The 57,671-nt window shown below is 74.2% G+C and carries 44 protein-coding genes and 1 riboswitch (1 of these 45 only partly in view); of the genes, 33 read left to right on the top strand and 11 right to left on the bottom strand.

The window, feature by feature from the left end; all coding sequences use genetic code 11:
* Positions 1–35: 35 nt before the first annotated feature.
* Together ACQPYD_RS31465 and fbaA are read right to left on the bottom strand one after the other, a co-directional pair.
* A complete protein-coding gene (locus tag ACQPYD_RS31465; protein ID WP_433698990.1) occupies positions 36–452 on the bottom strand; it encodes a DUF3151 domain-containing protein in 417 nt (138 codons plus the stop codon).
* Between the two features lie 238 nt (positions 453–690).
* Positions 691–1,713, bottom strand: a complete 1,023-nt coding sequence (gene fbaA, locus ACQPYD_RS31460; protein WP_378553568.1) for a class II fructose-bisphosphate aldolase — start codon at positions 1,711–1,713, stop codon at positions 691–693.
* Positions 1,714–2,121: 408 nt separating this feature from the next.
* On the opposite strand from fbaA, the gene ACQPYD_RS31455 reads away from it, so the two are divergent.
* Positions 2,122–2,505, top strand: a complete 384-nt coding sequence (locus ACQPYD_RS31455) for a RodZ domain-containing protein (protein ID WP_433698989.1) — start codon at positions 2,122–2,124, stop codon at positions 2,503–2,505.
* 103 nt (positions 2,506–2,608) lie between these two features.
* On the opposite strand, the gene pyrE is transcribed toward ACQPYD_RS31455, so the two are convergent.
* Complete coding sequence (gene pyrE / locus ACQPYD_RS31450; protein WP_267947161.1) at positions 2,609–3,142, bottom strand: orotate phosphoribosyltransferase; 534 nt, start codon at positions 3,140–3,142, stop codon at positions 2,609–2,611.
* Between the two features lie 66 nt (positions 3,143–3,208).
* On the opposite strand from pyrE, the gene cutA reads away from it, so the two are divergent.
* Together cutA and ACQPYD_RS31440 are read left to right on the top strand one after the other, a co-directional pair.
* Complete coding sequence (gene cutA / locus ACQPYD_RS31445; RefSeq protein WP_433698988.1) at positions 3,209–3,544, top strand: divalent-cation tolerance protein CutA; 336 nt, start codon at positions 3,209–3,211, stop codon at positions 3,542–3,544.
* Complete coding sequence (locus tag ACQPYD_RS31440; RefSeq protein WP_433702190.1) at positions 3,541–4,146, top strand: hypothetical protein; 606 nt, start codon at positions 3,541–3,543, stop codon at positions 4,144–4,146. Before cutA ends, ACQPYD_RS31440 begins: the two co-directional genes overlap by 4 nt.
* 70 nt (positions 4,147–4,216) lie before the next feature.
* Here ACQPYD_RS31440 and ACQPYD_RS31435 read toward each other — a convergent pair whose 3' ends face one another.
* From ACQPYD_RS31435 to ACQPYD_RS31425, 3 genes are all read right to left on the bottom strand, one after another.
* Positions 4,217–4,768: a hypothetical protein gene (locus ACQPYD_RS31435; protein ID WP_433698987.1), complete on the bottom strand. Its 552-nt coding sequence runs from the start codon at positions 4,766–4,768 to the stop codon at positions 4,217–4,219.
* Between the two features lie 166 nt (positions 4,769–4,934).
* Entirely contained in the window at positions 4,935–8,933 is a 3,999-nt protein-coding gene (gene eccCa, locus ACQPYD_RS31430) for a type VII secretion protein EccCa (RefSeq protein WP_433698986.1), read from the bottom strand.
* Between the two features lie 244 nt (positions 8,934–9,177).
* A complete protein-coding gene (locus tag ACQPYD_RS31425; protein WP_433698985.1) occupies positions 9,178–10,614 on the bottom strand; it encodes a DUF6177 family protein in 1,437 nt (478 codons plus the stop codon).
* Positions 10,615–11,459: 845 nt separating this feature from the next.
* Here ACQPYD_RS31425 and ACQPYD_RS31420 point away from each other — a divergent pair.
* The 6 genes from ACQPYD_RS31420 (at position 11,460) to ACQPYD_RS31395 (ending at position 17,882) form a co-directional block, all read left to right on the top strand.
* A complete protein-coding gene (locus ACQPYD_RS31420) occupies positions 11,460–11,789 on the top strand; it encodes a hypothetical protein (protein ID WP_267947156.1) in 330 nt (109 codons plus the stop codon).
* Positions 11,790–11,808: 19 nt separating this feature from the next.
* Entirely contained in the window at positions 11,809–12,105 is a 297-nt protein-coding gene (locus ACQPYD_RS31415) for a pore-forming ESAT-6 family protein (RefSeq protein ID WP_330161117.1), read from the top strand.
* 49 nt (positions 12,106–12,154) lie between these two features.
* Positions 12,155–13,132 (top strand): TNT domain-containing protein, encoded by a 978-nt coding sequence (locus tag ACQPYD_RS31410; protein WP_433698984.1) that lies wholly within the window; start codon positions 12,155–12,157, stop codon positions 13,130–13,132.
* Between the two features lie 87 nt (positions 13,133–13,219).
* Positions 13,220–14,545, top strand: a complete 1,326-nt coding sequence (gene eccD / locus ACQPYD_RS31405; protein WP_433698983.1) for a type VII secretion integral membrane protein EccD — start codon at positions 13,220–13,222, stop codon at positions 14,543–14,545.
* Between the two features lie 10 nt (positions 14,546–14,555).
* Complete coding sequence (locus ACQPYD_RS31400; RefSeq protein ID WP_433698982.1) at positions 14,556–15,494, top strand: ATPase; 939 nt, start codon at positions 14,556–14,558, stop codon at positions 15,492–15,494.
* A 1,224-nt stretch (positions 15,495–16,718) separates the two neighbouring features.
* Positions 16,719–17,882, top strand: coding sequence for a hypothetical protein (locus ACQPYD_RS31395; protein WP_433698981.1), 1,164 nt, complete (start codon positions 16,719–16,721; stop codon positions 17,880–17,882).
* Between the two features lie 280 nt (positions 17,883–18,162).
* Here the strand turns inward: ACQPYD_RS31395 and ACQPYD_RS31390 are convergent, their stop codons facing one another.
* Entirely contained in the window at positions 18,163–18,906 is a 744-nt protein-coding gene (locus ACQPYD_RS31390) for a hypothetical protein (RefSeq protein ID WP_433698980.1), read from the bottom strand.
* Positions 18,907–19,179: 273 nt separating this feature from the next.
* On the opposite strand from ACQPYD_RS31390, the gene ACQPYD_RS31385 reads away from it, so the two are divergent.
* The 5 genes from ACQPYD_RS31385 to ACQPYD_RS31365 all read left to right on the top strand — a co-directional run bounded on the left by ACQPYD_RS31385 (position 19,180) and on the right by ACQPYD_RS31365 (position 28,997).
* Positions 19,180–21,978 (top strand): sigma-70 family RNA polymerase sigma factor, encoded by a 2,799-nt coding sequence (locus ACQPYD_RS31385; protein ID WP_433698979.1) that lies wholly within the window; start codon positions 19,180–19,182, stop codon positions 21,976–21,978.
* A gap of 198 nt (positions 21,979–22,176) precedes the next feature.
* Complete coding sequence (locus ACQPYD_RS31380; protein WP_433698978.1) at positions 22,177–23,847, top strand: NYN domain-containing protein; 1,671 nt, start codon at positions 22,177–22,179, stop codon at positions 23,845–23,847.
* Positions 23,848–23,874: 27 nt separating this feature from the next.
* Positions 23,875–24,447 carry a hypothetical protein gene (locus ACQPYD_RS31375; RefSeq protein ID WP_267947147.1) on the top strand — a complete coding sequence of 191 codons (573 nt, stop codon included), beginning with the start codon at positions 23,875–23,877 and terminating at the stop codon, positions 24,445–24,447.
* Positions 24,448–24,893: 446 nt separating this feature from the next.
* Positions 24,894–25,084, top strand: a riboswitch (cobalamin riboswitch).
* 157 nt (positions 25,085–25,241) lie between these two features.
* On the top strand, positions 25,242–27,779 hold the full coding sequence (locus tag ACQPYD_RS31370; RefSeq protein WP_433698977.1) for a ribonucleoside-diphosphate reductase subunit alpha: 2,538 nt from the start codon (positions 25,242–25,244) through the stop codon (positions 27,777–27,779).
* Positions 27,780–27,914: 135 nt separating this feature from the next.
* A complete protein-coding gene (locus ACQPYD_RS31365) occupies positions 27,915–28,997 on the top strand; it encodes a ribonucleotide-diphosphate reductase subunit beta (RefSeq protein WP_433698976.1) in 1,083 nt (360 codons plus the stop codon).
* Positions 28,998–29,158: 161 nt separating this feature from the next.
* On the opposite strand, the gene ACQPYD_RS31360 is transcribed toward ACQPYD_RS31365, so the two are convergent.
* Entirely contained in the window at positions 29,159–29,479 is a 321-nt protein-coding gene (locus tag ACQPYD_RS31360; RefSeq protein WP_433698975.1) for a CU044_2847 family protein, read from the bottom strand.
* Positions 29,480–29,622: 143 nt separating this feature from the next.
* On the opposite strand from ACQPYD_RS31360, the gene ACQPYD_RS31355 reads away from it, so the two are divergent.
* A complete protein-coding gene (locus ACQPYD_RS31355) occupies positions 29,623–29,838 on the top strand; it encodes a DUF397 domain-containing protein (RefSeq protein ID WP_355010738.1) in 216 nt (71 codons plus the stop codon).
* A 34-nt stretch (positions 29,839–29,872) separates the two neighbouring features.
* On the opposite strand, the gene fxsT is transcribed toward ACQPYD_RS31355, so the two are convergent.
* Together fxsT and ACQPYD_RS31345 are read right to left on the bottom strand one after the other, a co-directional pair.
* On the bottom strand, positions 29,873–33,754 hold the full coding sequence (gene fxsT, locus ACQPYD_RS31350) for an FxSxx-COOH system tetratricopeptide repeat protein (protein WP_433698974.1): 3,882 nt from the start codon (positions 33,752–33,754) through the stop codon (positions 29,873–29,875).
* A gap of 286 nt (positions 33,755–34,040) precedes the next feature.
* Entirely contained in the window at positions 34,041–35,981 is a 1,941-nt protein-coding gene (locus tag ACQPYD_RS31345; RefSeq protein ID WP_433698973.1) for a S1 family peptidase, read from the bottom strand.
* A gap of 247 nt (positions 35,982–36,228) precedes the next feature.
* Between ACQPYD_RS31345 and ACQPYD_RS31340 the strand changes: the two genes are divergently transcribed.
* From ACQPYD_RS31340 to ACQPYD_RS31285, 12 genes are all read left to right on the top strand, one after another.
* Positions 36,229–36,957, top strand: a complete 729-nt coding sequence (locus ACQPYD_RS31340; RefSeq protein WP_433698972.1) for a FadR/GntR family transcriptional regulator — start codon at positions 36,229–36,231, stop codon at positions 36,955–36,957.
* 289 nt (positions 36,958–37,246) lie between these two features.
* A complete protein-coding gene (gene putP, locus ACQPYD_RS31335; protein WP_433702189.1) occupies positions 37,247–38,815 on the top strand; it encodes a sodium/proline symporter PutP in 1,569 nt (522 codons plus the stop codon).
* Positions 38,816–39,139: 324 nt separating this feature from the next.
* Positions 39,140–39,562, top strand: a complete 423-nt coding sequence (locus ACQPYD_RS31330; RefSeq protein ID WP_433698971.1) for a hypothetical protein — start codon at positions 39,140–39,142, stop codon at positions 39,560–39,562.
* 57 nt (positions 39,563–39,619) lie between these two features.
* A complete protein-coding gene (locus tag ACQPYD_RS31325) occupies positions 39,620–39,850 on the top strand; it encodes a L,D-transpeptidase (protein ID WP_433702188.1) in 231 nt (76 codons plus the stop codon).
* Positions 39,851–39,917: 67 nt separating this feature from the next.
* The gene (locus tag ACQPYD_RS31320) at positions 39,918–40,424 is read left to right on the top strand and encodes a hypothetical protein (protein WP_433698970.1); all 507 of its coding nucleotides are present in this window, start codon (positions 39,918–39,920) and stop codon (positions 40,422–40,424) included.
* Between the two features lie 343 nt (positions 40,425–40,767).
* Positions 40,768–41,232 carry a transposase gene (locus ACQPYD_RS31315; RefSeq protein WP_433698969.1) on the top strand — a complete coding sequence of 155 codons (465 nt, stop codon included), beginning with the start codon at positions 40,768–40,770 and terminating at the stop codon, positions 41,230–41,232.
* Between the two features lie 9 nt (positions 41,233–41,241).
* Entirely contained in the window at positions 41,242–41,826 is a 585-nt protein-coding gene (locus tag ACQPYD_RS31310) for a putative glycolipid-binding domain-containing protein (RefSeq protein WP_433698968.1), read from the top strand.
* Between the two features lie 162 nt (positions 41,827–41,988).
* Positions 41,989–42,816: an ammonia-dependent NAD(+) synthetase gene (gene nadE / locus ACQPYD_RS31305; RefSeq protein ID WP_433698967.1), complete on the top strand. Its 828-nt coding sequence runs from the start codon at positions 41,989–41,991 to the stop codon at positions 42,814–42,816.
* A 703-nt stretch (positions 42,817–43,519) separates the two neighbouring features.
* A complete protein-coding gene (locus ACQPYD_RS31300) occupies positions 43,520–44,860 on the top strand; it encodes an acyltransferase family protein (protein ID WP_433698966.1) in 1,341 nt (446 codons plus the stop codon).
* A gap of 235 nt (positions 44,861–45,095) precedes the next feature.
* Positions 45,096–45,944 carry an alpha/beta fold hydrolase gene (locus ACQPYD_RS31295; RefSeq protein ID WP_433698965.1) on the top strand — a complete coding sequence of 283 codons (849 nt, stop codon included), beginning with the start codon at positions 45,096–45,098 and terminating at the stop codon, positions 45,942–45,944.
* 302 nt (positions 45,945–46,246) lie between these two features.
* Positions 46,247–47,557 (top strand): AGE family epimerase/isomerase, encoded by a 1,311-nt coding sequence (locus ACQPYD_RS31290; protein ID WP_433698964.1) that lies wholly within the window; start codon positions 46,247–46,249, stop codon positions 47,555–47,557.
* A gap of 71 nt (positions 47,558–47,628) precedes the next feature.
* Positions 47,629–48,561, top strand: a complete 933-nt coding sequence (locus tag ACQPYD_RS31285; RefSeq protein ID WP_433702187.1) for a carbohydrate kinase family protein — start codon at positions 47,629–47,631, stop codon at positions 48,559–48,561.
* A gap of 49 nt (positions 48,562–48,610) precedes the next feature.
* Here the strand turns inward: ACQPYD_RS31285 and ACQPYD_RS31280 are convergent, their stop codons facing one another.
* Positions 48,611–49,780, bottom strand: a complete 1,170-nt coding sequence (locus tag ACQPYD_RS31280) for a carboxylate-amine ligase (protein ID WP_433698963.1) — start codon at positions 49,778–49,780, stop codon at positions 48,611–48,613.
* A gap of 418 nt (positions 49,781–50,198) precedes the next feature.
* On the opposite strand from ACQPYD_RS31280, the gene ACQPYD_RS31275 reads away from it, so the two are divergent.
* The 6 genes from ACQPYD_RS31275 to ACQPYD_RS31250 all read left to right on the top strand — a co-directional run.
* Positions 50,199–53,021 (top strand): AAA family ATPase, encoded by a 2,823-nt coding sequence (locus tag ACQPYD_RS31275; RefSeq protein ID WP_433698962.1) that lies wholly within the window; start codon positions 50,199–50,201, stop codon positions 53,019–53,021.
* A gap of 94 nt (positions 53,022–53,115) precedes the next feature.
* Positions 53,116–53,928: an ABC transporter ATP-binding protein gene (locus ACQPYD_RS31270; protein WP_433698961.1), complete on the top strand. Its 813-nt coding sequence runs from the start codon at positions 53,116–53,118 to the stop codon at positions 53,926–53,928.
* Positions 53,925–54,644: an ABC transporter ATP-binding protein gene (locus ACQPYD_RS31265; protein ID WP_433698960.1), complete on the top strand. Its 720-nt coding sequence runs from the start codon at positions 53,925–53,927 to the stop codon at positions 54,642–54,644. The genes ACQPYD_RS31270 and ACQPYD_RS31265 overlap by 4 nt, the downstream gene beginning before the upstream one ends.
* A gap of 11 nt (positions 54,645–54,655) precedes the next feature.
* Positions 54,656–55,507 (top strand): branched-chain amino acid ABC transporter permease, encoded by an 852-nt coding sequence (locus ACQPYD_RS31260; protein ID WP_433698959.1) that lies wholly within the window; start codon positions 54,656–54,658, stop codon positions 55,505–55,507.
* Between the two features lie 2 nt (positions 55,508–55,509).
* On the top strand, positions 55,510–56,604 hold the full coding sequence (locus ACQPYD_RS31255; RefSeq protein WP_433698958.1) for a branched-chain amino acid ABC transporter permease: 1,095 nt from the start codon (positions 55,510–55,512) through the stop codon (positions 56,602–56,604).
* Between the two features lie 31 nt (positions 56,605–56,635).
* A protein-coding gene (locus ACQPYD_RS31250) for an ABC transporter substrate-binding protein (protein ID WP_433698957.1) crosses the window boundary here: on the top strand, positions 56,636–57,671 show its 5' portion. It continues 284 nt past the right edge of the window; only the first 1,036 of its 1,320 coding nucleotides appear in the window; it begins with the start codon at positions 56,636–56,638; its stop codon lies off the right edge, out of view.

Here is a 57,671-nt window from a genome sequence, read left to right as displayed (position 1 = left end):
CGGCCCCGTGCGCGGGGCCCGGGGCCGCCGGGGCGTCAGCCGTTGAGGACCTTGTCGGCCTCGGCGCTGGAGTCGCGCAGGAAGGAGGCGCAGCGCTCCGCCTCCTCGGCGTCCCCGATCTGCTCGGAGGCCTTGCCCAGGGCGTGCAGGGCGCGCAGGAAGCCCTGGTTGGGCTCGTGCTCCCACGGGACGGGGCCGTGTCCCTTCCAGCCCGAGCGGCGCAGCTGGTCCAGTCCCCGGTGGTAGCCGGTGCGGGCGTACGCGTAGGCGGCCACGGGCTGCCCGTCGGCCAGGGCCAGCTCGGCCAGGCGCGCCCACGCGGCCGAGTACTCGGGGAAGCGTCCGGCGACCGGGGTGGGGTCGTCGGCTCCGGCCAGGGCCTCACGGGCCTCGGGGTTGTCGGCCAGACGGGTCTCGGGCGGCTCGTTGAGCAGGTTGCGGTGCAGGTTCATGACCCCATCCTGCCACCGGGTCCGCACCCCTCACGGTGCCTCCCGCGACATCGCGCGTCCGTCCCCCCGGCCCCCGCGGCGTCCGGGGCCGGCCGCGGGACGGGCTCCCCCGGGGCGGCGGGCGCGGAGCCGCAGGCGCCCGGGCGGACCGCGGACGCCGTACCGCCGGATCCGGGGGAGGGGGCGCGGCGCCCGGCGGCCGTGCGGCCGCCGGGAACCGCGCGCGGGCGCCGGGTCCCTACTTCATCTTGTTGCCGGCGGACTTCAGCTGCCGCGCGGCCTCGGCGACGCGGTCGGCCATGCCGGCCTCGCCCGCCTTGCCGTAGGAGCGCGGGTCGTAGGCCTTCTTGTTGCCGATCTCGCCGTCGATCTTCAGCACGCCGTCGTAGTTCTTGAGGATGTGGTCGACCACCGGGCGCGTGTACGCGTACTGGGTGTCGGTGTCGATGTTCATCTTGACGACGCCGTAGCCGATGGCCTCGTGGATCTCCTCGATGGTGGAGCCCGAGCCGCCGTGGAAGACGAAGTCGAAGGCCTTGTCCTTGCCGTGCTTCTCGGCGACGGCCTCCTGCGCCTTCTTGAGCACCTCGGGGCGCAGCTTGACGAAGCCGGGCTTGTAGGAGCCGTGCACGTTGCCGAAGGTCAGGGCGGTCAGGTAGTAGCCCTTCTCGCCCAGGCCCAGCACCTCGGCGGTGCGCAGGGCGTCGGCCGGCGTGGTGTAGAGCTTCTCGTTGATCTCGCCGACGATGCCGTCCTCCTCGCCGCCGACGACGCCGACCTCGATCTCCAGGATCGTGCGGGCCGCCTCGGACGCCGCCAGCAGCTCCTCGGCGATCCGGAGGTTCTCCTCCAGCTCGACGGCGGACCCGTCCCACATGTGGGACTGGAACAGCGGCTCCTGGCCCTTGGCGACGCGCTCCTTGGAGATCTCCAGGAGCGGGCGGACGAAGCCGTCGAGCTTGTTCTCGGGGCAGTGGTCGGTGTGCAGGGCGACGTTCACCGGGTACTTGTCGGCCACGACGCGGGCGAACTCGGCGAAGGCGACCGAACCGGTGACCATGTCCTTGATCGAGGCGCCGGACAGGAACTCCGCTCCGCCCGTGGAAATCTGGACGATGCCGTCGCTCTCCGCCTCGGCGAAGCCGCGCAGGGCGGCGTGCAGCGTCTGGCTGGAGGTCACGTTGATCGCCGGGTAGGCGAAGCCCTGGGACTTCGCGCGGCTCAGCATCTCGGTGTAGACCTCGGGACTGGCGATGGGCATGGCTTGACTCTCCCTGGATTCGGCCTGGAGCGAGCGGCCGCCGGTATCGCTCCGGCGGCACCCCACGTGCGTTCCCGGTGGAGGCCGGCGAGCGGGGGAAGGCCCATGGGGCGGGCCGTGCGTCCGGACGTGTCCACCAGGTGTCACCCAAGTATCCCGAATCCACGGAGCCCTTGAAAAGGTCTAGACCAAATTGTCCGGAGTTCCCGGTGTCGTCGCAGCTGACGGGGCAGGCGTTCCCGCTTCTCCGACCCCGGTGTGAAAAGTTGTGCATTTCGCGGGCGAACGTGAACGCATCATGGGAACCCCTGGACAGAGGGCCGATCACTGTCGCTTTTTGTCGTGATACGCGCTACATTCAACGCCGTGGGAAGGCATAGGAATGACCCTCGCGGCGTTGGCCAGGTGATGGCCATCGTCGGGGCTGTCCTGCTCCTGGTCACGCTCCTGGCCCTCGGCGGATTCTTCTTGTACCGCTCCCTCCCGGGCAACGGCGCCAGTGTGAGCGCCAACGCCTCGGGAACGGCGGCGGAGGCGGAGGAGCCGGAGAACATGGGTGTGCTGCACATCCGTGTGACCGGTGAGTCCAGCGACGTCTTCGTCCGCATCCCCGGAGGCGACGTCCTCCTCGACCAGGAGGTCACCCAGGGCCAGTCGGTCAACTACGCGAGCGCCGAGGGCGGCCTGGAGGTCACCATCGGCGACCCCTCCGCCGTCGAGGTCTTCGTCCACGGGAACCGGCGCGACATCGCCGACCGCGAACCCGGCCACAGCTTCACGATCGACGGTTAGAAGGCCGCGCACCGCCCCGGCGCGGGAGGACGGGCCCGACCGGGCCCCGCCACCGCGGAGGCGGCTCCGGCCACGGCCGGAACCGCGCCCACGGGCCGGACCGCTACACGTCCAGGTCGGACACGCCGTACACGGCCCGGTAGTCCAGGCCCTCCTCCGTGATCCGCCCGCGGGCGCCCCGGTCCAGGATCAGCGCGACCGCGACCACCTCGGCGCCCTCCTCGCGCAGGGCCTCCACCGCGGTCATCACCGAGCCGCCCGTGGTGGAGGTGTCCTCCAGGGCGAGCACGCGCCGCCCCCGCACGTCCGGGCCCTCGATCCGCTTCTGCAGGCCGTGCGCCTTGCCCGCCTTGCGGACCACGAAGGCGTCCAGCCTGCGGCCGCGCGCGTGCGCGGCGTGCACCATCGCCGCGGCGACCGGGTCCGCGCCCAGCGTCAGGCCGCCCACCGCGTCGAACTCCAGGTCCGCGACGTTGTCCAGCATGACCGAGCCGACCAGCGGCGCGGCCTCCCCGTCCAGGGTGATCCGCCGCAGGTCGACGTAGTAGTCCGCCTCCAGGCCCGAGGACAGGGTCACCTTCCCGCGCACGACCGCCTTATCGTTGATCAGACGCAGGAGTTCATCACGTTCGCTCATGACCAGTGAGCCTAGAACACCCGGTCGGGCGGTCCGGACCGCGGCGGCCGGGACGGAGGGACGACCATGCCACAGCACGAGACCGTCCGGGTCGAGACGACGGTCGACACGAGGGACGGCGCCGAACGGCTGGCACGGTCGGTGGTCGACCGCCGGCTCGCCGCGTGCGCGCAGGTGGGCGGGCCCGTCACCAGCTTCTACCGCTGGGAGGGCGAGGTCCGGAGCGACGAGGAGTGGACCGTGGTCGCCAAGACCTCGGCGGACCGGCTCGACGACCTCACCGCCCACATCGTCGGCGTCCACCCCTACGACGTCCCCGAGGTGGTCGCCGTGCCGGTGGCGGGCGGCAACCCCTCCTACCTGGCGTGGGTGCGCGACGAGACCGCGGGCCGCACCGCGTGATCGCCGTCCTCCTCCCCCCGACCCTCGGCGCCGCCACCCGGCTGCCCGACCTCCACCGGCGGCTGCCCGAGGTCGGGGCGGGCGCCGTCCGCCCCGAGGTGGGCGGGGACGAACTGCCGCCGCACGCGGCGCGCTACGTCGCGCGGGCCAGCCTGGAGATCAACCGTCTGGTCGCGACGGACGCGCCGACCGCCCTCGTCGCCGAGGGGGATGCCGGGCCCCTGCTGGGCGCGGTGGGCGCGGCGCAGCGGGCCGCCCACCGGCCGGTGTTCGGCTACGTGCTGGTGGACGCGTTCCTGCCCCAGCCGGGCAGCGCCGACAGGGCCGGCCTCGTGCGCTCGCAGAGCCCCGAGGGCGCGGCCGCGCCCGGCGCCGACTCCGGCACCTCCCCGTCCGGCGAGCCGCCCGCCTACCGGACCGAGCGGCTGCCGGTGGCGGCCGACTGGCCGGACGCCCCGTGCGCCTACCTGCTCACCGACCCGGCCTTCGCGCACGTGGCGCGGCTCGCGGGCATGCGCGGCTGGACCGTGCGCGAGACGGACCCCGACGGGGCCGCCGCGGCCCTGGCGGAACTCCTCGTCGGGCTGCGCGGCATGTCCTGAGGCCGTACCCGCCGTGCCCGCTGCGTCCGCCGGGGCCCGGGCCGGACACGCCCTCCGGTGGGAACCCCGGTCAGGCGTCGACGGCCGCGGCCGCCCGCAGGTCGGCGGCGAGCGAGGCCAGGATCCCGGTGAGCATGCCGGCGCCGGTGACCGCGCCGCTCACGAGGGGCACCCACTCCGGGTGCCCGGCGAACGCCATCGCCAGCCCGGCGAGGCCGAGGACCGACATGTAGGCGGCGGTGAACACGAGGGACCGGGCCCGCCAGCGGCGGGCCAGCGGGAAGAAGTGCAGTCCGACCACGAGGGCGATCCAGGCCACGTTGACCTGCATCGGCGCGTCCAGGGCCCTCAGGACCTGGATCCCGCCGAACAGCGCGACGGCCTCGACGGCCAGGACGGCGCCGAAGAACCCGTCGAACCGCATCCGCGGCGCGTCGGGGCCCGGGTCGGAGGCCGGCCGGCGGCCGATCGCGACGACCAGGGCGAGGACGGCGACCACCGCGGCCACGGCGAGGACGCGGAGGACGAGCGCCACCGCGGGAGGCAGCGGCGGCCCGGTGTTCGCGAGGACGAACGCCAGCCCGAATCCGGCACCGATGAGGGACCCTGCGAATCGTGTCATTGCGAGAACCTACAGCGCCGGACGGCGGCTGCTCCTCCCTTTTCGCCCATGGAGGAGCGAAACGGGTGCTAACCCCCCCAGGGGGCGGGACCGCCGCGCGGGAACGGCGCGGCCGGGCCGGGAAGCGTGCTCCCGACCCGGCCGCGGGCGCCCTCCGCCGGGGGCGTCAGGCCCGGTCCGGGATCGGGGCCTCCCGCACCGCCGTCTGGATCAGCCGTCCCGTGTCGCCGCGGGTCACCCACTTGCCGCGGCCGGGGGGCTGGGGCGCGGCGTACACCCGGGGCAGCAGCTGGCCCTCGCTCCGGTCGCCCGACATCACCAGGGAGCTCGTCCCGATCTCGCGCATCGCCTGCACCAGCGGGTCGTACATGCCGCGTCCGGCGCCCGCCACCCGGCGCGCCACCACGAAGTGCAGGCCGATGTCGCGGCCGTTCGGCACGAACGGCACGAACGGGGCCAGCGGCTTCTGGCCCGCCGTGGTGAGCACGTCGTAGTCGTCCGCGAGCACCACGATGCGCGGCCCCTTGAACGACCCCGGCTCGAGGGAGTCGACGTCCCCGTCCTCGGGCAGACGGCCCTCCACCTCCTTGGCCACGCCGCCCGCCAGGCCGGCGCACACGCGCGGGCTGCTCGCGTAGCCGCCCATGTACTCCTCGGGGACCACGTTGCGCAGGGTGCGGCGCGGGTCCATGACCGCGAACACGACCTCGTCCGACGAGTACCTCTCCACCAGGCTCTCGGCGATGAGCCGCAGGAGGTTGGTCTTGCCGCACTCGCCGTCGCCCAGGACGAGCAGGTTCTGGTCGCGGTCGAACAGGTCCAGCAGGACCGGCTCCAGGGCGCGCTCGTCCACGCCGATCGGCACCAGGCGGGGCTCGGACTCGACCGTCGGCAGCGTGCGGGCCGACAGCCGGTGCGGCAGGATGCGCACCTTGGGCGCCCGCTTGCCGCGCCAGGCCTGGTCGACGGCCCGGACGGTCTTCTCCACGACCTCGCCCAGGTTGTCGCCGTCCGCCACCCCGTCGATGCGGGGGAGCGCCACCTGGCCGAAGAGCTCGGAGTCCGTGAGGACGCGCCCGGGGGTCTTCGCGCTGATCGTCTCCGAGAGCTTGCGGTCGATCGTGGAGTCCGACGAGTCGTTCAGGTGCAGCTCCACCTTCTGCCCGAAGTTGGACTGGGCGGCGATCCGGACGTCGTTCCAGCGCAGCATGCCCGCGACCACGTGGACGCCGAACCCGCCGCCGCGCTGCAGCAGGTCGGTGACCTTCGGGTCGATGTCCTCGAAGTCCTTGCGCAGCGCCCCGAAGCCGTCGATGCAGAACACCACGTCGGCGCTGGCCAGTTCCGGCACCTCGCCCCGGGCGTGCATGCGGCGCAGCTGGGCGACGGAGTCGATCCCCCGGTCGCGGAACACCGCCTGCCGGTGCTCCAGCATCCCCTGGATCTCCTCGACGGTACGGCGGACGCGCTCGCTGTCGGTGCGCACCGCCACCCCGCCCACGTGCGGGAGCGACGCCAGGGACTGGAGGCCGCCGCCCATCAGGTCCAGGCAGTACACGGCCACCTGGTCCGGCGTGTGGGTGAGCGCGAGCGACAGCACGAGGGTGCGCAGCAGGGTCGTCTTGCCGCTCTGCGGGCCCCCGATGACGGCCGCGTGGCCTCCGGACGCCGTCAGGTCGAGCTTCCACACGCCCTGCCACTGCTTGGCGGCGTCGTCCAGGACGCCGACCGGGACGTGCATCGGCTCGTGGGTCCCGGGCAGCCGCAGCCCCCGTTCGCCCTCCACCGGAGCGCCCGCCACCGTGTCCAGCGTGGTCGCGGACGGCAGAGGGGGCAGCCAGATCTCCCGGGTCCGCTCCCCGTGGCGGCCGAACTGTCCGACCATCACGTCCAGCAGGGTCGGTCCGACCGTCCGGGACGGCATCGGCGTGTCCTCGCCGGGGGCCTGGGCCGCCGCCGGGTCCTGCCCGCCGTCGCTGTTGTACGCCGTGTACGGGCGTACCGACGGGGCGCCCTCCGAGACCTCCTCCTCGGCGACCGGCCCCCGGTAGGCGCCGGACACGTATCCGGCCTTGAACCGCTGGTAGACGCTGGTGTCGACCTTCAGGTAGCCGAACCCCGGCAGCGAGGGCAGGTGGAACGCGTCCGGGGTGTTGAGGACGGTGCGGCTCTCCTCCTCGGAGAAGGTGCGCAGCCCCAGGCGGTAGGACAGGTAGGTGTCCAGGCCGCGCAGCTTCCCGCCCTCGATGCGCTGGCTGGACAGCAGCAGGTGCACGCCGATGCTCCGGCCGATCCGGCCGATGGACAGGAACAGCTCGATGAAGTCGGGGCGCGCGGTCAGCAGCTCGCCGAACTCGTCGATGATCACCAGCAGGTGCGGCAGCGGCGGCAGACCCGGGTCGTGCTCCCGCTTGTACGTGTAGTCGCCGATGTTGGACACGTTCCCGGCGTCGCGGAGCATCTGCTGGCGGCGCTGGACCTCGCCGGACAGGCTCGCGTACACGCGCTCGATGAGCGCCGCGTCGTCCTCCAGGTTGGTGATCACCCCGGCGACGTGCGGCATGTCCTCGAACGGGGCGAACGTGGCGCCGCCCTTGTAGTCGACCAGGACCATGCTCACCCGCTCGGGCGGGTGGGAGGCGGCCAGCGCCAGCACGAGGGTGCGGAGCATCTCGCTCTTGCCGGAGCCGGTGGCGCCCACGCACAGCCCGTGCGGGCCCATGCCCAGCTGCGCGGACTCCTTGAGGTCGAGGATCACGGGCTGGCCCATGTCGTCCACGCCGATCGGTACGCGGAGGAACGCCCGCTCGCTGCGCGGCGCCCACAGGCGCTGCACGTCGACGGCGCCGGGGTCCTGCACGCCCATCATCGCGGGGAAGTCGACGCTGCCGCCCTCCTGGGCGGTCTCCTCGATCGACTCCGGGGACAGGCGGAGCGGGGCCAGCATGCGGGCCAGGCCCGTCAGGGTGGCGGCGGAGACGTCGTCGACGGTGCCGCTGGTGACCACCGGGTCGGTTCCGCGCAGCTCCTCGACCCGGACCTGGTCGCCGTCGACGCTGATCCTCAGGTTCACGTCGCCGGGCTCGTCGATCTGGCGGGACACCAGGTGCAGGACGGTGACGCCGAGGTCGGCGGGGTCCACGGCCTCGTCCGGCCGCACGAGCTCGGCGGCCACCTCGCCGTGGGTGTCGTGGACGACCAGCAGGCGCCGCATCATCCGGTACGCCTCGCGCTTGCCCATGCCTCTGCGGACCTCCGACGCGAAGTCGGTGCGCGAGCGCAGCTCGTCGGCGATGAGGCCGCCGAGCTTGGCGGGGGTCGGGGCGATGAGGCGGACGGCGGCGCCGCCCTCGCGCCGCCGCGGGTCCAGGACCTGGGGCAGCCACGGCAGCCAGGACCAGTCGTCGGCGTTCTCGGCCGGGTAGGACACGGCGAGCCCGGCGTCCTCGGGGGCGTGGAACGCCCCGAACTGGGCGGTGAGCGCTCTGACCAGGCGCATCACGTCCTCGCGCTCCCCGATGACACTGACGTTCCCGGCCATGTCCAGGGGCAGGGTGAGCGGCATCTCGGGGACGGACTCGAACCGGCGGATGGCCGCCTGCGCCTCGGAGAGCATGAACGGGTCGGTGGGGGTGAGGGCGGTCCCCTGCTCGGCGAGGCGGAGGGGGCGGCCCTCCGTCAGCCCGCTGCCCACGCGCACCCGGAGGAAGTCGCGGTGCCTGCGGCGGCGCTCCCACAGCCGGGTGGGGTCGCGGACGACGTCGTACAGGGCCTCGGGGGGCGGGTCGAGCAGGCGGGCGTGCGCGCGGGTGCGCTGCTCCCATCCGCCGAGCTCCTCCCGCAGCTCCTCCAGGTACTGGAGGTACAGCTCGCGCTGGTTGCGGCGCTGCCGGGCGACCTGCCCGCGCCGGGAGAACAGCATGGCCAGGGCGGCGAGGAGGGCGACGACCAGGACGACGCCGCCCAGCGCCATGAACGCCGGGTTGCGCATGACCATCATGATCGTCAGCGACGCCATCATGCCGACCATGGGCAGGATGGTCATGAGCGGGTTGCCCTGGGCCTTGCCGTCGGGGAGGGTCGGCGGGGCCTCCACCTCGTGGGGGTCCTGGGCCGGAGTGGGATGGACGGTCCGTGTCGGCCGGTGGACGACGCGAAGGCTCATCGGCTTTCCTCTCGGCGCAGGGGTGGGAGGACGAGGGCGCGGGGGAGGGGTGCCCGTTCCCGGGAGAACCCTACCGAAGCCGGTCCTCGGGGAGCCTTGCGGTGCGCACGGCCACGGGGCGCCATTGGGTGGGACACCGGGGGCGTCCGCGTGGTTCGCGCCCCGCGGCCCCGGGCGCCGCCGGCCCCGTACGCGGCCCCGGTGGGGGTGCGTACGGAACCGCGCGCGGCGCGCACCGGCCGGGTCAGGAGGAGGGCGCGTCGGACGGGCGGAGGTGGTCCATGAGGGCGCGGAAGCGGTCCCACGATTCGGGCTCGGTGCCGTCCCCGATCCGGTACCAGACGGCGGGCGTCATCGGCGGACCGAAGGGCACGCCCCTGACGGGGGCGGAGAGGGCCCGGTCCGTGCCCATCGAGGAGACGCCGTCGACGCCGACGGCCAACCCCACCGGGACCGGCAGGCCGGACCAGCGGGGGGCGTAGGTGAGGTCCGCGCGCCCGAGGAGCCGCTGCACGGTCAGGCTGCGCAGGGCCTCGTTCGCGGACAGCTCCTTGACCATGGCGTTCAGGGCGGAGAAGTCCGGCTCCTCCCCGCCGGGCCGGCCCACCGCGAGGGTGACGCTCTCCCGGACCCCGTCGGGGACCGTGCTCACGCGCAGGGTCCCGGTGAACGGGAGGGCGCCCTCCTCGCGCACGCCCTCCGGCCGGCCCGTGAAGGTCAGCCAGGTGGCGCCGGGGGCGCGCCGGCGGCACAGGTCGGTGACGCGGTCCCGGTCCCAGGCGTGCGCGAGGGGCTCGCTGGTGCCCCAGAGGGCGGGGGAGGACGAGGCGAGGTGGCCGGCGACCAGTTCGACGGCGCCGCCCAGCCGGAGGCTCACGGTGGCGGGGTGGACCATCTGGAAGTCGACCAGCAGCTGCGTGCCCGGGGCGCCGTCGGCCTCGGACCAGCGGAAGTCCGCATGGGGCAGGGGAGCGGTACCGGGGTCGGCGGGACCGTCCACGACGAACGCCGACACCGGGTCCCACACGAGGGGGACCCCGGAGAAGCCGTCGTGGTGGCCCCCGTCGCCGTTCCGCACCACCCAGCGCGCGGTGCGGTCGGTGAGCAGGGAGCGCAGCGAGTGGGTGATGCGGCTGTGCGCGGGGGTGACGACCTGGAGGTGGCGGCCCTCGCGGCCGTGCCGGGCGGTCGCGTCGACCAGCCAACCGCTCATGGGGACCAGGGGGCGGTCCTGCACCACCACGAACGCCTTCTCCGTCAGGACGGTGACGGCGGGGTGGTCGGTGGAGCCGGTCAGGACGTCCTCGCGCCCCGGCAGCCGGGGCTCGGGGACCCACACCGCGCCGCCGTGCCGCTCGACCAGGTGTTCGGCGAACCGGCGCACCAGCGCCGCGGTGTCGACGTCCGCGAGCTCGGCGCCGCGCGCCTCCACCCAGTAGGGCTGGGCGGGCAGCTCGTCGCTGATCCCGTCGGTGAGGAGGCGGTCCGCCTCGGCGGACAGGGCCAGCCGCTGGGCGGCCTGCATGGCGGCGACGAGCCTGCCGGAGTCGTCGCGCAGCTCGATGACGGCGCCCTCGGAGACGGAGCGCACGCGCAGGTCGGGCCCGGCCGCGACCAGGGCGTCGATGAGGCTGCGCCGGGCGGGGGCCTCGGCCAGCAGGGCGACCACGTCGTGACTCAAGAGGGCTCCTTCGGGAGTGTCACCTGGCGCGGAAAACCCTACCGAACCGGGTGCGAGGCACCGGTCGAGGCCGTTTCGGGGCCGGTGCGGCACGGCGGGCGGGCCCCGGGAGGGCCGCCGTGCCGCCGAGCGGGGTCCGGCGCGCACCCGCGGTCGGGGCGCGGGACCACGGGCGACGGCTCCGGCGGCGCCGGTTCCGCCGGACGGGGCCCGGCCCCGGAGAGGGGGCGGGCCCCGACCCGGAGGGGGAGGCGGGGGGAGCCGCGGCGCGGGGCGCTGGCCGGTTGTGGCCACGTGCCGCCGGCGCGACCCGGGGCGGCGCCCGGGCGGGGCTCCCCGGGCGTCCAACCCCGGGCGTCCCGCCCGTTCACCGCGGACTGAGGGGACGGACCCGGCCGCCCCGGGCCGCGGCGGGGGCCCGCACCGCCCCGCGGGATCCGTGGGACGGAAGGGGTTTTCCCGAGGCGGAATTCACGGCGGACATATCCGCTCCGACCTGCGGCCCCGGTCATTCCCCGTGCGGAGCGGGGCCGGCGGCCGCGCCGGGAGCGGGGCACGTCCCCGACCTGCCCGGGGCGCCCGCCACCTGCCCGGACCCCTCCGGCGCGACCGCTTCCGCGCACCCGGCCCGGAGGCCCCGGACGGGGCCTCCCGTCCACAGGTCGCGGAGTACGCCTATTTCTTCGTCAGGGGTCGCTTGTACTATTCAGATTCCCCCCACAGGGGTGATCGAGTCCATTGTCCGGTTCCGGGACTCTCCCTCCGAACCACGGGCACTCCGCGTGCATCCTCCCCTTCGGGAGGCGACCGCCTCGCGAGGTCCCCCGAGGAAAGCAGGTGAACAGTTGTCACGCTGGGAAGTCGGCGAAAGCACTCTGAACACGCTGGCCCAGAACACCGGCGGCGCCGGTGACGAGCTGAGCAGCCTCATCCAGCAGCTCATCCAGGCCGCGGAACCGCTCGCAGGGAAGTTCGACGGCGCGGGCAAGGCGGCCTTCGACTCCTTCAAGCTGCAGGCCGACAGCATCACCGCCGACCTGCGCGCCGGCCTCGGCTCCATCCAGGAGGGGCAGGGCGGCATGAACACGGCCTTCACCACCGGTGCCGACACCATGGCCGACGACGCCAACCAGAACATGGGCGCGGCCAACTTCGACGCAGCCAAGTTCCGCTGACCGCCCCCGAGGAGTCCGCATGAGCAACAACGCCTACGACGTCGGAGCCTCCCAGGAGGCCCAGGCCAACATCGCCACCATCACCAACCGGCTCGAGACGCTGATCGGCGAGCGCGACACCGACGTCAGCGCGGCCATGGCCGAGTTCGAGGCCACCGGGGTCTCCGAGGAGTACAGCGCCAAGGAACTCAAGTGGCACAACGCCGGCAACGAGGTCCGTGAGATCATCCGGCTGGTGCGCACCACGCTGGAGACCAACGACGGCACCGCACAGGAGACCCTGAGCCGCGCCAACGCCGCGGTGCAGAACATCTGACCGGCCCCGGGCGGGGCGGGAGTCACACGAGAGGCAACGGGGGGCACGGTTGGCACGCGACTACGACAGTCAGCTGCTGGAGTCCGTCGCCGTGCGCCGACAGCGCCTCCGGGAGGCGGTCCTCTTCGGGGGGCAGCGCACCCGGCGCCGCCTGGACGAGAACTTCGGCAAGGTGGCGATCAGTGCCTGCCTCGCCGCCGTCATCTGCGGCGGCACCGTCGGCTGGTCGTTCGTCAGCACCCAGCTCAGCACCCAGAGGGTCGAGCAGGAGCAGGAGGCGTCCGGCCCGGCGAACAACGCCGTCCCGCCCGTCCCCGGCGACTGGGTCGGCGCCCAGGTCACCCTCGACCGGGCCCGGGAGGAGCTGGACGCCGCCGGGGTCCCCCGGAGCCTGTACGTGCTCCCCGGGGACCCCCGCCCCGAGCCCGAGACCGTCGACAGCTACTACGTGATCACCCAGGACGAGGAGGGCTACCTGGCCGCGGCCGTCATCGACTTCGACCAGGGCCGTCCCGGCATGGAGTTCACGACCGAGGACCAGGCGGCGCGCTGGCTCTACCAGGAGCTGGCCACCACCGAGCCCGACCCCGCCGCCCTCACGCAGGCGGAGGAGGCCGAGACGGCGGAGGCCACGGCGGAGCTGGTCACCGAGGTCCGCGAGAGCCTGGAGGAGCGCAGCGGCGGCTCCTACCTGCACGGCCTGGAGGTCGGCGACGTGGTCGACGCCTTCGGCCAGGAGAGCGGGCGGTACCTGTTCCCCGACGGGACGCCGTTCGAGGAGCGCGGCCTGCCCGGGTACGCCCGCACCGGCGCGGACGGCGGGGAGCTGTACCACCGCTACCGGGTCATCCACCCCTTCCAGGTGAGCGCCACCGCCGCGCCGGCGCACGAGGGCCTGCCGGGCGGCGGGATCCGCTTCACGCTCGACACGGCCGGTTTCTCCGAGGTCCCCCCGGCGCCCACGGTCCGCTGGCTGGTCGGCAACGGCTACCTCGAACGCATCGCCGTGGACGACGTACCCGCCTGACCCCGGAAGGCCCGGACCCTCCCCGGGCCCGGGCCCGAGAACGGTGGCGGACCGCCACCCGAGACGCGAGAGCAGGATTGGAAGGCAATGACCGCTTGGAGCCGGGTGACGCTCGTCGGTGAGGAGCGCAGGGTCGACGCCGTCCTACCCGCCGGCGAACCGGTGGGCGCGCTCATGCCGGAAGTCCTCGACCTCCTCGGCGACCAGGTGGAGAACCCCGCGAAGCTGCGCCACCTCGTCACCGCCTCCGGGATCGTCCTGGACGGCGACACCACCCTCGCCGACCGGCAGGTCGCGGACGGGGCGGTGCTGCGGCTCGTCCGGGCGGAGGAACCGGTGCCCGCGCCCGTGGTGCACGAGGTCCCCGAGGCGGTGTCCATGGCGCTGGACGGCCACCAGGGGCGCTGGAGCCCCGAGGCGGCCCGGTGGACCGCGACGCTGGCGCTGGTCGTCCTCTCCCTCGGGGCGGGATGGGTGCTCCAGGGGTACTTCTCCGGGGCCGGGGGCATCACCGGGCTGGCTGTGGTCGCCGCCCTCCTCGTCGCGGTCGGCGCGGCGGTAGGCCCCACGTGGCGCGAACCCCTGGGCACGGCGCTGGCGATCAGCGGCGCGGCGGTCGGCGGCCTGGCCCTGTGGCTGGCCTGCGACGCGTTCGGATGGCCCGAGTGGGCCCGCTGGGGCGGCGCCGCCGCCCTGCTGGCGGGCCTGGTCCTGCTGCTCGGACTCACCTCCTCCCTGGGCCGCGGCGGGCTGACCGGCGGCGGGGTCGGGCTGGCCCTGGCCGCCGTGTGGTCGGCGGGGGCCGCGTTCGGGCTGCCCGCCCACCAGGTCGCCGCGATCATGACCGTGGCCTGCGTGGTCCTGCTGAGCCTGCTCCTGCGGCTGGCGCTGACGTTCTCCGGGCTCGCCGTGCTGGACGACCGGCGCAGCTCCGGTGACGCGGTGGCGCGCGGCGACGTCCTCACCTCGGTGGCCGGGGCCCACCGGAGCCTGGTGATCGCCACCGTCTCGGTCGCGGCGGCCACGGCGACGGCGGGCGTCGGGCTGGCCACCCGCTTCGACTGGTGGACGGCCGGACTGTCGGTGGTCCTGGCGCTGGTGGTGGCCAGCCGCGCCCGGCTGTTCCCCCTGGTGGCCCAGAAGTCGGCGCTCATCGGCGCGAGCCTGGTGGTACTGGTGAGTTTCCTGTTCGCGTGGGCCGACGCCGTGCCGTGGGGCGTGTGGCCCGCCCTGGGCATCGCGGTCGCGGTCGCGGCGATTCCGGCCGTGGTCCTGTCCGTCGAGCAGCCCGAGCACGTTCGCGCCAGGCTCCGCGGGGTCACGAGCAGGTTCGAGGCGATCGCCGTCGTCGTCCTGGTGCCGCTGGCGATCGGCGCGTTCGGCACCTACCAGCGACTCCTCACGACCTTCTGAGCGGGGGACGATGAACGCTCCACAGACCCACCTCGCGGGGATCCCCGCCGCGCCCCCCGTTCCGGCGGCCGGCGCGGGGCGAGCGGCCCGGCCCGTGCCCGCCGACGGCCTGGTGCGCAGGATCGGACGCACGGTCCTGCGGCCGTTCCGTCCCGTGGACGAGATCGCGGAGGCCATCGAGCTGGGACGGCGGTTGCAGCGCGCCACCTCGACGGGGCGCCGCATCCTCGTCGACGACCTCGGGACGGGCGCGGACGCGGCGGTGGTCACCGCCCTCGTCGCCCGCGCGCTGGCCCACTTCCGCCACGACCGGGTGCTGGCGGTGGACGCCACCGGGCGGGCGCCGTCCATGGCCGACCGCCTGGGAGCGGGCGAGCCGGGAGACCTGGAGGGGGTCGACCCCGCCACCTTCGAGTCGGTGTGCGCCAGCCTCGGCGAGGTCGGCGAGAACCTGTGGACGGTGGGCGCCGCGCCGGACCGGGCGGACGCCTACTCCTCGGGGCTCCTGCCGATCTCCCGGTTCTTCGGGGTGACACTCGTGGCGGGCCGCGCCGACGGCGCCTTCCCGGCGGCCGTCGGCGCGGGCGCGCACTCCCGGGTGCGGGTGGTCCGGGCCACGCGCGAGTCCGCGCTGAGGGTCGGACGCGAACTCGACTCGCTGGCCGCGACCGGGCCGGACGAGGTGGGGCGCACCGTGGTGGTCGTCTTCGACGAGCACAGGCGCGAGGACCCGGCGTTCGACGTGGCGCGCACGACCCGGATCATCGCCGAGAGCGGCGCCGCCGTGGTGGTCGTGCCGCACGACCGGCACCTCGCGCAGGGAGCTGCGGTGCTCCCGCGGCTGATCGGCGAGGCCACCCACCGGGCGGTCCAGCTCGTCGCCGCCGAGGCCCTGGGCCGCGCCGTCGACGGGGCCGCGCCCGCCCGCGCACGCACGGAAGGGGAGTAGGCCGTGAACCAGCACCACGGGTCCGATCCCGGACAGGACACCCCTCCCCGGGGGAATCCGGGCCGGGACGACCCGCGTCCGGCACCGCACGAAGGAGCGGGCGGCCCCCCGGACGCTCCGCCGCACCACCCCGACCGGGACGCCCCGCCGCACGGCGTCCCCTCCCGGGGGGACGCGCCCGCGGGCGGCGGCGCGCAGCCGCCGCAGGCAGGGCCCGGACACCAGGGTGGTGGCGGCGCGCAGCCGCCCCGGCCCGTTCCGTGGTTCCCCGAGGAACCCGGACAGGACCCGCCGCACGGAGGCGCGTACCCGCCGCCGGGTCCGTTCCCCCCGACCCCCTACGCGGTGGAGGCGCCGCGTCCCCACGAGCCCACCGGCCCCAACCGGACGCCGTGGGCGGGCCCCTCCGGCCCGCAGGACCCTCCGGCCCCGCCGCCGCAGCAGCCGCGGGCCTTCGCCCAGGACTCGATGGCCGAGGCGTTCCTGTCGGGCGCCCCGATCCCCGCCCCTCCGGCGCAGCCGCCGCCCGCGCCCCCGCAGGGGCCCGGACCGCGGCCCGACGCGGTTCCGGGGCCCGGTTCCGGTCCGCAGCGCCCCTGGGAGGGCCCGCCCCCGGGGCCGCAGCAGCCGCCGTCCGGCCCCCGGCAGCCGGTGCGCCCGCAGTCCGGGCCCCAGCGGCCGATGGGTCGGCCGCCGTCGGGTCCTCAGCAGTCGTACCCCGGTGCGGGGGTGCCCTCGGGTCCGCAGCGTCCGGTGGAGCGTCCGCCGTCGGGTCCGCAGCGGCCGTATCCCGGGTCGCAGGCTCCTTCGGGTCCGCAGCGGCCGTATCCCGGGTCGCAGGCTCCTTCGGGTCCGCAGCGGCCGTATCCCGGGTCGCAGGCCCCCTCGGGTCCGCAGCGGCCGTATCCCGGGTCGCAGGCCCCGTCGGGACCCCAGCGGCCGTATCCCGGTGCGGGGGTGCCCTCGGGTCCGCAGCGGCCGTATCCCGGGTCGCAGGCCCCGTCGGGACCCCAGCAGCCGTATCCCGGAGCGGGAGCGCCGTCGGGTCCGCAGCCCCCGGCCCGGGAGCGTTCGCCGTCGGGTCCCCAGCCGCCGATGTGGCCGCAGCCCCACCGGGGTCCGGCCCCGGGCGGTCCCGCGCACCACGCGTCGGCTCCGGCCCAGGCCCCGCCTGCCCGGACCCCGGAGCCGCCCCGGCACGCACCCCCCGGGGGCCGCCAGGAGGTGCCCCCGGCCCGCGCCTGGTTCGGCACGCGGGAACCCGCGGAGGCGCCGGCTCCCCGTCCCGACGCCGGAGGCTCCCGCGCGCCCCGCGAGGTCGGTCCGCCGCGCCCTGCCGACCCGCCGACCGTCGTCGGCGAGGAGTCGGAGGGGACCGACCCCGACGCGGAGGAGACGGACGTCTTCCTCATCCTCGGAGCCGACCGCCGCGCCCGCAAGGAGAAGGACGAGGAGCCCGCCGCACCCCCCTCCGGCCCCGACACGGCGTCCCCGGAAAGCGGTCCGGGGGCGCGGACCGAGCCGTCCTCCGACGCGCCCCCCGCCCCCGCGGGCCCGGTGCCCGCGGAGGCGCCCCTCCTGTACCGGGGCGCCTCCCTGCTCGGCGAGGACGGACCCTTCTCCGCCCCGGCGCGGACCGACGGCCCCGGAGGGGCCGACGGTCCCGCCTCCGCTGCCCCGGAGGGCCCCTCGGCCCCGGCGCCGGCCCCCGCAGGCGGGGCCGACGCCGACCGCGCTCCGGAGGGCGCCGGTGGGGGATCCGCCGCGGCGGACCCCGTGCAGGCACCGACTGCGGAACCGGCGGCTCCCGCGGTCCCGGCCGTCCCCGAGTCCTTCGACCCCGCTCCGCCGTTCCCCGTGACCGAGGTCCGCCCGGGGGCCGCCGGCCCCCTGGAGGTGACCGGCTTCCTGGACATCCCGGCCGCCCCCTACACGGAGGGCTGGCGGTCCGAACCGCTCGAACGCCCCGATCCCTCCGAGCGGTTCGAGGGCCTGGCGGGGTTCGAGCAGGCGCACGAACCCGCGACGCCCGAACGGTCCGCGTGGTCCACGGTCGCCGAGGCCCCCGCACCGGAGGGGCCGCCGGAGGCCCGTCCCGCGGACGTCCTTCCGGAGGAGGCCCGTCCGGGCCCGGCGGCCGTGGCCGAGCAGCCCGCGGCGACCGGTCCCACGGGCCTCGAGTCCTGGATCGAGGCGGCGGGCACGGCGGGCGCGGTGGGGCCCACGGTGACCGAGGTGGCCGCGATGGCGGCCGTGGCCGCGAGCGACGGGCACGTCCCCGTCCCCGGTGGGTTCGAGCAGCGGATCGCCGCCGTGAGGCCCGTTCCCGCGTCCGCCTGGAAGCGCGCGGTCTTCGGTGCGACGGGGGGACGCCTCAACCTCGGGTGAGCACGGTGCCGGACTCCCGCGGCGCCGGACGCCCACGACGAGGGGGCGCGTCCGCCTCCCCTTGCGGACGCGCCCCCGGGGACGCCGGAACACGGCGCTCCCCCTTCCGCCGGGCGGTCCCGGCCGGCTCTCCCGTGTACCGGGGAACCCGGGACCCTCGCCCGGCGGGCGGCCGGCCGGTCGCGTTCGTCCCCTCGGCGAATCCGCGCCCCGTCCGGCCACCGTCCGGCGCCGGGCCCTCCGCTCGGGGGCCGCACGGCGCCTGGACGGCGTCAACCGGTCATCCGGGCCTCCCCAGGCCCTCGACCAGCGCCAGTGCCTCCCGGTGCGTGGGCGGCAGCGCCACCGACCACACGCCTGCGCCGTGCTCCCAGCCGATGCCCCGGCGCAGCTCGTCCAACCGCGGGTCCAGGTCGTCGGCCTCGGCCGCGACGACCCCGATCCGGCCCCGGCCGATCAGGCACACGGACTCGCCCCGGGTGAAGAACCGGGACAGCTCGTAGCCGAGGACGATCAGCCGGGCGGCGCGTCGCCACGGGTCGATCCCGGGGTCCAGGGACACGACCGCCAGCCGGTGGCCCGAGGCGGGGACCGGGCCGCCGTCCGCTCCCCGGTACAGCTCGCCGAGCCTGGTCCGCAGGTACTCCTGGGTGGCCAGACCGGTCAGCGGGTCCTGGCAGGTCTCCCGTCCCCGTCCCGCGTCGGCCCACCCCTCCGCCATGGCGCGCACCAGTTCGATCGGCGGGCTCCGCCACCCCGCCAGCGCCGTGAACGCCGCGAGGTCGTCCAGGCTCTGACCGATCCCCACCCCGGAGCGTGCGCGGGCCTCGCCCAGCCGGGCGCACGGCCCGGCCAGGTCCGTCCCGGTGGCGAAGGCCTCGCACACGGCGTCGACGGCGGGGGTCCACCAGTCGTCCGGCGGCTCCCAGCCCGCCTCCCGGCTCCGGCGCCCCCACGGGGCGCGCAGGCGCCGGGTGCCGACGCCGCGGTCCCACGTCCCGGTTCCCGTTTCGGCATCACCCATGGTGTGTCGCTCCTGATCCTCGGTCCGCCCGGGTGAGCGGCGGGGGCCCGTGCCCCCGCGGCGGGTCCCCGCCGCTCGCCCTCACCCTGATTACCGGGATCGGTGGCGGCCATGACGCGGATGCGGGATATTTTTTTCGAGTACGTGTTCTTCCGACGACGAACCAGCGTTCTTCCTGGATTGTGGCGGGATCAGATGAGAGGACGTTCGGTGTCCGACGCCGACAGAAATCACACAGGGACACTCGTCGGTGACGCTGAGATCATCAGGCGGGTGCGTGGCGGCGACACCGCCGCCTACGCGACTCTGTACGAGCGGCACGCGGCGTCGGCGCGCGGACTGGCCAGGCAGCTGTTGCGCGGGGAGGCGGAGGCGGAGGACGCCGTCGCCGAGGCGTTCACCCGGGTGCTCAGCGTCATCCGGAGGGGCAAGGGCCCCGAGGACTCCTTCCGTCCCTACCTGCTCACCGCGGTGCGCAACGCCGCGTACGACCGGGGTCGGGGGGAGAAGCGCCAGGTCGTCACGGACGACATGGAGAGCCTCGTCCCGGGCCAGCCGTTCGTGGACCCGGCGCTGGAGGGGCTGGAGAGATCACTGATCGCCCGCGCCTTCCTCTCCCTTCCGGAGCGGTGGCAGGCCGTCCTCTGGCACACCGAGATCGAGGGCACCAAGCCGGCCGAGGCCGCGCCCCTGCTCGGCATGAACCCGAACGGGGTCGCCGCCCTCGCCTACCGGGCCCGGGAGGGGCTCCGGCAGGCCTACCTCCAGATGCACCTGGCCGGCGGCGCGGCCGCGGAGGCGTGCCGCCCGACCCTGGGGCTCCTCGGCGGCTACGTCCGGGGCGGCCTCTCCAAACGGGACACCGCCAAGGTCGACACGCACATGGACGGCTGCGCGGACTGCCGTGAGGTGTACGCGGAGCTGATGGACGTCAACGTCGGCCTGCGCGGGGTCGTCCTCCCGCTGGTGGTCGGCTCCGGGGCGGCGGGCTACCTCGCCCTCACCCCGGGCGGCGCGGCCACGGGAGCCTGGTGGGGCCGGATGTCGCGCCGCCAGCAGCAGGCGGCGGCCGGCGGCGCCGCCGCCGCGGGCATGGCGGTCGCGGTCGCGCTCGCCCTGACCGGCGGGGAGGCTCCGATGGGTCCCGCGGACCCGCCCCCGGTGGCGGCCCCGCAGGAGGAACCCGTTCCCGCGCCCGCGCCGGGGGACCCGGCCGCCCCCGACACGCCTCCGGGCCCGCCGCCCGCCGCCCCGCCCGCGGACGCCCCGCCCCCCGCCGCACCGGGGGAGCCGGCGGCCCCTGACCGGCCCGCGCCCCCGGAGGCCCCGGCGGAGCCGGCCGTGCCCCCGGCGGACGTCCCCGAGGAGGAGGTGGTCGAGGACGCCCCCGAACCGCTGTTCGCGGCGGGCATCGATCCCGTCGGCGCGCTCCTCCCGGGCAGCGAGGGGATCGTGGTCCTGGACGTCCGCAACATCGGCGCGTCCACGGTCGAGGACGTCATCGCGGTGATCACGCTGCCGCCGGGGGTCGAGATGGTCTCCTCCGGCGGCGCCGGCAGCTCCGTCCCCATGGCGACCGGGAACGGCGACTGGAGCTGCTCGTCGGGCAGCGGCGGCGGCCGCTGCGCGCACCCGCGGATGGCGTCCGGGCAGAACAGCACCCAGTTCCTGGACGTGCGCGTGGACGCCGGGGCCGACGTCGGCGTGCCCGCGTCCGTGACGGTGTCCTCCGGAGGCGTGGCCGCCAGTGCGACCGGCGAGCGCGGGGTCTCCTCCGAGGGGGTGGCCGCGCGCTACGCGACGGCCGGCCGGGTACGGACCGAGAGCGTCGGCAACGCGCTGATGACCTGCGTGGAGCCGGAGCGGGACCACGGGGGGCACTGGCCGTGGCCGTGGCCCTGGCGGCCCGGGAACCCCGGCGTCCCCGGCGCCGGCCCCGGGACAGGGGGAACCCCGGGCGCCGACGGGCGCACCGGTCCGGAGGCCGACGCGGACCTGGCCCGCGCACCGCGGGGGCCGCTGCCCGCTGAGCCCGGCACGGAGGCCTCCCCGGAGGAAGAGGAGACCCCCGGGGACGATGCGGAGGGAGGGGACGGCGGCGCCCCTGACGGAGCCGGCGCCCTGCCGGACGGCGTGTCGCCCACGGACCCGGAGCGGGACCCGGCCCCGGAGCGGGACCCCGACCCGGAGGACGCGGACGGCGGCCCCGCGCCCGCCCCGGAACCCGGTCCGGACCCGTCCTCCGGGGCCGGGCCGGAGGCGCCGGACGGCCCCTGTGCCGACGCGCGCCTGAGGCAGGGGGAGCACCGCGACAACGACAACTGGGTGATGGCCCCCCTCGAGGGCGATCCGGACGCCGCCACCTCGGCGAGCGCCGCGACCTGGGAGCTCCCCGAGGGCGGCGCGGTCCGCTGGGCGGGGCTGTACTTCTCGGCCGCGGGCGCCCCCGACGCCCCCACGGCCCGGGTCCGGGGGCCGGGCATGACGTCCTACCGGACCGTGGCCGCCACCGACACGAAGGTCGCGGACCTGCCCGGGTACCCCGCCTACCAGGCGTTCGCCGAGGTCACCGACCTCGTGAGGGCCCAGGGCGGCGGCGAGTGGTGGGTGGGCGACGTGCCGGCCCGGGAGGGCCGGGGCGTCTACGCCGGGTGGAGCCTGGTGGTGGTCCTGGAGGACCCGGGCATCGGCTCCTACAACCAGGCGATGGTGCTCGACGACACCGGGGCGGTCTTCCGGAGCCCCACGGGGATGTCGTTCCCGGTGTCGGGCCTGCTCCCCGCCGCGGTGCCCTCCCACGTGGACGTGGTGGCCTGGGAGGGCGACGCCGACCTGCGGGGGGACCGGGTGACGGTGGACGGCCGCGCGGTCGCCCCGAGCGGCGGGCACGGGGAGGAGGACAACGCCTTCGCGAGTTCCGCGCGCGGGGCCGTGGGGGACCCCTTCACCTTCGGTACCGACGTCGTACGATTCGACCCAGTACTCGGCCGGGAAACGGATATCCGAATCCTCACCGAACAGGACGCGGTACTGGTCGGCGTCGTGGCGCTGACCGCCCCGATGCGTACCTGAAGTCCGGTATTCGCGACGGGTTTCCCGGCAGGCCCGGGCGGCCGGAAAAGCCCGCCCCCCAACGGGATCCCGCCTGTGTGTAGTGGGTCCATAACTTTCCGTATTCAAAGAGGGCACGCAAAACCAGACAGACTTGGCTAGGCTGTGCCCCGGTCATGGATATGGCCCCAGAGTCAAAAGGGAAGGGGGCGGTGTCACGTGGACCGCTGCGCGTTGTTCGTTGACGCGGGATACCTTCTCGCGGACGGCGCGATGGCCGTGCACGGAACCCGCAACCGGGACTCCGTCTCCTGGGACTACTCCGGACTCGTCCAGTTCCTCAACGAGGTCGCACGGGACCGCACCGGTCTTCCGCTGCTGCGTTGCTACTGGTACGAGGCCGTCGCCGACGACCGGCGCTCCCAGGAGCAGGACGGCATCGCCGACATCCCCGGCGTCAAGTTCCGTGCCGCGAGGATACGGCCCGGCCGCCGCGAGGGCGTGGAGAGCTATGTCCAGCGCGACATCACCACGCTGGCACGCACCGGCGTCCTGTGCGACGCCGTCCTGGTCAGCGGTGACGAGGACATGGCTTCCGTCGTCGCCGACGTCCAGGACATGGGCGTGCGCGTCACCGTCGTGCACGTGTCCGTCGAGGGCAACTGGACCATCTCCCGGGCCCTGCGCCGGGAGTGCGACGACCTCATCGAGATCGGGGCGGGCCACCTGCGCCCGCACGTCAACCTCCTCACCAGCAGCGGCTCCTCCCAGGAGACCGCGGCCAAGACCACGACGCCGTTCGCCAACGGCCGGTCCCGTTCCGCGCCCGAGACGCAGCGGCAGCCCGTCGCGGCCCAGCCCGGCGGCGCCCGGGTCGACCCGGTGGGATCCTCCAGCGGCGGCCTGGAGGCGATGTTCGCGGGGACCGGGGGCCAGCCCGCCCCCCAGGGCAGCGCCATGGACCAGCTGCGCGCCATGCGGAGGTCCCTCGCGCAGCAGCGCGGCGGGGACCACCTCGTCGGACCGGGGGGCGACGGCGCCCAGCAGCCGGGCGGCATCGACGCCAACGGATTCCCGTCCGGCGGGCAGACCCCGCCCGGCACGGGCGGCGGCTCCTACCCCGGCCACCCGGTGACCGGGGGGCACCCCGCACACAACGGGCAGCAGGGCTATCCCGTCACCGACGGACACCCGTCGATGCGCGGCGCGGACCCGAGCGGCTACGGCATGCCCGCGAGGCCGGCCTCCGGGTCGGGGCCGATGACCGGATCGCAGCCCTCCTTCAACGGCACGGGACCCCAGCAGTCCTTCGCTGGGACGGGGCCGCAGCGCTCGTTCGCGTCGGACGGCCAACCCGGCCACGCGCCACCTCCGAGAAGCGCCCCACCCCAGGACCCACGGCAGGATCCGCGCCAGGACCCGCGCTACGGGGGCGGGGACGGCTCCGGATTCGGGGGAGCGGCCGACGCAAACCCTACCTATGGGACCAGTACGGAAACTGACACCGCTCACCGCGGTGGGGCAGCCTCCCCCTACGGGGGGCCGCCACCTACTGGTCCCGAACCCGCCAGCCGGTTCAGCGCCGGCGGCTACCAGGAATCCCGTCCCAGTCCTGGATATCCACAGCAGACACGTCCCGCCGCGCATACCGTTGACGAAGCGGTGCATGTCGCGCACAAGGAAGGGAACGACTTCGCGGAGTCGATCGCTCGCGAGGCGCCCGCCCTGTGGGTGGAGGCCGTACTCGCCCGCAGGCCCAGGATGCCCTCCGACCTGGAGGCGCGCCTGCTCCAGGGCTCCTCGCTGCCGATCGACCACCTGTTGCGTGACGAGGTCCGTGACGGACTGCGCCAGGGGTTCTGGCAGGCCCTGGAGCGGGCCAGGTCCTGACAGGGCGCGCGGGAGTGCGAGTAGGGGATGGGGGCGATGCGGTTGACCCACGTGACGACGGCAGAACTCGACCGTTGGGAATTCCACGCTGTCCGGTCCGGTGAGCACGGACGGGTCGCCGCCCAACTCCTGGACCTGGCCAACCGGGTCGACGCGGGGAGCGAGGTCTCGCGCGCGGAGCTGTTCGTGCGCGCGGGGGAGCAGTGGGAGATCGCCCAGGAGTTCGAGCGCGCCTGCTCGGCCTACCAGAGGGCGATCGACGACGGCGGGGCCACGGTGATCGACGCCCGCGCGCTCAGCGCCGGGGCACTCCTGCAACTGGACGAGGTCGACCAGGCCTACGCCCACCTCAAACGCCTGGAGGGCGAGGATCCGCCCGGACTCCAGACCTTCATCCACGTGGCGGAGGCGCTGTACGCGCACGACGACCTGGAGGGCGCCGAGCGGTGGGCGACGGTCGGCGCGCACCGGTTCCTCGACCGGGCCTCCTCGCCCTACGTCCGCGACCTCCTGGTGGAGCTCCTGCGCATCCGGTTCCGCATCCGCACCGACCTGGGGCTGTCCGAGGACCGGCTGGACCGCAGACTCGACGAGGAGTGACCCCGGCCGTGCGGGCCGGGGCGCTCCGGCCCGGACCCGGCGGAGTGAGCTTTCCGACGTGCGGGCGTGCCGCCGACACGCCCGGGGCGGTGGAGGCGCTGATCTGCGCCCGACCGCTCCGGTCCGGGCCCGGCCGCCGCGGACACGGCCGTGTGGTCAGCGGCACCGGCCCGACGGGCGCCGTCCGAACCGCCTCGGAAGCGGCGTTCCGGGCGTTCGGCCGCCCCTCGGGAGGTGCTGCCGGTCCCGGGGAGCCCCGGCGACGATCTAGGCTGTGTCCGGTCGCCTCCCAGCTGCCCAGACGAGGCGCGACATCCCCCTGAACCGGGTGCCCGAGGCCCTCTCATACCACGGCCCACGCGTGTGTTCGACGATCGTCGAAGAATCCGAGAAATCGATGACACGCCATCATCTTGCGGTGTTCCAACGCACGGCCCCCTAGATGTAGTATCTGTCCCGCTGGTGGTTCACCCCTCGGGGTGAGGCAAGAGGGAACCCGGTGCGAAGCCGGGGCTGCCCCGCAGCGGTATGTGGGAACGAAGCCGTCACAGGCACTGGGGACCCCCGAAGGCCCCGGGAAGCGACGGTGCGTAGGCCGCCCACGAGCCCGAAGACCTGCCACCGGTGCGCACGTGAGCGTGCGCCGACGACGGGGCTTCGAGGGTGAGCCGCCGCGACCCACCGGTCGGACGACCGCACGCACCCGGTGCGTCGGTCCCCCGGTGCGTGCCGCGCACCTTGCCCATCGTGTCCCCTCCCCGCCGGGACTCTTCTACCGAGGTTGGAGCCGCTGTATGACCCTTGACGTCGAGGCCGTGCCCGTATCCGTTCGGCCCGAGCCGACCAACGAGGGCGCGCCCCCCGCCGCCGTCGACCGGATCGAGCACGTCGTGACCGAGGCCTGTGCGAGGCTCACCGGTGTTTCGGCGGAGAAGGTCCTCACCGAGGCCCGCCGCGGCTTCTACCCCGGCATCCCCGACGCCGAGGTCGAGCTCGCCCTGGTCATGGCCGCCCGCAGCTTCGTGGAGGTCGACCCGGACTACTCGTTCGTGGCCGCCCGCCTGCTGCTGGACAAGCTGCGCCGCGAGGCCCTCACCTTCATCAGCGGCGCCCCCGACGCCGCAGGGCAGTCCGAGATGGGCGAGCGCTACGCCGCCTACCTGGCCGCCTACGTCGGCCGCGGCATCGACCTGGGCCAGCTCGACCCGGCGCTCGCCGGGTTCGACCTGGAGCGCCTGGGCGCCGCCCTGCGCCCCGAGCGCGACGAGCAGTTCACCTTCCTCGGCATCCAGACCCTCTACGACCGCTACTTCCTGCACAGCGACGAGGTCCGCTACGAGCTGCCGCAGGCGTTCTTCATGCGCGTCGCCATGGGGCTGGCCCTCAACGAGGACGACCGCGAGGCCCGCGCCATCGAGTTCTACGAGCTGCTGTCCTCGTTCGACTTCATGGCCTCCACGCCCACCCTGTTCAACGCCGGCACGGTGCGCGCGCAGCTGTCCTCCTGCTTCCTCACCACCGTCGGCGACGACCTCCAGGCCATCTTCCACGGCATCAGCAACAACGCGATGCTGTCCAAGTACTCGGGCGGGCTCGGCAACGACTGGACCCCGGTGCGCGGCCTCGGCTCGCACATCCGCGGCACCAACGGCAAGAGCCAGGGCGTCGTCCCGTTCCTGAAGATCGCCAACGACACCGCCGTCGCGGTCAACCAGGGCGGCAAGCGCAAGGGCGCCGTGTGCGCCTACCTGGAGACCTGGCACATCGACATCGAGGAGTTCCTCGACCTCCGCAAGAACACCGGCGACGACCGCCGCCGCACCCACGACATGAACACCGCGAACTGGGTTCCGGACCTGTTCATGCAGCGTGTGGAGCAGGGCGGCAGCTGGACCCTGTTCTCGCCGGACGAGGTCCCCGACCTGCACGACAAGTACGGCACCGACTTCGCCGAGGCCTACGAGAAGTACGAGGCCGCCGCGGAGGAGGGCCGGATCAAGGTCGCCAAGAAGATCCCCGCGGTCGACCTCTGGCGTCGCATGCTGACCATGCTGTTCGAGACCGGGCACCCCTGGATCACCTTCAAGGACCCGTCCAACCTGCGCTCGCCGCAGCAGCACGTCGGCGTCGTGCACTCCTCCAACCTGTGCACCGAGATCACGCTGAACACCAGCGCCGACGAGGTCGCCGTCTGCAACCTGGGCTCGGTCAACCTGGCCCAGCACGTGGGCCCCGACGGCCTGGACGCCGAGCGCCTGCGCCGCACCGTCCGCACCGCCGTGCGCATGCTCGACAACGTCATCGACGTGAACTTCTACACGATCCCCGAGGCGCGCCGCGCGAACATGCGCCACCGCCCCGTGGGCCTCGGCCTGATGGGTTTCCAGGACGCCCTGTTCAAGCTGCGCACCCCGTTCGCCTCCGAGGGCGCGGTGACGTTCGCCGACGAGAGCATGGAGCTGATCAGCTACTACGCCATCGAGGCGTCCATGGAGCTGGCCGCCGAGCGCGGCGCCTACGAGTCCTTCGAGGGCTCGCTGTGGAGCCGGGGCGTCCTGCCGATCGACTCGCTGCGGCTCCTCGCCGACTCCCGCGGCGGCGACCTGGACATGGACCGGGGCGAGACCCTCGACTGGGACTCGCTGCGCGAGCGCGTGCGGTCCACCGGGATGCGCAACTCCAACGTGATGGCGATCGCGCCCACCGCGACCATCGCCAACATCACCGGTGTCGGCCAGTCGATCGAGCCGCTCTACCGGAACCTGTACGTCAAGTCGAACATGTCCGGCGACTTCACCGTCGTCAACCCGTACCTGATCCGGGACCTCAAGGCGCGCGGCCTGTGGGACGACGACATGGTCTCGGCGCTGAAGATGCACGACGGCAGCCTCGGCGCCATCGACCGCGTCCCGGACGACCTCAAGGCGCTGTACGCGACCGCGTTCGAGGTCGACCCCGAGTGGCTGGTGGACGCGGGATCGCGCCGCCAGAAGTGGATCGACCAGGCCCAGTCCCTGAACCTGTACATGGCGGCCCCGAGCGGCAGGAAGCTCGACACCCTGTACCGCCGCGCGTGGCGCTCCGGTCTCAAGACCACCTACTACCTGCGTTCGCAGAGCGCCACGCACGTGGAGAAGAGCACGCTCAAGGGCACCGACGGCCGCCTCAACTCGGTCGCCGCGACCCCGAGCGCCCCGGCGCCCGCCCCCGCACCCGTCCCCGAGCCGGTCGCGGCGCCCGCCGCCGTGAACACCGAGGTCGAGGACGAGTTCGAGATCGTCGACGGCCAGGCCTGCTCCATCGACGACCCCGAGTGCGAGGCCTGCCAGTAGGGCGTGGGGCCCGGGGCCGCCCGCCGGCGGCCCCGGGCCGGTCCGGCCGTCCCGCCGGACCGTGCCCGCGGCGACTCCGCGTCCCGCTCACGACAACGACTTTCCGGCCCGGCCGGAGAACGGAAGAACCCCAGCATGACCGCAGTCTCCGAGAACAACGCCAGCGCCACCAGCGGCCTCGGTGAGATCGAGCGCGACGCCGAGCGCGTCAACGTCGACGACAAGGCGATGATCAACGCCCGCGCCGACGTCAACCAGCTGCTCCCGCTCAAGTACACGTGGGCGTGGGAGAAGTACCTCGCGGGCTGCAACAACCACTGGATGCCCACCGAGGTCGCCATGCAGGCCGACATCGCGCTGTGGAAGTCCAAGGACGGGCTGACCGAGGACGAGCGCCTGATGCTCAAGCGCAACCTCGGCTTCTTCGCGACCGCCGAGTCGCTGGTGGCCAACAACATCGTCCTGGCCGTGTACCGCCAGCTCACCAACCCGGAGTGCCGCCAGTACCTGCTGCGCCAGGCCTTCGAGGAGGCGGTGCACACCCACACCTTCCAGTACATCTGCGAGAGCCTGGGCCTGGACGAGGGCGAGCTCTTCAACATGTACCGGGAGGTCCCGTCGATCACGGCGAAGGACGCCTGGGCGCTCAAGTACACCCAGAACCTGGAGAACCCGGAGTTCCGCACCGGCACGCCGGAGGCCGACCAGGCGTTCCTGCGCGACCTGGTGGCGTTCTACGTGATCTTCGAGGGCATGTGGTTCTACACCGGCTTCGCGCAGATCCTGTCGCTGGGCCGCCGCAACAAGATGATCGGCATCGCGGAGCAGTACCAGTACATCCTGCGCGACGAGTCGATCCACCTGAACTTCGGCATCGACGTGATCAACCAGATCAAGATCGAGAACCCGCACCTGTGGAGCGAGGAGTTCCAGGGCGAGGTCCGGCGGATGCTGGCGGAGGCGTGCGAGCTGGAGGTGGCGTACGGCCGCGAGACCATGCCGCGCGGCGTGCTCGGCCTCAACTCGGAGCTGTGCGAGAAGTACATGCACTTCATCACCGACCGCCGTGCCGAGCAGATCGGCCTGGCCCCCATCTTCGGCGAGACGGAGAACCCGTTCCCGTGGATGAGCGAGATGATGGACCTCCAGAAGGAGAAGAACTTCTTCGAGACCCGCGTCATCGAGTACCAGACCGGCGGCGGCCTGGACTGGGACTGACGGTGTCCCGGCCCGCGTGAGGCGGGCCGGACGGGGCTCTCCCCCCGGGAGGCGGACACGGCCTCCCCCCGGGGCGGCCCGGATCGAGGCGCGCGATCCGGGCCGCTTTCGCGTGTGGGGGGTGTGTCCCGGGGCCGGCCGGAGGCGCCGGGACCCGGCCCTCAGCCCTTGGCGGTCCAGGTCATCCGGACGTTGAAGGTGGCCTCGCCGGTCCCCTTGACCACCACGACGTCCGCCTCGGCGCTCACGGTCACGCCGAATTCGACCTCCGTCTCCGAGGGCGCCAGCGAGGAGGAGGAGAGCTCCTCCAGTTGCGCCGACACGGCCTCGGCGATCTTCCTGATGCGGAGCAGGACGGAGTCGAGCCTTTTGTCCCCGGTGGCCTTTCCCGGGGCCCGTGAGACGGGGGCGGCCCCCTCCTTGCGGACGGGGGCGGACTCGATGCTGATCACGGTGCCGTCGTCGGTGACGAAATCGATCACTTTGTTCACATTGGCCTCACGCATTCTCCGAAGGGGCTTGCCATTCCTCTTGATGTCCACAGAAAGTAAAATAGGAGGAGATGTCCGGCAACGATAATATTCCGCTGCCGTCCGCGCGGAGGAAACGGTGGGACGTACCAGTTATGACCGGGCGAAACGACGCAAGCGCCACCTGGCGGGACGGGCGTGACGGCACCGGATGGCGCAAGTCGTCGAGGTCGGGACCCGGCGCCGACTGCTGCGAGGCCTCACTGGGGGAACCGGGCCGCGTGTGCCTCCGCGACTCCCACCGCCCCGGCGGGGACGTCCTGCGGTTCCGGTCCCGCGAGTGGCTGTCCCTGGTCTCGTCCGTGCGCTGAGCGGCCCCGGACGTGTGCCGGGGCCGCCCCCTCCTCAGTCCCGGACGGGGAAGATGTCGGTGTCCAGCCGGGTGAAGGACGCCATCGTGGCCACGAAGCGGTGCTCGGGCCCGAACCGCGAGGCGTAGTGCTCGCGCAGGGCCTCCCACTCCTCCCCGACGTCCTCGCCCAGCGCCCGCCGGCTGATCAGCAGGTTGCGCCGGGCCGTGGTCAGGAAGACGTGGTGCTCCCCCAGGGTCTCCCGGCACAGCTCCACGCTCGCGGCGTCCTGGGCGCGGGCCTCCTTGAGCCTCCCCAGGGCGAACAGGTCGTTGCCCAGGTTGACCTCGACGGCGGTGAGGGTGACGTCCGCGTCGGGGAAGCGCTCGCGGATCTCCGCCATGGCGGTGCGGTCCAGCTCGTGCGCCCGCTCGTACTCGCCCAGCACGCGGAACACGATCGCCGCGTTGGCCCTGGAGGCCCAGGGGAAGAGGTGGCGTGAGGGGAACCTGTCGTCCATGTGCACCAGGAGGTCCTCGACCAGCCGGCGGGCCTCCTCCAGGCGGTTGGCGAAGGCCAGGTTCACCATGTGGATGCTGTTGAGGTGCAGCGTCGGCGGGGCGTGCGGCCCGTAGCGCGCGACGTTGACCTCGCGCGCCTGCTCGGTCAGCTCCAGTGCCAGGATGTGGTCGCCGAGCCGGCGGTGGATGACGGAGAGGAAGACCGGTATCTCCGAGGTGTGGGTGCTGGCGTTGGCCTCGGTGACCTCGAAGCGCCTCCGGCAGTCCACCAGCGTCTCCCGGGCCTCCTCCAGGTAGCCCAGGGCCATGAGGCCGAGGCCGATCGACAACCGCGTCCGCAGCGTCGGGATGCCGTCCGGCCCGAACACGTACTTGCGCTGTTCGAGGGTGCGCCGGTCCAGCTCCAGGGCCTGCCGGAAGCGGCCGAGGCGGCGCAGGCAGCCGCCGATGTCGTGGGCGATGACCAGGGTGTTCTCGTCGTCCTCGGCGAAGAGCATGGTCCTCGTCCGGTGGATGTCCTCGAACATGGCCAGGGCCCTGGCGTAGTGCCCGAGGTTGCTGAGCGCGATGGCCCGCGCCCGGTGGGCCTCCAGGGCCTCCTCGCTCTCCGGGCCCTCCAGCTGGGCCTGCTCCGCGTACATCCGCTCCGCCTCGGCGAGGGCGATCTCGTTGTCGCCGCGGATCCGGAGGATCCTGGTGCGCAGCAGCTGGATCTGGAACCTCTGCGCGGTGTCGTCGTACCAGGCCTCGATGGCCCGGTCCGCCAGGGCGAGCGCGGCGTCGCCGTTCCCGGTCTCCACCAGGTAGACGATCACGTTGCCCACCAGGCCGCGGACCTGCGGGTCGTGGCTGCGCCACGCCTCGGAGGCGTCCACGTGGGTGTACAGCAGCTGGTACTCGGGCCAGTTCTGCGGGAGCTCGGGGCCGAGGGGGTCGCTCTGCGCCAGCAGCCGGTGGGCCAGGTCGCGGTAGCGCACCCGCTCCTCGTCGCCGAGGGTGCTCTGCACGACGGTCTGGAAGGTGACGTGCAGCTGGAACGTGTGGTTGGTCCGGTCGAACTCGGCGAGGCTGTGCCTGCTCACGTAGCGCAGGACCCTCGTCAGGACCATCTCGTTGCCGAGGAGCTGTGACAGGTCCGGGTTGGGGCTCAGCCCGCGGGCGCGGTGGAACAGTGTGCGCGAGAGGGAGCGCGGGGCGAAGAACGAGCAGAGCTGGACGAACTCCCTGACCATCCGCTTGAGGGCGCGGTCGGGCCCCGTGCCGCGCCGGAGGTCGTCGAGCTGCATGTTCCAGGCCGCCGCCAGGGGCAGGGGGTACAGGTCCTCCGGCTCCACGTGGGTGACGAGTTCGTCGAACTTGTCCTGGAGCAGGTGGAGGAACTCCTCCACGCTCATCAGGGAGTCGCGCAGGTAGGCGCCGACCTGCGCGAGCGCGAGGGGGAGGTGCTCCAGCCGCTCGGCGATGCGCAGGGCCGTCGCGTCGTCCTCCAGGCCGTGGGGGCAGACCTTGCGGAGCAGGGCGACGCTCTCCCGCGCGCTCAGGGTGGGGACGATCGAGCCCTCGCTGCGCCCGCTGGGGATCCAGCTCTGGTCGCGGGAGGTGATGATGACGTCCCCGGGGCCGTTGGAGGGGAGGACCTCCTCCCCCAGCTGGTCGAGCTCGGAGACGTCGTCGAAGACGAGGAGCCAGCGCCCCACCCCGGCGTCGCCCTCCAGGACCTCCCGTACCTGCTGGGCGACCTGCTCCAGGTTCCCGGTGTCGTCGCCGAGGCCCAGGTACCGGGCCAGGCGCAGGTAGGACTGCTGGACGTCCGAGGCGCTGTTGGCGGCGAACCACCAGATCAGGTCGTACTCGTCCCGGTGCCGGTGCACGTACTCGGTGGCGATCTGGGTCTTGCCGATGCCGCCGCCGCCTGCCAGCAGGTAGACCCCGCCGACGGAGTCCTCCAACAGGTCGTGGACGTGCTCGAGGATCTTCTCCCGCCCGGTGAAGTTCAGGTTGTGCGGCGGGACGCCGCGGAGCTTGGCGAGCGGCTTCTGCCGCGAACGGCGCAGCCTCGAACTGCCCAGGGCCAGGGGCTCCGAGCCGGCGGACTCCGTCGCGGGGGTGTGGGGGTCGGTCACGGTCGGGCTCGGTTCCTCTCGGGGGGCGGTGGTCTGCGGGCGGGGCGCGTCCCCGGGCCGGGGGGCGGGGCCGCCGGGGGGGCGCGTCCCGTCCGGGGGCGTGCGGCGGGCCGCCGGGGCGCCCGTCGGAGCGGACTCGCGGGCGGGCTCCTCCCCCAGGGCGACGCGGAGCTGGTCCGCGAGCCTGCGGTACTCGCCCGGCATCTCGGAGAGCGCGGGCAGCACGGCGCGGGCGAGGTCCTCCTCGCCGTCGATCGGGGGGTCCTGGGGGGCGCCGGTCTCGATCCGGGACAGCCACTGGTAGAGCCTGGCCGCGTCCTTGAACTCGATCCCGAGGGAGTAGAACACCGACCGCATCACGCTGAGGTCGCCGAATCCGCCCAGGAGCTCCCTGCGGACCCCCGGAAGGAACTCCAGGGCCGCGGCGGCGGGGTCGTCGAGGTCGCCCAGGGGCACGGCCGGGTCCATCAGCTCGCTGCCGAACACCTCGGCGATCTCGGTGACGGCCGCGCGCGGGTCGCGGGGCGCGTGCGGGATGTTGCTCTGGATCAGCTCGGCCACCCTGAGGTTGACCGGGGCCTGGGCCAGCCGCACGGCGAGGTCGCGCGCTCCGCGCGAGGCGTGGGAGAGGAAGCGCGACACGGGATCGGGGTCCCAGGGGGCGGAGCCGGGGGGACGGGCGCCGTCGGCCGGGAGCACGGCCGCGTCGGCCTCCCAGGGGCCGGGGCCGCCGCCCACGGCCGCGCTCCACGCGGTGAGGGCGTCCGGGCCGAACTCCAGGACGGGGAGCACGGCGGCGTCCGCGGGGAGGCCGCCGTCCCCGGCGCCGGCCGCCGCCCCCGTGAACTCCCAGGAGGAGGGCGGGACGGGGGACGGTCCAATCATGCGCATCGGCCCGGGCGCGAGCGGCCCCCCGGACCAGACGGAGCGGTCCAGGAGGTGGAGGAGGACGGTCGGCAGGCGGGAGGCGAGGGAGGCGGCCCAGGAGCGCAGCCTCGGGCCGCGCCACCCGCGGTCCTGCGTGTCGGTGACGACGACGGCGACGGCGGCGTCCGGGGGGAGGTGGGACTCCAGGGGCCACGGTGGATCGTGTTCGCCCCTGGTGTGCGTGGGGTTGCCGGGGTGGAAGCGGACGACCGTGCACCCGGCCCGCCCGGCGCCCTCGACCAGCGCGGCCACGCTGTCGCGGTGCAGCTCCATGAGGGGGGACGAGTCGACGAGAACGACCGGGCGGGACGAGCCACCTGTCAGAGTGCTGAGTGCGTTCTGGTACCTGTGGGACAAATCGTCCATTATGTCGTCTTTTTCCCCTTGTGGGGAACTTCAAAGGAGGGGTCGGCGGGCCCCTCTTCTGAACTCCTCCTGGAAATGTCCTTCCCCCGATTCTGCCACGCCGCCGTCGGGGGCGGTGCCGTGCGGCGCGTCCCGATCGCCCGGGAAATCGGAACGGACCCCCGATGTGCGTGTTCGGGAGGGTTCACGGGTCGGTACCGCCTCCGCTTACAGACGATTTCGGCCGAACGGCACGGGCATAAAGGATGGAGTGGAATGGTCGGCACGGCGGCCCTCCCCGGGTCGGTCAGTCCGGCACGTCACGGGAGGCCGCCGCCCGCGGGGACGGCACCGCGCCCGTCCCGCCCCCTCCCGCCCGGGGGAGCGCCGAGCCCCCGTCGAGGACGGCCCGCGCGAGCACGTCCCCGTAGTCGTCCTGGAACAGGGAGACGTCGCGGAAGTCGGGGTAGTCCTGCGACTTGTTGCGGAGGAGCCTGGGGAGGGCGGTGATCCTCGCCCGGGACCGGGGCTCCCGTTCGAGCAGCTCGTTCACGAAGTCGAAGACGGCCTTCTTGGGGCCCTTGACGATGGTGGGGACGCCCATGTTGACGGCGGAGTCGTAGACGTGTTCGGCGTCGTCGGTCTCGGAGTCCACGGCGCAGACGGTCAGGTGCGACCTCGACAGGGCGTCCGCGACCTCGCTCACCTTCTTCTCCCATGTGAGGAGGACGTTGCGGTCCCCCACCAGGGCCTCCTCCCGCTGCTTCCGCGAGCGCAGGAGCCACCGGCCGGGAGGGGTCCCCAGGTAGCTCGGGTCCACGTGCCGCTCGCGTACGTGGTAGACGATCTCGTACCTGGACGCCAGCCGGGAGGGGAACTGCACCTCGCTGGTGCCGGTGGCCTGCCCCAGGCGCAGGTACAGCAGGTTCCTCGGGAGGAAGACGCGCAGCCGCAGGGACTCCTCGTTCGGGGTGACCAGCCTGCGCATGACCACGTCGCTCATGAGGTCGCCGATCTCGTCGCAGATCTCCGGCTCGCTGACCAGCCTCGTGTCCTGGTGCAGCGGCCGGCCGTCCGCCTCGCCCCGCCGGGCGAAGCCGTGCGAGAGCTTGAAGCCGCCGGTCACCGGCTCCAGGTCGAAGAACACCATCGTGTCGGGCTCGTCGGGGGCGGGCTCGGGGGAGGGGCGTTCCGCGGGGGAGGGCTCCCCGGGCTCGCGCAGGCGCTCGCCCCGGTCGGCGGCCAGGACCTCCGCCCACTCGCGGCCCAGGACGGAGGCCTCGTCCCGGATCCACTGCCAGACCATCGGCGGGACCGGCCGGTGAGGAGAGACCTCCCGGTAGACGTGGTGGACCCAGGCCACCCGTAACGGCGGTCTCCCCGCCCCCGGCACCAGGTCCCACAGCGCGGTGAGGACCCGCCAGGCGGTGGTGGCGGCCCCCTGCTGCCTGACCCGGCGCATCTCCCGGGGCTCCAGCAGCCTCTCCGGCGGGACCGCCTCCAGGGGGATCGAGTCCAGGAGGTCGTGCAGGCGGTCGTAGGTCCGCCTCCCGCACAGCGACTCGTCCGCGAGGCGCCGGGCCGAGACGGTCTCGCCCCCGGCCCGCTCCCCCGCGATCTCCTCCACGGGCAGGATGAAGGCGATTCCCGAGGGCTCGCCGGGGTCCCCCCACTCGTAGTGGTGGTTCATCTGCACGAGCCCCACCAGCTCACCGGTCTCGGTCCGGACGGCGCACCCGCTGAACCCGCCGGTGATCAGGGACGACCGCGAGGGAGGCGTCTCGACCTGGTGCGTGACGCCGTTGGGTCCGCCCCTGCCGTGGTAGGTCACCGAGGCCTGGAGCGACCGCATGCCCGCCGGGTAGCCCGTCGTGTACAGGGCCTGCCCCGGCTCCAGGTCCCCGCAGCCGCTGAGCACCGGGAAGTCGGTGTCCGGCAGCCCCGGGCCGGTCAGGCGCAGCAGGGCCAGGTCGCGGCTCTGCGGCCCCGCCGCCCACAGGTCGGTCGCGACCTCCGCCTCCCACACCCGCCCGTCGAACGAGCGCAGGCGCACCGCGGCGCCCGCTCCCGGGTGGTCCTCCGGGTCCCCGCCGCGGCCGAGCGCCGTGTTGACGACGTGCGCGCACGTCACCAGCAGGCCGGGGGACAGCAGGACGGCGCCGCCCACGGGCTCGTCCTCGTAGAGCACCCGCATCTGCCAGGCCGGTTCGTTCGGCTGGAGGCCGCGGGGTGAAAGGGGGGTGTCCACTGTCGGGGGGACCTCTCTCGAATTCCGTTGTGCACGGAACAGTTCCCCCGAGGGGCGACTGTGAACCAGGGGGCGAAGGCCCGGCGCCGGCCCCCGCCGGCGGCCCGGACACGCGGACGCCCGCCCGCGGGGACGCGTCCCGCGAGCAGGGGCGCGGGCCGGACCCGGCACGGCTGCCGGAGAGCGGGCGGCGCCGCCCCGGCGGTCGCGGACCCTGGAGGGCCGGGGGCGAGCCTAAGCTGACCGTGTGGACCCTCCCACCGATCCCGCGGCCGAGGCGGTCTTCCGCCCGGTGCCGTCGGGCAGAGCCCTGGAGGCCACCGTCGACCGGCTGCTGTGCGCGATCCGGCTCGGCGTGGTCCCCGCCGGAGCCCGCTTCCCCGCCGAGCGCGACCTCGCGGCCAGGCTGGGCGTCGGCCGCGTCACCCTGCGCGAGGCCCTGCGCCTGCTCCAGGACCGGGGGTACGTCGAGGCGCGCAGGGGGCGCAGCGGCGGAACGTTCGTCCGCGGTGTCCCGCCCCGCCCCACGCCCGGCCAGGCCCTGCGCGGCCTCGCGGCCACGGGCGCCGGGCTGGACGACCTGCTCGCCCTCCGCCGGGCGGTGGAGACCGGGGTCGTGGTCCGGCTCGCCGAGACCGGCCTGACCGCCGAGCAGGAGCGCCTGCTGTCGGTCGGCCTCGCCGCCGCGGAGCGGGCCGACCGGGCCGCCTACCGCCGCCTCGACACCGTCCTGCACGTCACCCTGGCCCGCCTGACCGGTTCCGAGGAGCTCACCGCCGTCCTGACGGACGTGCGGATGCGGGTCAACGGGCTCATGGACACGGCCCCGCCCACGGAGGAGGGGATCGCGCTCAGCAACGCCCAGCACGGGGAGATCGCGCGCGCCGTCCGCGCCCGCGACCCGGGGGCGGCCCGGCGCGCCCTGGGCGAGCACCTCGCCGCCGTGGAGGCGGGGCTCCGCACGCGGTTCGGCTGAACCCGCCGGGGCGGCCCCGGACCCCCGCGGGGCCCCGGGCGGCCCCTCTGTCCCACGGCCGATCGCGCTCCTCCTGTCCGATCGGACAAACGGCGGGCCTCACGCATGGCCGCGCGGACAAACGGCGCCCCCCGAGGACTCGGCGCGGTCTCGAAGCGGTGTGGTTCACCGCACAACCGTTGTGACCCGTGGAACAAGGGGTAGTGATCGCGAGCAATGTCCGTAAACAGCGCGTAAGGGCATCAGTTGCGCGCGCAAGGGAAGGGAGGAGCCGGTCTTGAGCGAATCGATGCTCTGGTCGATCGGAACCTTCGCGGTCTACCTCGCCGGCATGGTCGCCATCGGCCTCTGGGCCTACAAGCGGACCGTCTCGCAGTCCGACTTCGTGCTCGGGGGCCGCCAGCTCAACAGCTGGGTGGCCGCCCTGAGCGCCAACGCCAGCGACTTCAGCGGATGGCTGCTGCTCGGCCTGCCGGGCGCCATCTACGTCTCGGGCCTGGGGGAGGCGTGGATCGCCGTGGGCCTGGCCTGCGGTTTCGCGGGGAGCTGGGTCCTCCTCGCCCCACGGCTCCGGGTGTACACGGAGCGGGTGACCGACGCCCGTGCGGGCGGCGACTCCGACTCGCTGACACTGTCCTCGTTCCTGGAGAACCGCTTCAACGACCCCACCCGCCTGCTGCGCGGGGTCTCGGCGATCCTCATCATCGTCTTCTACTTCTTCTACGTCGCCTCCGGCCTGGTCGCCATGGCGGCCCTGTTCGACCAGGTCTTCGGCCTCTCCCCGGCCCCCGCCATCGCCATCGGCGTCGGCATCGTGGTGCTCTACACCGTCCTCGGCGGCTTCCTCGCTGTCTCCTACACCGACGTCGTGCAGGCCGCGATGATGTGGCTGGCGCTGCTGGTCGTCCCCGTCCTGGCGGTCACCGCGCTCGGCGGTTTCGGCGGCCTGGCCGAAGGCGTGTCCGCCAGGAGCGACGGCCTCCTGTCCGCCGTCGGCGGGGTCTCCCTCGACGCCGACCTCGGCCGGTGGGCCCCGACGGAGACCCTCGGCTGGGTCGTCATCCTCTCCGGCCTCGCCTGGGGCCTGGGCTACTTCGGACAGCCCCACATCCTCTCCCGCTACATGGGCATCCGGTCGGTGGCGGACATCCCGAAGGCCGCCGTCATCAGCGTCACCTGGGCGGTCAGCGCCATGGCCATGGCCGTGGTGATCGGCTTCATCGGCATCGCCTACTTCGACACCCCCCTCGGCAACCCCGAACAGGTCTTCCCGCTCCTCATCGAGTCGCTGAGCCACCCGCTGGTCGCCGGGCTCCTGCTCGCCGCCATCCTCGCCGCCGTCATGAGCACGGCCGACTCGCAGCTGCTGGTCGCGGCGTCCGCGCTCACCGAGGACGGCTACAAGGCCTTCGTGAACAGGGACGCCGACCCGAGGGCGCTGCTGTGGATCAGCCGCGTCACCGTCGTGGTCGTCGCCCTGGCCGCCGCGGCGATCGCGCTGTGGGGCAACCAGTCGGTGATGGACCTGGTCGGCTACGCGTGGGCCGGTTTCGGCGCCGGCTTCGGACCGATCCTCGTGCTCTCCGTGTTCTGGAAGAGGATGACCTGGGCCGGGGCGCTCGCGGGGATGGTCGCGGGCGGCGTCACCGCGATCCTCTGGGACGTCGTCGACACCGCCTACCTCGGCACCGGCCTGTACGCGATGGTTCCCGCCGTCGCCCTCAGCCTCGTCGCGATCTTCGTGTTCAACGGGCTGGCGAAGGTCAGCACGCAGATGGAGGAGGACTTCGACCGGGTCGAGGCCGAACTCCGCGCGACCGGGACCGGCCCCGGGGCCGAGGAGGCCGCCGGGGTCTGACCCCCCGTCCGCGCCGGGGGCACGGGCCCGCACCGCTCCCGGACGCTGTCGGTTGATTCCGGGCCCTGACCACTTCGCCCCGTCGAGTACCTGCTCGGCGGGGCGAAGCGCTGCGAAGTGACCGGTACGAGTGCGGGCCCGGGGCGTGCTGGTCAGACGGGCATCGATACGGACAAGGTTGATCGCAACACCGATCAGCTGATGCGGGAGGCTGGCCCCGGCCGGACCCCGGTAACGGAATCTGCGTGGGCCACAACGCCCCGCCCCCTGGGAGACGGTGCCGGCGCCCGTGTGCGGCGGGCCCTCTCCGAGCGCCCTGGCCCTGTGCCTCCTGCGCGTGCACGGGTCGCGTGCCCGGTCGCCGGCCGTCCCCGCGCAGGGACCCGCCCGGCCGACGAACCGGCGTCGGAGGAGGCGCCCGTCGACACCGCCGGCAACGGCGTCGAGGGTGTGGAGATCGCGACGGTCCTCGGCGACGGGGCCGATGTCCACGCCGGGCCCGGTGGCGGTGAGATGTTGCACACCCTCACGAGTCCGAACGGCTTCGGGGTGGAGCGGGCGTTCCCCGTCCAGCGCAACGAGGGCGAGCGGCTCCAGGTGCTGCTGCCGGTCCGTCCGAACGGCGGCACGGGCTGGGTGAGGAGCGAAGAGGTGTGGCCGACCTCCACGGCGTACCGCGTGGAGGTCGACACCGGCGACTTCGAGTGCACCGTCTTCGACGGGGACGAGGAGTGCGCACCGGTGTGATCGGCACGGGGGAGGGCGAGACTCCCACCCCCGGAGGGTCGCTACTATTTCACCGAGCTGCTCCAGCCGCCGGACCCGGAGGGGCCCTACGGGGTCTGCGCCTTCGGCCTGAGCGGGTTCTCCGAGACGTTCGCGGGCGGGCTCGGCCGGCTCGCCGTCCACGGCACCAGCGACGAGGACGCGCTGGGCCGTCAGGTCAGCCACGGGTGCGTCCGGGTCTCCGCCGACGACACCACCTGGATGGCCGAGAACCTGCCGATCGGCGCCCCGGTCGAGATCTCCGCGTGAGCCGACCGTCTCCGGATCGCCGCGCGGGACGGTATCCCGCGCACATGGACCACACACGAGGACTGCCATGCGTCTGAAGCACTACCTGATCGTCGCCGGTTTCGCGGCCGCCGCCCTGTTCGGCGGATCCCCCGCCTGGGCCGACGACGCGACCTACCCCACCGGGACCCCCAACTATCCCGTTGCGATCCCCGGCTACCCCTCCGAGACTCCCAACTATCCCGTCGCGATTCCCGGCTACCCCTCCGAGACTCCCAACTATCCCGTTGCGATTCCCGGCTACCCCACCGGGACTCCCAACTATCCCGTCGCGATTCCCGGCTACCCCACCGGGGTCCCCGCCCCGGTCGAGTGTTCGGCGGACCCCTCCCAGCAGCTCGCGCTGTCCGCCGGGGTGCCGGGTGCGGAGGCGCCCGTCGGGGTGCCTGTTGAGGTGCCGGGTGCGGAGGCGCCCGTCGGGGTGCCCGTCGGGGTGCCGGGTGCGGAGGTCGGGCTGTGCGAGGACCCGGGTCAGCCGGAGCCCGAGTCCTCCGCTCCCGTCGCCGTGCCCGCGTACCCGACCCACACCGACTGACCAGCTGATCCACGACCGGTGTCACCCCGTGGCGAGCACGGGGTGACACCGCGGGGCGGGGCCCGCCGCACACGGACGCCGTTGGTTGATTCCCGGTTCGGGTCCCACCCGACGCCGTTCTCCGCGACCAGGGTCGCGGAGAACGGCGTTGTCGTATTCCCCGAGTCCAAGACCAAGCGCCAGGAGGTAGGTGCGCGGATCGGCAGGGACGGAACCCGGCTGCTGGAAGCGGTCTTCGCTTCGGGGATGCCCGCCCGATGGGCACTGGGTGGACGCCGGACACCCCACCGCCTCCCAGACCGTGGCAGCCCAGCGAGAGCACGGCGTCGACCTGCAAGGACCAATGGCGGGCAACGCCGCCGCCTCTGCGAGCGGCCTCTATGCGCAGGACGCCTTCACCATTGACCGGGCGAGCAGGCAGGTCGCCTGCCCGCGAGGGCGCACCACCGCTGGCCGGCATGAGCGGCGCTCCCGACAAGGGCTTCCCGTGATCCGGGTGCGGTTCTCCGTGCTGGACCGTCGGCCCTGTCCGGACCGGGAACGGTGTGTCGGTTCGCCCGCCGCAACCTGCCGTGAACTGCGGCTACGGCACCACGACGAACACCACGCGATCCGCGCGGCACGCACCGAGCAGCAAACCGAGGCCTGGAAAGAGCGTGACAGGGTCCGGGCCGGGGTCGAGGGCACCATCTCCCAGGGGGCGGGGCGTTCTCCCAGAGGCGGGGCGTTGTGGCCCGGAATCGACCGACGGCGTCCGGGAGCGGTGCGGGCCCGCCCTGCCTGGCGCACCGGACCCGGAGAGCGGTAGAACGGTGACATGTCGTCACCGACGGAACATCCAGCCGCGTGGGCTCGGACCGACGTCCCCGAGGGGCTCGGTCTGGGCACACTCCTTCCCGAGCCCGACGGCTACCGCCTGGAGGCGGGGGAGACCGTGGTCGAGGGCGAGGAGCGGTTCTTCACCCGCTTCACCGTCCGCACCGACCTCGCCTGGGCGACCAGGGAGGTGCGCACCGAGGTCGTGAGCGGCCGGGGCACGACCGTGGTCGCCCTCACCGCCCAGGGCGGCCACTGGTTCGACGACAAGGGGAACCCCCTCCCCGGCCTGGTCGGCTGCCTGGACGTGGACGTCGCCGCCACACCGCTGACCAACACCCTCCCGATCCGCAGGCTGGGCCTGCGGCCCGGCGAGTACCGGGACATCCAGGTGGTCTGGATCGACATCCCCTCCCTGCGGGTGCGCCGGGTCCGGCAGCGCTACACGCGCCACGTGGCCGAGGGGGGACTGGAGCGCTACACCTACCGGGACCCCCTGCACGGCGAGTACCGCCTCTCGGTGGACGGGCACGGCGTGGTGGTCGACTACGAGCGCTTCGCCCGGCGGCTGCGCGCGGACGACTGAGCCCGCGCGGCTCCCGCAGGCCCTCCCCGCCCCGGCCCTCCGCCGCGGGCGCGGCGGCCCGGGTCCGGTTCCTCCCGCGGCCGGAGAGGCCCCGGCTGTGCGGCCCGCCGCCCCGCGCGCGATAATCGGCGGGAACACGCACGAGACCCACGGGGGAGAGCTGTGACCGACACCGAGCTGAGCCGGGCCCGCCGCGAGATCATCCTCGACCTGGACGTGCCCGAGGACTTCGACGTGCGCGCCGAGATCGAACGGCGCGTGACCTTCCTCTCCGAACTGCTGGCCACCACCGGCGCCACCGCCCTCGTCCTGGGCATCAGCGGCGGCGTCGACTCGCTGACGGCCGGTCTCCTGTGCCGCCTGGCCGTGGACCGCGCGCGGGAGGCCGGGCACACCGCCGAGTACGTCGCCATGCGCCTCCCCTACGGCGCGCAGAAGGACGAGGAGGACGCCGCGCGCGCCGTCGACCTCACCGCGCCGGACCGCTGCCTCACCGTGGACGTCAAGCCCGCCAGCGACGCCATGGCGGCCTCCCTCGCCGACTCCGGGCTCGCCTACACCGAGGCCTCCGAGGACTTCGTCCTGGGCAACGTCAAGGCCAGGCAGAGGATGATCGCCCAGTACGCCGTCGCCGGCGGCCTGCGCGGCCTGGTGATCGGCACCGACCACGCGGCCGAGGCCGTCACGGGGTTCTTCACCAAGTACGGCGACGGCGGCGTGGACGTCGTCCCGCTGACCGGTCTGACCAAGCGCCGGGTGCGCGCGGTCGCCGCGGAGCTCGGCGCCCCGGACGACCTGGTCTCGAAGGTCCCCACCGCCGACCTGGAGACCCTGTCGCCGCAGAAGCCGGACGAGGAGGCGCTCGGTCTGACCTACGACCAGATCGACGACTTCCTGGAGGGGCTGCCGGTGCCCGAGCACGTGGAGACCACGCTGGTCGACCGGTACCGCGCCACCGCGCACAAGCGCGCGCTGCCCACCGCTCCCTAGACCTACCACGGAGGCCGGTGACGCCGGCTCCGACCGGCACAGGCGAAGAGGGCCTCCGGCACCGGTGTGGACGGCGACGTCCACCATCGGACCGGAAGGCCCTCGACGCCCCGCACCGCCCGCCCCCCGCGCCGGCGGGGCCGAACGCGCGGAGGCGTCCACGGGTGGCCGCACCACGACGACCACTGTGAGACCTGGGGTGCCTGGTCTGGGACTGGCCGGTCAGAGTGGATGTCGGTCGCTCCGGCCCGGGTCGTGACCCATACAATCGCCGGCCCCGCCCGGGCGCCCTTCGGCGGTCTTGTCCGTCCACTGGTTCCACACCGCCCCGGCGGTCCTCCCGGGCCGGTGCGCCCGGAGCGCGGTCCGTAGCGGTCCCGGCGGTCGCCGCGGGCGGCCGCCGGACGCGGTCCTCCCCGTCCCGGTTCCACTACCCTGCCGGGCGCTCCCGCGCGGTGGTGCGGGCACCACCTTTTCGGGGAGTGCGAACCGCCGGTTCAAAAGGGGCGTCAGATCCATCGCGACCACCCGCCTCTTCCGCCTAAGGTCGTAGCAACGCGCGTCACCGATCTGCCGACACCGACGCGGGCCCGCCGTAGGGCGCGTTGGAGAACGCGTTGCCACCCCCTGATCCCGGTCGACTCCGACCACTGGGAACACGCTGTGCCCAGGGGGTCCGTGCACGGGAAGACCTAGGAGCGACATGACCGTGACCGTCGAGAACGAGGGCGGGGGCGTGCTGTCCGCGCCCCCGCCCGGCACCGTCCACGCGGCCTCACCCGCCGCAGACCAGCGGGTCCCCCGGCCCGGAGCGGGGCGTGACAGGTTTCTCGACGTCATCAGGCTCCTCGTCATGGCCCTCGTGGTCATGCAGCACTGGTGGCTCCCGGTCCTGGCCCAGGACCAGGGCATCCTGGAGGCGGGAAGCGTCCTGGAGACCGAGGGCGGCTTCGCCCTCACGTGGGTCGTCCAGGTCATGCCGCTGATCTTCTTCGTCGGCGGGGCCGCGAACCTCATCAGCTGGCGCTCGGCCTCGGACAAGGGGGTCACGGCCTCCACCTGGTACGCGCGCAGACTGCGCCGCCTCGCCTGGCCCGTGGTGCCGCTCGCGGTCGTGTGGATCACCGCCTCCCACCTGCTGGTGCTGAGCGGCGCCCCCGCGGAGTCGGTCCTGGTGGGCTCGGGCGCGGCGGGCATGGTCCTGTGGTTCCTGGCCGTGTACGTGCTGGTCGTGGTGGCGACCCCGGTGCTGTTCGGCGCGCAGGAGAGGTTCGGGTGGTGGGTGCCGGCGGCGCTGCTCGCCGGTGCGGTCGCCGTCGACGCCGTCCGGTACGGGACCGGTGCGGACTGGGTCGGTTACCTGAACATCGCGTTCGTGTGGCTGGGCATCCACCAGCTCGGCTTCCGCTACGCGACGGGGGCGATCCGCCTCCGCTACGCGGCGATGATGGCCGTGGGCGGCGGCGTCGCCGCGCTGGCCCTGGTGCTGTTCGGGCCGTACTCGGTGAACATGACGGGCGTGTTCGCCGCCGAGACCTCGAACGTGTCCCCGCCGACCCTGGTGCTCGGCTCCCTGGGCGTCCTCCAGATCGGCGTCGCGGTGCTGCTGCGGGAGAGGATCAGCGCGTGGTCGGACCGCCCCGGGCCCGCGCGGATGCTGGACCGGGTCTGCCCGCAGCTGATGACGGTCTACCTGTGGCACATGATCCCGGTCAGCGTGGTCGCGGGGGTCCTGGTGTTCGGCCTGGGGATCGACACCCCGGCGCCGCTGACGGGCACGTGGCTGCTGTGGGGCGTGCTGGGCCTGGCGGTCCTGCTGCCGATGATCGCGCCGCTGGCGCACTGGGCGGTGCGGTTCGAGAACCCGCCGAAGGCGCTGAGCGGCTCCCCCGGCATGCTGCGGGTCCTGGTCGCGGCCGCGCTGATCGGCGGCGGGATGCTGATACTGACGGTGTCGGGCCTGGGCGTGGGCCTGGTGCCCCTGCTCGGGCTGCTGGCGGTCCTGTCGGGCCTGATGCTGACGCGGGCGCCCGTACGGGTCTGACGCCCCGCTCCGCCCCGGCGCGGCCCCGGTCCCCGCGCGGAGACCGGGGCCGCGCCGTCGTCGGCGGGGACGCGGGACCGGTCCCGCGCCCCCGCCCCCCGCCCCCTCCTCGGGTCCGGTGGGGTCGGGGCGGCCCGCCCCCGCCCCCACGGCCCGCGTCGCGCCGTCGTCCGGGGCGCCCCTCCCGCCCCGGGCCCGGTGGTGGCGACGCGCCGGAGCGGGTAGACCGGACAGCATGGACCCGACACGCATCGCCTTCGAACGGCGCGGGCGCGGCCGCCCGCTGGTGCTGCTCCACGGCCTGGGCGACCGGCGCCAGAGCTGGAAGGTCGTCATGACCCGGCTCGCCCGGGACTACCAGGTCATCTGTGTGGACCTGCCCGGCTTCGGCTCGACCCCCGCGCCGGGGGCCGACGAGCCCTACGACGTCCTGAGCATGACCGAGGACGTCCGAGCGCTCTGCGAACTTCACGGCTGGGAGCGCCCGCACCTGGCCGGGAACTCCCTCGGGGGGTCGATCGCCCTGGAGCTGGGGACCCGTGGTCTGGCGGGGTCGGTGACGGTGTTCTCCCCGGCCGGGTTCTCCGACAGCCTCGCCCGGTGGGGGATGCGCGCGGTCGGCGCCGCCGCCGACCTGGCGACCCGGATCCCGACACCGGTCAAGGAGCGCCTCGCCAACACCGCGCCAGCCCGGGCCGCCGCGCGGATCGCCCTGCGGGGCGACCCCTCCTCGCCCGAGGCCAAGGCCACCCGCTTCAGCGTGCAGGGGCTCGAACCGGGAGCCCCCTACGTGCGGATGGTCCCGCGCATCGCCGAGTACCACTTCGCGGCGCGGCCCATCGACTGTCCCGTGACCATCGCCTGGGGGGACCGCGACCGGACCCTGCTGCCGTCCAGCGCGGTGCACGCCCACGAGCGGGTGCCGAACGCGCGCATGGTCTCCCTGATCGGCAGCGGGCACATCCCCATGGCCGACGATCCCGTCACGGTCGCCGAGCACATCCGCTGGACCTGCCGCTCGGCCGACCTGGGGGGCCGGCGGGCCGCCCGCGGGCGAGCACTTCCGCCGTCCGCCGGCCGGTGAGGGGAGCCCCCGGCGGGGGCGCTCCCGGGAGCCGGATCCGCCGTCCGCGCCGACCGACCGGCCCCGGCGGCGGTCGCAGGGGTCCGCGTCCGTCCGGCCGGAGCGCCCGGGGCCCCGCCCGTCCGGTCCGTCCCCGGCGCACCCGGGTCCCGGTGGCGCCAGGGGCCCGGCGCTCCGCGCGCGTCGGCGCCGCGGCCGTCCCGGCGGCGCGCGACCGGGGCCCGGTTCGCCGGGCCCTGGTCTACCGCCGCGTCGACCTCGCGGGATAGCGTGGTCCGGCGTACCGACGAGGAGGCAGTGGATTGACAGCATCGACACACCGCGCCCCGGGGCATCCCGAGTGGCTGCGGGAGGAGGAGCGGAGGCTGTGCGCCTTCGCCGCGGGCTCCGCGGTGCCCGGCGGCTTCGGCTGGTTGGACGCGCGCGGCGGGGTGGAGCGTGACCGGCCGGTCGCCACGTGGATCACCGCGCGGATGACGCACGTGTTCTCCCTGGCCCACCTCCGCGGTGACGCGGACGCCGGCCGGCTCGCCGACCACGGGGTGGCCGCACTCGCGGACGGGCCGCTGCGCGACGGGGAGCTGGGCGGGTGGTTCGACCGGGTTCCGGAGGGGCACTCTGCCGGGGACGCGTCCCGGGAGCGCTCCCACGCGGAGGGCGGGGAGCCGGGGGCCGACCTCCCGCGCAAGTCCGCCTACGAGCACGCGTTCGTGGTCCTGGCGGCCTCCACCGCCACCGCCGCCGGCCGCCCCGGCGCCCGCGACCTGCTCGACGAGGCGCTGCGGGTCATGGACGCCCGCTTCTGGGAGGAGTCGGCGGGGGCCGTCCGGGAGAGCTGGGACGCCGGGTGGAAGGCCACCGAGGAGTACCGGGGCGCCAACAGCAACATGCACTGCGTCGAGGCGTTCCTCGCCGCCGCCGACGCCACCGGCGACACCCTCTGGACGCGTCGCGCGCTCGCCGTCGCGGAGCGGCTGGTCCACGGTGTGGCCGCCGCCCACGACTGGCGCCTGCCCGAGCACTTCACCCCCGGATGGGAGCCCGTCCCGGACTACAACCGGGACCGGCCGGACCACCCCTTCCGCCCCTTCGGGAGCACCACCGGCCACCTGCTCGAATGGGCGCGGCTGCTGGTCCACCTGGAGATCGCGCTCACCCGGGCGGGCGAGGAGGTCCCCGACTGGCTGACCCCCGACGCCCGGAGCCTGTTCTCCCACGCCGTCCGGCGCGGGTGGGGGGTCGACGGCGAGGACGGTTTCGTCTACACCCTCGACTGGCAGGACGGCCCGGTCGTGCGCGAGCGCATGCACTGGGTGGTGGCCGAGGCGACGATGGCCGCCTGGGCGCTGGCCCGGCACACGGGCGACGGCGAGTACACCCTCCTCTACGACCGCTGGTGGGACTACGCCGCCAGGTTCCACCTGGACGGCGAGCACGGCAGCTGGCACCACGAACTCGATCCGGCCAACCGGCCGGCGGGAAGCGTCTGGGCGGGCAAGCCCGACGTCTACCACGCCTACCAGGCGACCCTTCTGCCCCAGATCGGGTTGTCGACCTCCCTCGCGGACGCGCTCCCCGCGACGTCCGCCCCGGCCCCCGGAGAAGACGAGTGACCGCGCGAAGCACGGACGGCACGAGGGCGGCGGGCGCACCCGCGCGCCTCGTCGTGATCGGTGAGAACGTCATGGACCTGCTGCCCACCGGCCACGGCGCCGGCGTGCTGCGCGCCTCCCCGGGAGGGGGCCCCGCCAACACGGCCGTCGCGGCGGCCCGGCTCGGCACCCCGACCCGCCTGCTCGCCCGGATCGGCTCGGACGGCTTCGGCGCGATGATCCGTGAGCGGCTGCTCGGCGAGGGCCTGGACCCCGCCGGCCTCCTGGCGGCGGAGGAGCCGTCGGCCCTGGCCCTCGCCTCGCTCGGTCCGGACGGGTCGGCGCGCTACGACTTCCGCATGGACGACGCCGCCGACTGGCACTGGCGCGCGGGCGAACTCCCGGAGGAGCTGGAGCCGCAGGTGCGCGCCCTGCACGCCGCGTCGATCGCCCTGTTCCGCGAGCCGGGGGCCTCCCGGATCGAGTCGCTGCTGCGCCGCGAGCACGGGAGGGGCCGGGTGACGCTCACCCTGGACCCCAACATCCGGCCGGACGTCATCGGCGACCCGGCGACCGCGCGCGCCCTGGCCCTGCGGCACTGCGCGCAGGCGCACGTGGTCAAGGCCAGCGACGAGGACCTGGCGTTCCTGTACCCGGACCTGTCGCCGTCGCGGGCGGCCCTCGCCCTCGCCGCCCTCGGCCCGTCGCTGGTCGTGGCGACCCTCGGTGGCGAGGGGGCCCTCGCGGTCTCCCACGGTGTGGAGGCGGTGGTCGACGCGCCGAAGGTCGAGGTGGTGGACACGGTCGGCGCGGGCGACTCGTTCATGGGAGCGCTGCTGACCTGGCTGGACCGCCGCGGCCTGCTGGGCGACGGTCCCCGGGCCCGTCTCGCGGGGACGACCAGGGGGGACCTGGAGGAGATGCTGCGGTTCGCGGCGTCCGCCGCCGCGGTCACGGTGACCCGCGAGGGCGCCGACCCGCCGGTCCTCGCCGACCTGGCGGACTCCTCGGGGGACGCCGCCTGAACAGCGGGGCCGCCGGTCTTCCGGCGGCCCCGCGCGGTCCGCTCCGGGGTCAGAGGCCCTCGCGCGTCCCGCGGACGACGTGGTCGACCACGTCGGTGAGGTACCCCCGCCGGGCGTACGCGGAGCGCTGGCGGGCCGCCCCCGTCCCGGCCTCCCGGGCCCGGTCGAGCAGCGCCGACACCAGGTCGGCGTCGCCGTTGGCGCTCAGGCCGGGGAGCGCCGCGTTCCACAGCCGTTCGAGGGCGTAGGCCCCCGGCAGGCACTCGCCGGTGAGCGGGTCGGGGACGCTGCCCTCCAGGCCGTCCCGGGCGGCGCGCCACATGGCGGCGCGCAGGGTCTGGTCGGTGATCTCCGGCGCGGGCCTGCCGTGGTGGACGTCGGCGAGCGCGCGGGTGGCCAGGCCGCGGGTGAGGACGGAGAACAGCAGCGCCTCCTCGGCGGTCGCGGCCACGTCCCCCACCCGGATCTCCAGGGTGGGCAGGTGGTCGGACAGGCGGACGTCCCAGTAGACCATGTGCCTGTCCAGGATCGCTCCGGCGGAGGACAGCGCCCGCACCGCCCGCTCGTGCTCGGCCAGCGAGCGCAGCATGGGGGGCGGCCCGGCGGAGGGCAGCCTGTTCCAGGTGATGGACCGCCAGCTCGCGTAGCCGGTGTCGACCCCCGCGTGGAAGGGCGAGTTCGCGGACAGCGCCACCAGGAAGGGGAGCCAGCGCCGCAGGTGGTCGCTCACCGCCACGGCGGTCTCGCGGTCGGGGATGCCCACGTGCACGTGGCAACCGCACACGATGTGGGAGGTGCGCAGTCCCCCCGCGTGCGCGGCGATGTCGGCGTAGCGGGGGCCCTCGCTCACGAGGGCGGCCGAGGTGTCGCCGATGACGGCGGTGCCCGTGGCCGCCACGGCGAGCCCGGCCTCGTCGGCGGAGCGCGCCAGTTCTCCGCGGGCCGCGCGGAGGAACCGCAGGGCGTCGTCGGCGGTCTCGCACACGGGGCTGTTGGCCTCGACCTGGACGCGGCTGAACTCTCCGGACAGGCGTTCGTCCGGCATGCGGGTGCGGGACAGGAGCTCGGGCGCTCGGGAGAGGATCCGGCGGGTGCGCGGATCGACGACGAAGAACTCCTCCTCGACACCGAACGTGGGACTTCTCGCGGTGGTGCGGGTGTGGGCGTGGGCGGATGCCGGTAACCACTGGCCGTGTGCTGTCGTGGAGCGGTTCTCCATGGGCGTCGGTCCCTCCTGCTGTCCGGGGGTGTCCCGGACTGGATATCCCGTGCAGGGCGGCTGCGACAGTGTCCCGAAGAAGACAAAGAGCTATCCGTTGTTTCGTTTGTCCTCTTTGTCGGTATCGCGGGTATGGCGTTGCGTGCGCGTTACGGATTTATAACCGCCCCTGGAGTCGGTGAATCCTCGGCGGGGCTCCGGACCGCCGTGCGGAGTGAGAGACATCACTCTTTCGGGGGTGTGGAAACGCAGGTGGGTGCTGGGGCACCCCCGGGAACACCCGCCCCCCGGTTCCCCGCGGGAGGCGTCCCGGGCCCGCGGGAGCCGCCGCGTGCGACTCGGTGCGGGCATCGGTGAAACGACCAGTGTGGACCTCCGCACCTGCCGTGACGGGGGGCCGCTGTGCGAATGTGAGCACGTGGAAGGCAGCGAACCCGAACCCCCGAACACCCGCCTCCGTGGCCGTGACACGCAGACGCGGGCCCTCGCCGACGCCCTGGGCCGCGCCAGGTCCGGACGGGGCGCGGCCCTGCTCGTCTCGGGTGGTCCGGGCAGGGGGAAGACGGCCCTCCTCGACCACGCCCGCGGCGCCGCCGGTGGTTTCACCGTGCTCCACGCGGGGGGTGTCTCCGACGAGGCGGGCCTCCCCTTCTCCGGACTCCAACGCCTGCTCCGCCCCCTCGGCGCCGAGGTCGACGGGCTCCCCGAGCCCTGGCGCCCGCTCCTCAGGGAGGCCCTCACCCGCGGCGCGGTGGCCGACGCCGACCGGCTCGCCCTCTACACGGCGCTGCCCGAACTCCTGTCCCGCGCGGCCGCCGGGCGCGGCCGACCGCTGCTGGTCTGCGTGGACGACGCCGACCGGCTGGACGCCCCCTCGCTGGACGCGCTGTCCTTCACGGCCCGCCGGCTCGGCGGCACCCCGGTCGCCGCCCTGTTCACCGCGCGCGAGGGACACGGCAAGCCAGCCGGGGCGCGACTGCCCGAGACCACGGGCGAGCCCACCCCCGACGCGCTCGTGCCCGGCATCGCCGAACTCCTCCTCGCCCCCCTGGAGGAGCGGGCGGTGCACGACATCCTCACCGACAGCGCCCCCGTCACCCTCGCCTCCGCCGTCCGCTCCTCCCTCGTCCGCGCCGCCCACGGCAACCCGGCCGCCGTCCTCGGCTACCTGCGCGGACTGGCCCCGGCGCAGCTCCTCGGCGAGGAGCCGCTGCCCGACCCGCCCCGCCTGCCCGGCCGCCTGCGCGGCGACTTCCTCGTCCCCTACCGCGAGCTGCCCGAGCGGGCCCGCCGCCTCCTCCTGCTCGCCGCGCTCAGCGCCGCGCCCCGCGTCCACCTGCTGCTCACCGCCTCCGGCGGGGCCGACGCGACCATCACCGACCTCGAACCGGCGGAGGAGCGGGGCCTGGTCCGGGTGGAGGGCGACGCCGTCGTCTTCACGGACCCCCTGACCCGCGAGGCGATCGCCCAGGACACCCCCGCCGGGCGGCTGCGCGACGCCCACCGGGCGCTGGCCGGGGCGGTGGACCCGGAGCGGGCGCCCGTGGAGTTCTCCCTGCACGCCGCCGCGGGGACGAGCGCCCCCGACGCGGACCTGTTCGAGGCGGTGTCCGCCGCCGCCCGCCGGGCCAAGCGCCTGGAGGGCCGCCTCGCCGCCTCCCACGCCTTCGAGCGCGCCGCCTGGCTGTCACCGGACTCCGACGAGCGCGCCTGCCGCCTGACCACCGCCTCCTACGAGGCCTACATGGCGGGCCGCACCGAACGCGCCACCCGCCTGCTGTCGCAGGCGCGACCGCTCGCGGTCTCCGACCGGCGCCGTGTCACCGTCGACTTCATCGACGCCCAGATCGCCATGCGGGGCGAGAACGCCCTCGACGTGGCCGAGCGGCTGTACACCGTCGGGCGCGAGCTCATCCCGCACGACCGCTTCCTGGCCCTGCGGGCGCTGGTCCGCTCCGCCGACTCCGCCTCCCTGGCCGGCGACGCCGGACGCCACGCCCGCGCCGCCGAGCTGGCGGTCTCCCTGGTCCGCACCGACGACCCGGCGCCGATGCGCCTGCTGTCGGCCTTCCTGGAGGGGTGCGTGATCTCCTTCCGGGGCGACTACCCGGGGTCCACGCCCCTGCTGCGCGAGGCCACCGGGCTGGCGGAGATCGCCAAGCCCTCCGAGCTGATCTGGGCGGGCATCACCGGGCTGCGGCTGGCCGACGCGCCCTTCGTGCGCGCGGCGACCTCCCGGGCGGCGGAGGTCGGCCGGGCGCGCGGCGAACAGGCCACCCTCCCCGCCGCGCTGGGTTTCCTGGTCTTCTCCGAGTTCTGGAGCGGCCGGTTCCCGTCCGCGGCCGGCACCGCGCTCACCGGCCTCAGGGTGTCCCGCGAGAGCGGGCAGACCATCTGGGCCACCCAGCACCTGGCGTCGCTGGCCATGATCGCGGCCATCCAGGGCGACGTGGACACCTGCCGGATCCGCGCCCGCGCGGTCGCCTCCCAGGCGGGCGAGAACAGCCTCGGGCTGGCGGCGGCCCTGGCGGCGTGGGCGCTCGCCGTACTGGAGCTGTCCCGGGGCAACGCGGCGGAGGCGTTCTTCCGGCTGCGCTCCCTCGTGCACTCCGCCCCCGGCCACGGCCACCCCACCATGCGGCTGCTGACCGCCCCGCACTTCGTGGAGGCCGCGGTCAGGATGGGCGAGACGGAGTGGGCCCGCACGTCCCTGGCCGGGTACCGGCGCTGGGCCGAGTCGGTGGGGAGCCCGAGCGCGCTGGCCCTGGCGGCGCGCGGCTCCGGGCTCCTGGCCACGGGCGACGAGGCGGCCGACCACTTCGAGAACGCCCTGGCCCTGCACCGGGCGTGCGGGGACGACGACGTCGAGCACGCCCGCACCCAGCTGCTGTTCGGCGCCTTCCTCCGCAGGGCGCGCCTGCCCGGCCGGGCCCGCGAGCACCTGAACAACGCGGTGGAGACCTTCGAGCGCTTCGGCGCGAGGCTGTGGGTACGGCAGACCCGCGCGGAGCTGCGCGCCATCGGCACCGCCGCGTCCGGACCCGACCCCGGACCGCACGCGGCCGGCGAGCTGACCGCGCAACAGCAGCAGATCGCCCGCCTGGTCGCCGAGGGGGCCACCAACCGCGAGGTGGCCGCGCACATGTTCATCAGCCCGCGCACGGTCGAGCACCACCTGCGCGGCATCTTCCGCAAGCTCAACATCAGGTCCCGCGTGGACCTGGCCCGCCTGTTCAACTGACCCTCCGGTCCGACGGCCCCCGGGCCGCCGGACGCCCCCGTCATACCAACTGGTCGGTACGGGTTCTCGGTCGGCAACCGCGAGAAAGGCAGCCATGACAACGACCGCAGCGGACCATCTCCTGAGAGCGGACGGGGTGACCGTGCGCTTCGGAGGCCTCACCGCGCTCGACGACGTCGGGCTCCAGGTCGCGCCGGGGTCCGTCGTCGGCCTCATCGGCCCCAACGGCGCGGGAAAGACCACCCTGTTCAACGTCCTCTCCGGCGTGCTGCGCCCCACCGCGGGCGCCATCACCTGGAAGGGAGCCCCGCCGCCCGGCCGCCGGCCCCACCACCTCGCCCGCGCCGGCATCGCCCGCACCTTCCAGGGCCTCAACCTCTTCCCGATGATGACGGTCCTGGACAACGTCGTCGCCGGAGCCGACCGCCTCGCCGCCGGAGGGGCGTTCTCCCTGATCAGCGGTCTCGGACGGCACCACCGCGACGAGAGGGAGCTGCGCGCCCGCGCCGTCGCCGCCCTGGAGGGGTTCGGGATCGCCGAGCACGCGCACCGGCTCCCCGGCACCCTCCCCTACGGCCTGCAGAAGCAGGTCGCCCTCGCCCGCGCCTGCGTCGGCGAACCCGAGCTCCTCCTCCTGGACGAACCCGCCAGCGGGCTGTCCGGGACACAGATCGACGCCCTCGCCGAGCAGATCCGCGGCTTCAGCCGGGACATGGCCGTGGTCCTGGTCGAACACCACATGGACCTGGTCATGCGCGTCTGCGACCGCATCGTCGTCCTCGACTTCGGCCGGGTCATCTCCACGGGGACGCCGGAGGAGGTCCGGGCCGACCCCCTCGTCACCCGGGCCTACCTCGGCGCCTCCGACGACGCCGGCCCCGGCCACACGAACGGAGCCCCCCGATGACCGCGGCACCCCTTCTCACCGTCGAGGGACTCAGCGCCTCCTATGGCGCCGTCCGGGCCCTCGACGGCGTCTCCATCACCATCCCCGCCGGCGGCATCTGCGCCGTGCTCGGCGCCAACGGCGCGGGCAAGACCACGCTGCTGCGGACCGTCACCGGCCTCCACCCCGCCTCGTCCGGCCGGGTCCTCCTCGACGGGGACGACATCACCCGGCTCCCCACGGAGAAGGCCATCACCCGCGGCCTCGCCCACGTCCCCGAGGGGGGCGGCGTCATCGCCGAGCTCACCGTCGAGGAGAACCTGCGCCTGGGCGGGCTGTGGCGGTCCGACCGCCGGGACAGGAGCACGTTCACCGAGGTCATGGAGCTCTTCCCGCCCCTGGCCGAACGGCGCGGCAAGACCGCGAGCACCCTCTCCGGCGGCGAGCGCCAGATGCTCGCCATCGGCCGCGCCCTCATGGGCAGGCCGCGGATCCTGCTCCTGGACGAGCCCTCGCTCGGGCTGGCGCCCCTGGTCACGCGGCAGATCTTCGGCCTCCTGCGCGACCTCCGGGACCGCACCGGGCTCACCGTCGTCCTCGTCGAGCAGAACGCCGCCGGGGCGCTGGCGGTCACCGACACGGGGTTCGTGCTCAACCAGGGGCGGGTCGTCGCCGAGGGCGCCTCCTCCGAACTGCTCTCCGACGACCGCACGCGCCACGCCTACCTGGGCTTCTGAGGAGCACCCCCATGACCCACTTCATCAACCTGACCCTCAACGGGTTGGCGACCGGGGCGGCCTACGCGGCACTGGCGCTGTCCCTCGTGATCATCTACCAGGCCACGCGCCTGGTGAACTTCGCCCAGCCCGCGCTCGCCCTGGTCGCGGTCTACACCGCCTACACCGTCACCGGGATCACCGGCTCCTACTGGCTCGGGTTCGCGGCCGCGCTGACGGCCGGGCTGGTCGCCGGGGCGGCGGTCGAACGGTTCGTCATCAGGCCCATCGCCCGCGTCTCCCAGCTCAACGCCATCATCGTCACCCTCGGACTCCTCCTGGTCGTCCAGGGCCTGGTGGGCATGGTCTGGGGCAACGAGCAGCACGGGTTCCGGTACGCGTTCAGCTACGTGGGCCGCTTCGCCCCGTCCAGCGTGTTCGCCCTCGTGTCCGTCGGCGCCGTCGCCCTCCTGCTGTTCGCCCTCTACCGGTTCACCCCGCTCGGCCTGCGCATGCGGGCCGCCGCCTTCCACCCGGAGGCCGCCCGGCTCAGCGGCGTGCGGGTCGGCCTGATGCTCACCGCGGGGTGGGCCATCGCCTCCTGCATCGGGGCCCTCGCGGGCATGCTCGCCGGACCCCCGTTCATCTCCCCGAACGTGTTCGACGCCGTGTTCGTCTACGGCATCACCGCCGCCGTCATCGGCGGCCTGGACAACCCGTTCGGCGCCGTCGTCGGCGGGCTGCTCATCGGCCTCGGCATGTCCTACGTGTCCGGGTACGCCGGCCCCGAGCTGGCCACCCTCACGGCCCTCGCCATCGTCGTCGTCGTCCTGAGCGTGCGTCCCGACGGCATCCTGTCCCGTCCGACCGCGCGGAAGGTGTAGCCATGTCCTCGCCCATCGGAAAGAGCGCGGAACGCGCCACCGGCCCCGGCGCCCACGCCGCGGGAAGCCCCGACACGCCCCGCGGCCGGAGTCGGCGGACACTGCCCTCGCCGCTGCGCCACCTCCTGTTCGCGGCGCTCGGCCTCGCCGCGGTGACGGGCCTGCTGTTCGTCACCGGGGACCTCACCGCGCTGCGCCTGGCCGCCGTCGGCTACACCCTGCTCGCCGTCGCGGGCCTGCAGCTGCTCGTCGGGGGCAGCGGCCAGGTGTCGCTCGGCCACGGGGCGTTCATGATGATCGGCGCCTACACGATGACGCTGCTCGTTCTCCACCAGCCGATGCTGCCCATCGCCGCGAACCTGCTGATCATCGTCGCGGTGTCGGCGGTCGCGGGCGTCGCGGTCGGCGCGGCCACCGCCCGCCTCCACGGCCCCTACCTCGCCGGGGCCACCCTGATCCTGGCGGTCGGGCTGCCCGGACTGACCCACCGCTACCACGAGTTCCTCGGCGGCAGCAACGGGCTCAACATCCGCACCGCCGGGGCGCCCCCGTTCCTCCAGGGGGTCTTCACCGACAGCGAGTGGAAGGCGCTCGTGGTGTGGACCACCGTCGTCATCGGCCTCGCCGTGCTCGCCACCGTCTCCTCCGGCCGCCTGGGCCGCCGCATGCGCTCCCTGCGCGACGACGAGACGGCCGCCGCCATGGCGGGCGTCCCCGTCGGGAAGACCAAGGTGGTCGCGTTCGTCATCGCCTCCGCCGCGGGGGGCCTCGGCGGCGGGCTGCAGGCCTACGTGCTCGGCACCGCCACCCCCAGCAGCTTCACCCTCGTGCTGTCCCTGACCCTGCTCGCCGCCCTGGTGTTCGGCGGCATCGGCAGCCTGTGGGGCGCGCTCTGGGCGGCGGTCACCGTCGTCTACCTCCAGATCTGGGCCACCGACCTGGCCCGCTCCCTCGAACTCAGCAGGAACGTCGAGAACAACCTCCCGGTCGTGTTCTTCGGGATCGTCCTCATCCTCGTCCTGCGCTTCTGGCCCCTGGGGCTCCACGGCGCGCTCACGCGCCTGGGCGCCCGGCTGCGGCCCTCCACGACCCGCTGATCCCTCCACCCCCCACCGAAGGAGAACCACCATGCGAAGAGGAACACCGGGTGTACTCGCCGCCGCCCTCGCGCTGACGGTCATGGCGACCGCCTGCACGGGCGCGGGCGAGGTCGCCGACGGCGGCGAGGCCGACCTGGACGTGTCGACCGGCGTCACCGACGACAGCATCGTCCTCGGCTCCCACCAGCCCCTGACCGGACCCGCCGCCCCCGGGTACCTGGCGGTCTCCCAGGGAGCGAGAGCCGTGTTCGACTACGTCAACGCCCAGGGCGGCATCCACGGGCGCCAGATCGACTACCGGGTGGAGGACGACGCCTACGACCCGGCGCAGACCATCGACGTCACCCGCCAGCTGGTCCTGGAGGACGAGATCTTCGCGATGGTGGGCGGGCTGGGCACGCCCACGCACGGCGGCGTCATCGACTACCTCAACGACGAGGGCGTCCCCGACATCTTCCCGTCGTCCGGCGCCCTGGCCTGGAACAACACCGAGGAGCACCCGCTCACGTACGGCTGGCAGACCGACTACACGAAGGAGGCGAAGATCCAGGGCCAGTACATCAGCGAGAACTTCTCCGGCCAGAACGTCGGCTACCTGTACCAGAACGACGACATCGGGGAGGACTCCCAGGCGGGCCTGGACCAGTACCTCGTCGACGAGGTCGTCGCCCGCGAGCACTACGAGTCCGAGGTGTCCGACCTCAGCGCCCAGGTCGCCGAGTTCGAGCGCACCGAGGCCGAGGTGGTCGTCTGCTCCTGCATCCCGGCGTTCGTCGCCCTCGCCATGCTGGAGGCGGCGAGCATCGGCTACGAGCCGCAGTGGGTCGTCTCCAGCATCGGAGGGGACACCGCGACCCTCCAGGGCCTGCTCGCCGAGTTCACCCAGGACACGGACGCCGAGGACGTCCCGGCCGACGCGTTCCTGGACGGCGCCCTCGTCACCAGCTACATGCCGCGCGTCGAGGACCAGGAGGACGAGTGGGCCCAGTTCTTCCTGGAGGTCTACGGGGAGTACGGCGAGGGCGAGACCGTCACCAACACCCACGTGTTCGGCATGACCCAGG

The organism is Nocardiopsis sp. CA-288880 (genome assembly GCF_050955985.1).
Classification (GTDB): domain Bacteria; phylum Actinomycetota; class Actinomycetes; order Streptosporangiales; family Streptosporangiaceae; genus Nocardiopsis; species Nocardiopsis tropica.
Note: the sequence above shows the minus strand (reverse complement) of the source record. Positions and strands in the feature narration are given on the sequence as shown.

Bases quoted from the DNA above. Each gene is read 5' to 3' on its own strand.
- ACQPYD_RS31465 (WP_433698990.1), bottom strand. From the start codon at position 452: ATGAACCTGCACCGCAACCTGCTCAACGAGCCGCCCGAGACCCGTCTG.
- fbaA (WP_378553568.1), bottom strand. From the start codon at position 1,713: ATGCCCATCGCCAGTCCCGAGGTCTACACCGAGATGCTGAGCCGCGCG.
- ACQPYD_RS31455 (WP_433698989.1), top strand. From the start codon at position 2,122: ATGGCCATCGTCGGGGCTGTCCTGCTCCTGGTCACGCTCCTGGCCCTC.
- pyrE (WP_267947161.1), bottom strand. From the start codon at position 3,142: ATGAGCGAACGTGATGAACTCCTGCGTCTGATCAACGATAAGGCGGTC.
- cutA (WP_433698988.1), top strand. From the start codon at position 3,209: ATGCCACAGCACGAGACCGTCCGGGTCGAGACGACGGTCGACACGAGG.
- ACQPYD_RS31435 (WP_433698987.1), bottom strand. From the start codon at position 4,768: ATGACACGATTCGCAGGGTCCCTCATCGGTGCCGGATTCGGGCTGGCG.
- eccCa (WP_433698986.1), bottom strand. From the start codon at position 8,933: ATGAGCCTTCGCGTCGTCCACCGGCCGACACGGACCGTCCATCCCACT.
- ACQPYD_RS31415 (WP_330161117.1), top strand. From the start codon at position 11,809: ATGAGCAACAACGCCTACGACGTCGGAGCCTCCCAGGAGGCCCAGGCC.
- eccD (WP_433698983.1), top strand. From the start codon at position 13,220: ATGACCGCTTGGAGCCGGGTGACGCTCGTCGGTGAGGAGCGCAGGGTC.
- ACQPYD_RS31400 (WP_433698982.1), top strand. From the start codon at position 14,556: ATGAACGCTCCACAGACCCACCTCGCGGGGATCCCCGCCGCGCCCCCC.
- ACQPYD_RS31390 (WP_433698980.1), bottom strand. From the start codon at position 18,906: ATGGGTGATGCCGAAACGGGAACCGGGACGTGGGACCGCGGCGTCGGC.
- ACQPYD_RS31375 (WP_267947147.1), top strand. From the start codon at position 23,875: ATGGGGGCGATGCGGTTGACCCACGTGACGACGGCAGAACTCGACCGT.
- ACQPYD_RS31370 (WP_433698977.1), top strand. From the start codon at position 25,242: ATGACCCTTGACGTCGAGGCCGTGCCCGTATCCGTTCGGCCCGAGCCG.
- ACQPYD_RS31365 (WP_433698976.1), top strand. From the start codon at position 27,915: ATGACCGCAGTCTCCGAGAACAACGCCAGCGCCACCAGCGGCCTCGGT.
- ACQPYD_RS31355 (WP_355010738.1), top strand. From the start codon at position 29,623: ATGACCGGGCGAAACGACGCAAGCGCCACCTGGCGGGACGGGCGTGAC.
- fxsT (WP_433698974.1), bottom strand. From the start codon at position 33,754: ATGGACGATTTGTCCCACAGGTACCAGAACGCACTCAGCACTCTGACA.
- putP (WP_433702189.1), top strand. From the start codon at position 37,247: ATGCTCTGGTCGATCGGAACCTTCGCGGTCTACCTCGCCGGCATGGTC.
- ACQPYD_RS31320 (WP_433698970.1), top strand. From the start codon at position 39,918: ATGCGTCTGAAGCACTACCTGATCGTCGCCGGTTTCGCGGCCGCCGCC.
- ACQPYD_RS31315 (WP_433698969.1), top strand. From the start codon at position 40,768: ATGGCGGGCAACGCCGCCGCCTCTGCGAGCGGCCTCTATGCGCAGGAC.
- ACQPYD_RS31310 (WP_433698968.1), top strand. From the start codon at position 41,242: ATGTCGTCACCGACGGAACATCCAGCCGCGTGGGCTCGGACCGACGTC.
- ACQPYD_RS31300 (WP_433698966.1), top strand. From the start codon at position 43,520: ATGACCGTGACCGTCGAGAACGAGGGCGGGGGCGTGCTGTCCGCGCCC.
- ACQPYD_RS31295 (WP_433698965.1), top strand. From the start codon at position 45,096: ATGGACCCGACACGCATCGCCTTCGAACGGCGCGGGCGCGGCCGCCCG.
- ACQPYD_RS31285 (WP_433702187.1), top strand. From the start codon at position 47,629: ATGGACCTGCTGCCCACCGGCCACGGCGCCGGCGTGCTGCGCGCCTCC.
- ACQPYD_RS31280 (WP_433698963.1), bottom strand. From the start codon at position 49,780: ATGGAGAACCGCTCCACGACAGCACACGGCCAGTGGTTACCGGCATCC.
- ACQPYD_RS31270 (WP_433698961.1), top strand. From the start codon at position 53,116: ATGACAACGACCGCAGCGGACCATCTCCTGAGAGCGGACGGGGTGACC.
- ACQPYD_RS31265 (WP_433698960.1), top strand. From the start codon at position 53,925: ATGACCGCGGCACCCCTTCTCACCGTCGAGGGACTCAGCGCCTCCTAT.
- ACQPYD_RS31260 (WP_433698959.1), top strand. From the start codon at position 54,656: ATGACCCACTTCATCAACCTGACCCTCAACGGGTTGGCGACCGGGGCG.
- ACQPYD_RS31255 (WP_433698958.1), top strand. From the start codon at position 55,510: ATGTCCTCGCCCATCGGAAAGAGCGCGGAACGCGCCACCGGCCCCGGC.